Annotated in this window: 55 protein-coding genes (1 of these 55 running past the window's edge); 23 read left to right on the top strand and 32 right to left on the bottom strand. The window is 72.5% G+C overall.

Annotated features, from left to right (window positions below):
- The coding region (locus ACIO9K_RS22905; protein ID WP_400332500.1) for an IS30 family transposase at positions 1-436 on the top strand (436 nt) is incomplete at its 5' end.
- 59 nt (positions 437-495) lie between these two features.
- Here the strand turns inward: ACIO9K_RS22905 and ACIO9K_RS22910 are convergent.
- On the bottom strand, positions 496-915 hold the full coding sequence (locus ACIO9K_RS22910; RefSeq protein WP_400332503.1) for an NUDIX hydrolase: 420 nt from the start codon (positions 913-915) through the stop codon (positions 496-498).
- The gene (locus ACIO9K_RS22915) at positions 915-1,466 is read right to left on the bottom strand and encodes a GNAT family N-acetyltransferase (protein WP_400332506.1); all 552 of its coding nucleotides are present in this window, start codon (positions 1,464-1,466) and stop codon (positions 915-917) included. The genes ACIO9K_RS22910 and ACIO9K_RS22915 overlap by 1 nt, the downstream gene beginning before the upstream one ends.
- Positions 1,467-1,736: 270 nt before the next feature.
- Here ACIO9K_RS22915 and ACIO9K_RS22920 point away from each other — a divergent pair, with 270 nt between their 5' ends.
- The gene (locus ACIO9K_RS22920) at positions 1,737-1,859 is read left to right on the top strand and encodes a hypothetical protein (protein ID WP_400332509.1); all 123 of its coding nucleotides are present in this window, start codon (positions 1,737-1,739) and stop codon (positions 1,857-1,859) included.
- A gap of 65 nt (positions 1,860-1,924) precedes the next feature.
- Here ACIO9K_RS22920 and ACIO9K_RS22925 read toward each other — a convergent pair whose 3' ends face one another.
- Entirely contained in the window at positions 1,925-2,263 is a 339-nt protein-coding gene (locus ACIO9K_RS22925) for a hypothetical protein (protein ID WP_350880471.1), read from the bottom strand.
- A gap of 72 nt (positions 2,264-2,335) precedes the next feature.
- Between ACIO9K_RS22925 and ACIO9K_RS22930 the strand changes: the two genes are divergently transcribed.
- Positions 2,336-2,977, top strand: coding sequence for a DUF2461 domain-containing protein (locus ACIO9K_RS22930; RefSeq protein WP_400332512.1), 642 nt, complete (start codon positions 2,336-2,338; stop codon positions 2,975-2,977).
- 54 nt (positions 2,978-3,031) lie between these two features.
- Here the strand turns inward: ACIO9K_RS22930 and ACIO9K_RS22935 are convergent, their stop codons facing one another.
- Complete coding sequence (locus ACIO9K_RS22935) at positions 3,032-3,979, bottom strand: heme o synthase (RefSeq protein WP_363618708.1); 948 nt, start codon at positions 3,977-3,979, stop codon at positions 3,032-3,034.
- A 463-nt stretch (positions 3,980-4,442) separates the two neighbouring features.
- Between ACIO9K_RS22935 and tkt the strand changes: the two genes are divergently transcribed.
- From tkt to pgl, 5 genes are all read left to right on the top strand, one after another.
- The gene (gene tkt, locus ACIO9K_RS22940) at positions 4,443-6,542 is read left to right on the top strand and encodes a transketolase (RefSeq protein ID WP_363618710.1); all 2,100 of its coding nucleotides are present in this window, start codon (positions 4,443-4,445) and stop codon (positions 6,540-6,542) included.
- An 89-nt stretch (positions 6,543-6,631) separates the two neighbouring features.
- Positions 6,632-7,771, top strand: a complete 1,140-nt coding sequence (gene tal / locus ACIO9K_RS22945) for a transaldolase (protein WP_063349514.1) — start codon at positions 6,632-6,634, stop codon at positions 7,769-7,771.
- A 64-nt stretch (positions 7,772-7,835) separates the two neighbouring features.
- Positions 7,836-9,392 carry a glucose-6-phosphate dehydrogenase gene (gene zwf / locus ACIO9K_RS22950; protein WP_363618841.1) on the top strand — a complete coding sequence of 519 codons (1,557 nt, stop codon included), beginning with the start codon at positions 7,836-7,838 and terminating at the stop codon, positions 9,390-9,392.
- Positions 9,389-10,507, top strand: a complete 1,119-nt coding sequence (gene opcA, locus ACIO9K_RS22955; RefSeq protein ID WP_400332517.1) for a glucose-6-phosphate dehydrogenase assembly protein OpcA — start codon at positions 9,389-9,391, stop codon at positions 10,505-10,507. The genes zwf and opcA overlap by 4 nt, the downstream gene beginning before the upstream one ends.
- Positions 10,504-11,292 carry a 6-phosphogluconolactonase gene (gene pgl, locus ACIO9K_RS22960; RefSeq protein ID WP_363580439.1) on the top strand — a complete coding sequence of 263 codons (789 nt, stop codon included), beginning with the start codon at positions 10,504-10,506 and terminating at the stop codon, positions 11,290-11,292. The genes opcA and pgl overlap by 4 nt, the downstream gene beginning before the upstream one ends.
- A 68-nt stretch (positions 11,293-11,360) precedes the next feature.
- Here pgl and ACIO9K_RS22965 read toward each other — a convergent pair whose 3' ends face one another.
- From ACIO9K_RS22965 to uvrA, 11 genes are all read right to left on the bottom strand, one after another.
- A complete protein-coding gene (locus ACIO9K_RS22965; RefSeq protein WP_063349510.1) occupies positions 11,361-11,648 on the bottom strand; it encodes an RNA polymerase-binding protein RbpA in 288 nt (95 codons plus the stop codon).
- 205 nt (positions 11,649-11,853) lie between these two features.
- Positions 11,854-12,090, bottom strand: a complete 237-nt coding sequence (secG, locus tag ACIO9K_RS22970; RefSeq protein WP_063349509.1) for a preprotein translocase subunit SecG — start codon at positions 12,088-12,090, stop codon at positions 11,854-11,856.
- Between the two features lie 87 nt (positions 12,091-12,177).
- Positions 12,178-12,963, bottom strand: coding sequence for a triose-phosphate isomerase (tpiA, locus tag ACIO9K_RS22975; RefSeq protein ID WP_350885798.1), 786 nt, complete (start codon positions 12,961-12,963; stop codon positions 12,178-12,180).
- A 5-nt stretch (positions 12,964-12,968) separates the two neighbouring features.
- Complete coding sequence (locus tag ACIO9K_RS22980; RefSeq protein WP_363618714.1) at positions 12,969-14,171, bottom strand: phosphoglycerate kinase; 1,203 nt, start codon at positions 14,169-14,171, stop codon at positions 12,969-12,971.
- Between the two features lie 150 nt (positions 14,172-14,321).
- Positions 14,322-15,329 (bottom strand): type I glyceraldehyde-3-phosphate dehydrogenase, encoded by a 1,008-nt coding sequence (gene gap, locus ACIO9K_RS22985; protein ID WP_363580434.1) that lies wholly within the window; start codon positions 15,327-15,329, stop codon positions 14,322-14,324.
- A 300-nt stretch (positions 15,330-15,629) separates the two neighbouring features.
- Positions 15,630-16,610, bottom strand: a complete 981-nt coding sequence (gene whiA, locus ACIO9K_RS22990) for a DNA-binding protein WhiA (RefSeq protein WP_063349505.1) — start codon at positions 16,608-16,610, stop codon at positions 15,630-15,632.
- Positions 16,601-17,698, bottom strand: a complete 1,098-nt coding sequence (gene yvcK, locus ACIO9K_RS22995) for a uridine diphosphate-N-acetylglucosamine-binding protein YvcK (RefSeq protein WP_363618842.1) — start codon at positions 17,696-17,698, stop codon at positions 16,601-16,603. Before yvcK ends, whiA begins: the two co-directional genes overlap by 10 nt.
- A gap of 63 nt (positions 17,699-17,761) precedes the next feature.
- Positions 17,762-18,592, bottom strand: a complete 831-nt coding sequence (gene rapZ / locus ACIO9K_RS23000) for an RNase adapter RapZ (protein WP_387816332.1) — start codon at positions 18,590-18,592, stop codon at positions 17,762-17,764.
- A gap of 172 nt (positions 18,593-18,764) precedes the next feature.
- Positions 18,765-20,846, bottom strand: a complete 2,082-nt coding sequence (uvrC, locus tag ACIO9K_RS23005; RefSeq protein ID WP_363618716.1) for an excinuclease ABC subunit UvrC — start codon at positions 20,844-20,846, stop codon at positions 18,765-18,767.
- Between the two features lie 96 nt (positions 20,847-20,942).
- Complete coding sequence (locus ACIO9K_RS23010) at positions 20,943-21,386, bottom strand: Rieske (2Fe-2S) protein (RefSeq protein ID WP_363580430.1); 444 nt, start codon at positions 21,384-21,386, stop codon at positions 20,943-20,945.
- Between the two features lie 110 nt (positions 21,387-21,496).
- Positions 21,497-24,406: an excinuclease ABC subunit UvrA gene (gene uvrA / locus ACIO9K_RS23015; protein WP_400332526.1), complete on the bottom strand. Its 2,910-nt coding sequence runs from the start codon at positions 24,404-24,406 to the stop codon at positions 21,497-21,499.
- A gap of 268 nt (positions 24,407-24,674) precedes the next feature.
- Between uvrA and ACIO9K_RS23020 the strand changes: the two genes are divergently transcribed.
- A complete protein-coding gene (locus ACIO9K_RS23020; protein ID WP_400332528.1) occupies positions 24,675-25,409 on the top strand; it encodes a maleylpyruvate isomerase family mycothiol-dependent enzyme in 735 nt (244 codons plus the stop codon).
- Between the two features lie 48 nt (positions 25,410-25,457).
- Complete coding sequence (locus ACIO9K_RS23025) at positions 25,458-26,111, top strand: MBL fold metallo-hydrolase (protein WP_363618722.1); 654 nt, start codon at positions 25,458-25,460, stop codon at positions 26,109-26,111.
- A gap of 94 nt (positions 26,112-26,205) precedes the next feature.
- Here the strand turns inward: ACIO9K_RS23025 and ACIO9K_RS23030 are convergent, their stop codons facing one another.
- The 5 genes from ACIO9K_RS23030 to zapE form a co-directional block, all read right to left on the bottom strand.
- Complete coding sequence (locus ACIO9K_RS23030) at positions 26,206-27,186, bottom strand: TerC family protein (protein ID WP_363580424.1); 981 nt, start codon at positions 27,184-27,186, stop codon at positions 26,206-26,208.
- A gap of 217 nt (positions 27,187-27,403) precedes the next feature.
- Positions 27,404-27,982: a TerD family protein gene (locus ACIO9K_RS23035; RefSeq protein ID WP_400332532.1), complete on the bottom strand. Its 579-nt coding sequence runs from the start codon at positions 27,980-27,982 to the stop codon at positions 27,404-27,406.
- A 282-nt stretch (positions 27,983-28,264) separates the two neighbouring features.
- Positions 28,265-30,358, bottom strand: a complete 2,094-nt coding sequence (gene uvrB, locus ACIO9K_RS23040; protein ID WP_363618724.1) for an excinuclease ABC subunit UvrB — start codon at positions 30,356-30,358, stop codon at positions 28,265-28,267.
- 43 nt (positions 30,359-30,401) lie between these two features.
- Positions 30,402-30,710 carry a helix-turn-helix domain-containing protein gene (locus tag ACIO9K_RS23045; protein ID WP_400332535.1) on the bottom strand — a complete coding sequence of 103 codons (309 nt, stop codon included), beginning with the start codon at positions 30,708-30,710 and terminating at the stop codon, positions 30,402-30,404.
- 140 nt (positions 30,711-30,850) lie between these two features.
- The gene (gene zapE, locus ACIO9K_RS23050) at positions 30,851-31,897 is read right to left on the bottom strand and encodes a cell division protein ZapE (protein WP_350885869.1); all 1,047 of its coding nucleotides are present in this window, start codon (positions 31,895-31,897) and stop codon (positions 30,851-30,853) included.
- A gap of 102 nt (positions 31,898-31,999) precedes the next feature.
- Here zapE and ACIO9K_RS23055 point away from each other — a divergent pair, with 102 nt between their 5' ends.
- The 4 genes from ACIO9K_RS23055 (at position 32,000) to msrB (ending at position 35,257) form a co-directional block, all read left to right on the top strand.
- Positions 32,000-32,767: a pyrimidine reductase family protein gene (locus ACIO9K_RS23055; RefSeq protein ID WP_363618730.1), complete on the top strand. Its 768-nt coding sequence runs from the start codon at positions 32,000-32,002 to the stop codon at positions 32,765-32,767.
- Between the two features lie 66 nt (positions 32,768-32,833).
- Positions 32,834-33,295, top strand: a complete 462-nt coding sequence (locus ACIO9K_RS23060; protein ID WP_350885822.1) for an indole-3-glycerol phosphate synthase — start codon at positions 32,834-32,836, stop codon at positions 33,293-33,295.
- Positions 33,296-33,399: 104 nt separating this feature from the next.
- Positions 33,400-34,830: a UDP-N-acetylmuramate--L-alanine ligase gene (gene murC, locus ACIO9K_RS23065; RefSeq protein ID WP_400332540.1), complete on the top strand. Its 1,431-nt coding sequence runs from the start codon at positions 33,400-33,402 to the stop codon at positions 34,828-34,830.
- A gap of 22 nt (positions 34,831-34,852) precedes the next feature.
- Positions 34,853-35,257 (top strand): peptide-methionine (R)-S-oxide reductase MsrB, encoded by a 405-nt coding sequence (gene msrB / locus ACIO9K_RS23070; RefSeq protein ID WP_063349491.1) that lies wholly within the window; start codon positions 34,853-34,855, stop codon positions 35,255-35,257.
- An 81-nt stretch (positions 35,258-35,338) separates the two neighbouring features.
- Here the strand turns inward: msrB and ACIO9K_RS23075 are convergent, their stop codons facing one another.
- The 8 genes from ACIO9K_RS23075 to ACIO9K_RS23110 form a co-directional block, all read right to left on the bottom strand.
- Positions 35,339-36,529 carry a cytochrome P450 gene (locus ACIO9K_RS23075; RefSeq protein WP_400332544.1) on the bottom strand — a complete coding sequence of 397 codons (1,191 nt, stop codon included), beginning with the start codon at positions 36,527-36,529 and terminating at the stop codon, positions 35,339-35,341.
- A complete protein-coding gene (locus ACIO9K_RS23080; RefSeq protein WP_363618845.1) occupies positions 36,526-37,170 on the bottom strand; it encodes an ATP/GTP-binding protein in 645 nt (214 codons plus the stop codon). The genes ACIO9K_RS23075 and ACIO9K_RS23080 overlap by 4 nt, the downstream gene beginning before the upstream one ends.
- Positions 37,171-37,225: 55 nt before the next feature.
- On the bottom strand, positions 37,226-37,579 hold the full coding sequence (locus ACIO9K_RS23085; protein ID WP_350885830.1) for a DUF742 domain-containing protein: 354 nt from the start codon (positions 37,577-37,579) through the stop codon (positions 37,226-37,228).
- On the bottom strand, positions 37,576-38,007 hold the full coding sequence (locus ACIO9K_RS23090) for a roadblock/LC7 domain-containing protein (RefSeq protein ID WP_063349487.1): 432 nt from the start codon (positions 38,005-38,007) through the stop codon (positions 37,576-37,578). Before ACIO9K_RS23090 ends, ACIO9K_RS23085 begins: the two co-directional genes overlap by 4 nt.
- On the bottom strand, positions 38,004-39,815 hold the full coding sequence (locus ACIO9K_RS23095; RefSeq protein WP_400332548.1) for an ATP-binding protein: 1,812 nt from the start codon (positions 39,813-39,815) through the stop codon (positions 38,004-38,006). Before ACIO9K_RS23095 ends, ACIO9K_RS23090 begins: the two co-directional genes overlap by 4 nt.
- 104 nt (positions 39,816-39,919) lie before the next feature.
- Positions 39,920-40,933, bottom strand: coding sequence for an MBL fold metallo-hydrolase (locus ACIO9K_RS23100; protein WP_363580406.1), 1,014 nt, complete (start codon positions 40,931-40,933; stop codon positions 39,920-39,922).
- Between the two features lie 121 nt (positions 40,934-41,054).
- Positions 41,055-41,858: a hypothetical protein gene (locus tag ACIO9K_RS23105; RefSeq protein WP_363618734.1), complete on the bottom strand. Its 804-nt coding sequence runs from the start codon at positions 41,856-41,858 to the stop codon at positions 41,055-41,057.
- Positions 41,859-41,974: 116 nt separating this feature from the next.
- Entirely contained in the window at positions 41,975-42,895 is a 921-nt protein-coding gene (locus tag ACIO9K_RS23110; RefSeq protein ID WP_400332553.1) for a GNAT family N-acetyltransferase, read from the bottom strand.
- A gap of 267 nt (positions 42,896-43,162) precedes the next feature.
- Between ACIO9K_RS23110 and ACIO9K_RS23115 the strand changes: the two genes are divergently transcribed.
- The 3 genes from ACIO9K_RS23115 (at position 43,163) to ACIO9K_RS23125 (ending at position 46,466) form a co-directional block, all read left to right on the top strand.
- On the top strand, positions 43,163-44,476 hold the full coding sequence (locus tag ACIO9K_RS23115) for a DUF692 domain-containing protein (protein ID WP_400332556.1): 1,314 nt from the start codon (positions 43,163-43,165) through the stop codon (positions 44,474-44,476).
- A gap of 40 nt (positions 44,477-44,516) precedes the next feature.
- Positions 44,517-45,614: a TIGR04222 domain-containing membrane protein gene (locus ACIO9K_RS23120; protein ID WP_400332559.1), complete on the top strand. Its 1,098-nt coding sequence runs from the start codon at positions 44,517-44,519 to the stop codon at positions 45,612-45,614.
- Between the two features lie 69 nt (positions 45,615-45,683).
- Positions 45,684-46,466: a TIGR04222 domain-containing membrane protein gene (locus ACIO9K_RS23125; protein ID WP_363618742.1), complete on the top strand. Its 783-nt coding sequence runs from the start codon at positions 45,684-45,686 to the stop codon at positions 46,464-46,466.
- Between the two features lie 52 nt (positions 46,467-46,518).
- On the opposite strand, the gene hemQ is transcribed toward ACIO9K_RS23125, so the two are convergent.
- The 3 genes from hemQ to ACIO9K_RS23140 are packed head-to-tail and all read right to left on the bottom strand — an operon-like array spanning position 46,519 to position 49,281.
- Complete coding sequence (gene hemQ, locus ACIO9K_RS23130; RefSeq protein WP_363580394.1) at positions 46,519-47,244, bottom strand: hydrogen peroxide-dependent heme synthase; 726 nt, start codon at positions 47,242-47,244, stop codon at positions 46,519-46,521.
- The gene (gene hemG, locus ACIO9K_RS23135) at positions 47,241-48,674 is read right to left on the bottom strand and encodes a protoporphyrinogen oxidase (protein ID WP_400332563.1); all 1,434 of its coding nucleotides are present in this window, start codon (positions 48,672-48,674) and stop codon (positions 47,241-47,243) included. The genes hemQ and hemG overlap by 4 nt, the downstream gene beginning before the upstream one ends.
- Positions 48,675-48,708: 34 nt before the next feature.
- Positions 48,709-49,281 carry a Uma2 family endonuclease gene (locus tag ACIO9K_RS23140; protein WP_363618745.1) on the bottom strand — a complete coding sequence of 191 codons (573 nt, stop codon included), beginning with the start codon at positions 49,279-49,281 and terminating at the stop codon, positions 48,709-48,711.
- A 55-nt stretch (positions 49,282-49,336) separates the two neighbouring features.
- Between ACIO9K_RS23140 and ACIO9K_RS23145 the strand changes: the two genes are divergently transcribed.
- Together ACIO9K_RS23145 and ACIO9K_RS23150 are read left to right on the top strand one after the other, a co-directional pair.
- A complete protein-coding gene (locus ACIO9K_RS23145; RefSeq protein ID WP_363618746.1) occupies positions 49,337-49,789 on the top strand; it encodes a DUF523 domain-containing protein in 453 nt (150 codons plus the stop codon).
- A gap of 88 nt (positions 49,790-49,877) precedes the next feature.
- Positions 49,878-50,840, top strand: coding sequence for a DUF4349 domain-containing protein (locus ACIO9K_RS23150; protein ID WP_400332567.1), 963 nt, complete (start codon positions 49,878-49,880; stop codon positions 50,838-50,840).
- A 68-nt stretch (positions 50,841-50,908) separates the two neighbouring features.
- Here the strand turns inward: ACIO9K_RS23150 and hemE are convergent, their stop codons facing one another.
- A complete protein-coding gene (gene hemE, locus ACIO9K_RS23155) occupies positions 50,909-52,012 on the bottom strand; it encodes a uroporphyrinogen decarboxylase (RefSeq protein WP_063349474.1) in 1,104 nt (367 codons plus the stop codon).
- A 146-nt stretch (positions 52,013-52,158) separates the two neighbouring features.
- On the opposite strand from hemE, the gene ACIO9K_RS23160 reads away from it, so the two are divergent.
- The 4 genes from ACIO9K_RS23160 to ACIO9K_RS23175 all read left to right on the top strand — a co-directional run.
- Positions 52,159-52,821 (top strand): DUF3000 domain-containing protein, encoded by a 663-nt coding sequence (locus ACIO9K_RS23160; protein WP_363368843.1) that lies wholly within the window; start codon positions 52,159-52,161, stop codon positions 52,819-52,821.
- Positions 52,822-53,141: 320 nt separating this feature from the next.
- Positions 53,142-53,876, top strand: a complete 735-nt coding sequence (locus ACIO9K_RS23165; RefSeq protein ID WP_063349472.1) for a response regulator transcription factor — start codon at positions 53,142-53,144, stop codon at positions 53,874-53,876.
- A 163-nt stretch (positions 53,877-54,039) separates the two neighbouring features.
- Positions 54,040-55,284: an HRDC domain-containing protein gene (locus tag ACIO9K_RS23170; RefSeq protein ID WP_363580384.1), complete on the top strand. Its 1,245-nt coding sequence runs from the start codon at positions 54,040-54,042 to the stop codon at positions 55,282-55,284.
- Between the two features lie 238 nt (positions 55,285-55,522).
- Positions 55,523-56,234 carry the 5' portion of a thiolase family protein gene (locus ACIO9K_RS23175; protein ID WP_400332573.1) on the top strand. It continues 533 nt past the right edge of the window, so the window shows 712 of its 1,245 coding nt (coding positions 1-712); the start codon lies at positions 55,523-55,525; the stop codon falls past the right edge of the window.

Genomic DNA, 56,234 nt, shown 5'->3' on the forward strand with positions numbered 1-56,234 from the left:
CGGTGCGGGCGGGCGCTCCGCGATCGCCACCCTGGTCGAGCGGAGCACCCGTTACACCATGCTGGTTCACCTGCCGGGCGGAGCCCACGACGCCGAGACCGTCCGCGACGGGCTCGTGCGCACCGTCCAGACCCTGCCCGCCCACCTGCGCGGTTCTCTCACCTGGGACCAGGGCGCCGAGATGGCAGGTCACAAGCAGTTCAGCATGGCCACCGACATGCCCGTCTACTTCTGCGACCCGGCCTCGCCCTGGCAACGCGGCTCGAACGAGAACACGAACGGGCTGCTGCGGCAGTACTTCCCGAAAGGCACCGACCTGAGCCTGCACGGTCCCGAAGACCTCGAACACGTCGCCCAGGAGCTCAACGGCCGCCCACGCAAGACGCTCGGCTGGGATACCCCAGCCGAGCGTCTACGTGATCTACTCACCGTCTGAAACCAAGCGGTGTTGCGACGACCCCTTGAACCTAAGCTCGGATGGGGGCCTTCGACGTGTCACAACAGCCGCCGCCCGTCGTGGCTCCGGATACTCGGCGACGTGTCCCCCCGAAGCGCGTCCAACACCCGCACGGCATAGACCTCCGCCATGCGCACGGAGACCTCGGCCGGGGTGAGCCAGTCGACCTCGACCGACTCGTCCGAGAGCCGTACTTGTCCGCCCTCAGGCCGACACCGGAAGACCAGCGCGACAACCCCTCGGCGCAGGTTCTTGTAGACACCGGTCAGCCGCTCCACGCCGACGTGGATCCCGGTCTCCTCGTAGACCTCGCGTCGCACACCGTCCTCGATGCCCTCGCCCAGTTCCAGCACGCCCCCCGGCGGCTCCCAAGCCCCGTTGTCAGCCCGCCGAATCGCCAGCACCCGCCCGTCCTCCCGCACCACCACCCCCGCGACGGACACCGAGTGGAGTGGCATCACGCCCACACCACCGGGCGGGTCAGATCGAGGAGCATCACGTCGTGCCGAGCCGCGCCGTCCCACGGGATCGCCGACCCCACGCGCCGGTAGCCCCACGCTCGGTAGGACGCCCGGGCCGCAGCCCCCTCTGGTCGGGTGTTCAGCATCACCCGGGCGTTGTCGACGCCCTCGATGAGGACGCGATGCGTGCGAGTGGCGACGCCCTGACGCCGCCACCGGGGCCGAACCGCCAACTCGAAGAGACCGAACGTGCGCTTTCCGTCCTCGTGCCCGAGGTTCTCGGGCACGGGATCGATCAGGGTGTCCCACCATCCGGTGTCCGCCGACAGCGGGCAGCCGTACGCCATGCCCACAACGGTGTCGCCGTCGAAGACGATGGCCGCCCGGAACCCCCGCCGACGCGCCGGCGAGCGGAACCGGCGAAACGCCCGCTCCACGTCGGTCGGCCCCTCGCCGTAGGGGGCTTCCGCGAACGCCTCCGAGAACACCTCCTTCAACTGGCCCTCCAGCTCGACCGCCTGCTCGCCGTCCAACAGCCGAACCACCACCGTCACACCGTCCTCTGTTTCCGGGCCGAAACCCCGAGCGATCGAAGTTCCTCGACGCAGTCTCGCGCCATCGCCGTATCAACAGGACGACCAGGGCGGCTACGAGCCCTGCCGCCTCTCGACCGACCACCAGCGCTGGTTCGAGGCGGCCTACACCGACGCCCCCGTCGTCGCCCAGGTCAATGACGGCCAGGCATCGGCCGATCCGCCCGACCCAGCCGACGTTTGGCGCTCCTCCTCCTCCGCCTCCGCCCCTCGATCGTCGTCCGCATGCTCCGCGACCTCGACGTCCGACCCGGAATGAACGTCCTGGAGATCGGCACCGGCACCGGCTGGCTGGACCAACCGGCCCGACTCGTCCGGGTGCTCGACCGCGAGGAGCTGCCCCGTTGAGCCCACGGCAACGGCCCGGCTCCCCGCCGGGGGGAGCCGGGCCGTCGCCGTGGGCGCCGAAGTGATCAGCCGCCGAGCTGGATGCCGGCCATGCGCTTCCACTCGTACGGGCCGGTCTTCACCTTGAGGGCCAGCTCGCCCTCGAAGTCGTCGTGCAGGGTCAGCCCGGCCAGTTCGGCGGCCCGGCGACCGACGGCGTAGCTCGGGGCCACCTGGTCGCCCCAGGCGCCGTCCGCGCCCACCACGACGATCCGGGTGGCCACGGCGCCGACGTACTCGACGACCGCGTCGGCGCCGCCCCCGTGCTGGCGGGCGAAGCTGCTGAGGTGCTTGGCGATGCGCTTGGCGCGGCGCTCGGTACGGGCGTCCGGCGCGGTGGCGGTGGCGGTCTCTGCGCTGCTCATGCCCGCATGCTACCCACCGGTAGTCGAGCTGGCGACGGGAGCGCCCTGTGCACCGGGCCACATACTGGAGGCGTGACCTTCTCCGGCTGGCCGGCCGAGGCGCTCGACTTCTACGAGCACCTCGAAGCCGACAATTCCAAGACCTTCTGGCAGGCCCACAAGGAGCAGTACGACAACGACGTACGGACCCCGATGGAGCTGCTGCTCGCCGAGCTGGAACCGGAGTTCGGGCCCGGGAAGATCTTCCGTCCCAACCGCGACGTCCGGTTCAGCGCCGACAAGTCCCCGTACAAGACGCACATCGGCGCCCACCTGGAGACCGGCGGCTACGTCCAGCTCTCCGCCGACGGCCTGGCCTGCGGCAACGGGATGTACCAGCTCGCCCCCGACCAGCTGGACCGCTACCGCGCCGCCGTCGCCGAGGACGTCAGCGGCGCCGAACTGGAGCGGGTGATCGCCGCGGTGGAGCAGGACGGCCCCCAGGTGCACGGCCGGGACTCCCTCAGGACCGCTCCGCGCGGCTTCCCCAAGGACCACCCGAGGATCGAGCTGCTGCGCCACAAGGGCCTGGTCGCCTGGCAGGAGTGGGCGCCCGCGAAGTGGCTCGGCACCCGCGGCGCCCGCACCCGGATCACCGCCTTCCTGCGCGCCTCCCAGCCGCTCCGGGACTGGCTGGACGACCACGTCGGCCCGTCCGAGCTGCCGGCCCGGTGAGAACGCGAAGAGCCCCGGTCCACCGGACCGGGGCTCTTCGACGTCGGACGGGCCCTACTTCACGAACGGGTCGATCGCGCACACCACGAACAGCAGCGACAGGTAGGTGATCGACCAGTGGAACAGCCGCATCTCCTTCAGCTTCGCGCCCACCACCCCGGCCTTGGCCCGGCCGTACAGTGCGTGCGCCTCGCGCAGCCAGAACCCGCCGAGCAGCACCGCGGTGACGGGGTACAGCCAGCTCATGTGCCCCAGCGGCCACACCGCCAGCGAGGTCGCCACCATCACCCAGGAGTAGGCGACGACCTGCTTGCCGACGGCGACGTTGCCCTTGACCACCGGCAGCATCGGCACGCCGGCCCGCTCGTAGTCCTCGCGCACCTTCATCGAGAGCACCCAGGTGTGCGGCGGCGTCCAGAAGAACACCACCAGGAACAGCGCGACCGCCGCCCAGGACAGCGAGTTGGTGACGGAGGACCAGCCGATCAGCACCGGCATGCAGCCGGCGATGCCGCCCCAGACGATGTTCTGCGAGGTGCGCCGCTTGAGCCCCAGCGTGTAGACGAACACGTAGAACAGCAGCGCGCCGAGCGCCAGTCCGGAGGAGAGCCAGTTGACGCCGAAGCCCAGCAGCAGCGTCGAGACGACCGCGAGGGCGATGCCGAACACCAGCGCCTCGCGCGGCGACACCATCCCGGTGACGATCGGCCGGCGCTCGGTGCGGGACATCACCGCGTCGATGTCGCGGTCGATGTACATGTTGAGGGCGTTGGCGCCGCCCGCCGAGAGGTAGCCGCCGACCACGACCTTCAGCACCAGCAGCATGTTCGGGACGCCCTGCTGGGCGAGGAACATCACCGGCACCGTGCTCATCAGCAGCAGTTCGATGATCCGTGGCTTGGTCAGTGCGACGAAGGCGCCGACACGGGCCCCGATGGGCCGGTGCGCAGGAGTCGCCCCGGTGACCCCGGCGGGACGGGTTTCGACGGCGGTCACTAACACCCCAACTGAAGATGAATCCTCGCAGGCGTCCACAGGAACGAAGGGTCCCAAATCGTCCGCTCTGCGCGTACCACGCCACCTTAGACGCTCCATATATCCCATCCGGCTCCGGGGTCCCCCGGCGAGGCCGATGGCACACCCCCGGGTGAACCGACCGGGTGAAGCCACGGAGCCGTTCCGGCGCGCCGCCGCAACCCGTCCTGACCACCGGGGCGGCAGGGTGCCGTAAAACAGGAGAGCCTGGGACAAAATCAGGCAGACCGCCCTGGTGGGAATCACCATCCGGATTTCCTGGTTGTCCCAGCACGGAGGGTGAGCCCCGGGGCGGACGGTAGGCTCGCACGCAGAAGCGGGATCTACCCTCCGTGACCGGCACCACCCAGCGTCGAGACCACAGCGCCGTGGCCGACCCGGTCCCCTTTCACGGGGTCACTCTTCACAACGGAAGGAGCCCTGAGACAGGGTGAGCACGACGCCGACGAACGCATTCGAGTGGTCCGAACTGGATGAGCGCACGGTTGACACAGCGCGGGTCCTGGCCATGGACGCCGTCCAGAAGGTCGGCAACGGACACCCCGGGACGGCCATGTCGCTGGCCCCCGCGGCGTACCTGATCTTCCAGCGTTTCCTGCGCCACGACCCGACCGACCCCTCGTGGGTCGGCCGCGACCGGTTCGTGCTGTCCCCCGGGCACACGAGCCTGACCCTCTACACCCAGCTGTACCTGTCGGGCTACGGCCTGGAGCTGGACGACCTCAAGGCCTTCCGCGTCGCGGGCAGCCGCACCCCGGGCCACCCGGAGCACGGCCACACCGCGGGCGTGGAGACCACCACCGGCCCGCTCGGCCAGGGCATCGCCAACGCGGTGGGCATGGCGATGGCCGCCCGCTACGAGCGCGGCCTGTTCGACCCGGACGCCGCCGCCGGCGAGTCCCCCTTCGACCACACCATCTGGGCCATCGTCTCCGACGGCGACCTGGAGGAGGGCATCTCCGCCGAGGCCTCCTCGCTGGCCGGTCACCAGAAGCTGGGCAACCTGGTCGCCCTGTACGACGACAACCACATCTCGATCGAGGGCGACACCGAGACCGCCTTCTCCGAGGACGTCCTCAAGCGCTACGAGGCGTACGGCTGGCACGTCCAGCGGGTCGCCCCGAAGGCCAACGGCGACATCGACGTGGCCGTCCTGGCCGACGCGCTGGCCGCGGCCAAGGCCGAGACCACCCGTCCGTCGATCATCGCGATGCGCACGATCATCGCCTGGCCGGCCCCGGACGCCCAGAACACCGCCAAGGCGCACGGCTCCGCGCTCGGCGCCGCCGAGATCGCCGCCACCAAAAAGGTCCTGGGCTTCGACCCGGAGAAGACCTTCGAGGTCTCCGACAGGGTGATCGAGCACGCCCGCGAGGTCATCAAGCGCGGCAAGGCCGCCCACGCCGAGTGGGAGCAGTCCCTGGAGGCCTGGCGCGCCGCCGACCCGCAGCGCGCCGCCGAGTTCGACCGCATCCAGGCCGGCGAGCTTCCCGAGGGCTGGAAGAAGACCGTCCCGGTCTTCCCGGCCGGCAAGGACGTCGCCACCCGCAAGGCCTCCGGCGAGACCCTCAAGGCGATCGGCGCGGTCATCCCGGAGCTGTGGGGCGGCTCGGCCGACCTCGCCGAGTCCAACCTCACCACCATCGACGAGGACAGCTCGTTCCTCCCCGAGGGCAACCCGCTGAAGAGCGCCAGCCCGTACGGCCGGACGATCCACTTCGGCATCCGCGAGCACGCCATGGGCTCGACCATGAACGGCATCGCCCTGCACGGCAAGACCCGCGTGTACGGCGGCACCTTCCTGGTCTTCGCCGACTACATGCGCCCGGCCGTGCGCCTGGCCGCGCTGATGAAGCTGCCGGTCACCTACGTCTGGACGCACGACTCGATCGGCCTCGGCGAGGACGGCCCGACCCACCAGCCGGTCGAGCACATGGCCTCGCTGCGCGCCATCCCGGGCCTGGCCATGGTCCGCCCGGCCGACGCCAACGAGACGGCCGTCGCCTGGCGCACCGTCATCGAGCGCCAGACCACCCACCCCGGCCCGGTCGGCCTGGCGCTCACCCGCCAGAACGTCCCGACCTTCGACCGCGAGGTCTTCGGCTCCGCCGAGGGCACCGCGAAGGGCGGCTACATCCTGGCCGAGGCCTCCAGCGGCGACCCGCAGGTGATCCTGCTGGGCACCGGTTCCGAGGTCCAGCTGGCCGTCAAGGCCCGCGAGGTGCTGGAGGCCGAGGGCATCGCCACCCGGGTGGTCTCGGTGCCGTCCTTCGAGTGGTTCCAGGAGCAGGACCAGGCCTACCGTGACAGCGTGCTGCCGCCGTCGGTCAAGGCCCGGGTGTCGGTCGAGGCCGGCATCGGCCAGGGCTGGCGCGAGCTGGTCGGCGACCACGGCCGGATCGTCTCGCTGGAGCACTTCGGCGCCTCCGCCGACTACAAGGTGCTCTTCGAGGAGTTCGGCCTGACCGCCGAGCGCGTGGTGGCCGAGGCCCACAACGCCCTCCGTTCCCTTGAGGCCGTCAACCGCTGACGCCCCCCGGGCCGTGCGCCCGCCCGCACGCGGGCGCACGGCCCCCTCTGACTACCCCACGAAGCAGAACAAAAAAGGACTGAAGCACCATGACTGACGCACTGAAGCGCCTCAGCGACGAAGGCGTGGCGATCTGGCTGGACGACCTCAGCCGCAAGCGGCTGAACACCGGCAACCTCGCCGAGCTGGTGCAGAACAAGCACGTGGTGGGCGTTACCACCAACCCGACCATCTTCCAGAAGGCCATCGGCGGCGGCGACGACTCCTACGACGGCCAGCTGCGCGACCTCGCCGTCCGCAAGGTCACCACCGACGAGGCCGTCCGCATGATCACCACCTCGGACGTGCGCGACGCGGCCGACGTGCTGCGCCCGGTCTACGACGCCTCCAACGGCCGCGACGGCCGGGTCTCCATCGAGGTCGACCCGCGCCTGGCGCACGAGACCGCGGCCACCGTGGCCGAGGCCAAGCAGCTGTGGTGGCTGGTCGACCGCCCGAACGTCTTCATCAAGATCCCCGCCACCAAGGCCGGCCTGCCCGCGATCGCCGAGGTGATCGGCCGGGGCATCAGCGTCAACGTCACGCTGATCTTCTCGCTGGAGCGCTACAAGGCCGTCATCGACGCCTACCTGACCGGCCTGGAGGCCGCCAAGGCCAAGGGCCTGGACCTCTCCCAGATCGAGTCGGTCGCCTCCTTCTTCGTCTCCCGCGTGGACACCGAGATCGACAAGCGCCTGGAGAAGATCGGCGGCGACGCCCGGGACCTGCGCTCCAAGGCCGCCCTGGCCAACGCCCGCCTCGCCTACCAGGCGTACGAGGAGGTCTTCGGCTCGGTCGACGGCAAGTCCGCCGGCAGCGCCCGCTGGCGCTCGCTGGAGGCCGCCGGCGCCAAGCCGCAGCGCCCGCTGTGGGCCTCCACCGGTGTCAAGGACCCGGCTCTGCCGGACACCCTGTACGTCACCGAGCTGGTCGCCCCCGGCACGGTCAACACCATGCCCGAGGCCACCCTGGAGGCCACCGCCGACCACGGCGTGGTCACCGGCGGCACCATCGTCCCCAACTACGCCGACGCCAAGGCCGTGATGGACGCCATCGCCGCCGCCGGCGTGGACTACGACGACGTGGTCCAGGTGCTGGAGGACGAGGGCGTGGAGAAGTTCGAGCAGTCCTGGAACGAGCTGCTCGACACCGTCACCGCCTCGCTCGCCTCCTTCGCCGGCGAGAAGTGACCGTTCGCTCACACAGCCAGCGCACGAAAGCGGAGCCCAACAAGTGAGCACTGATTTCCCCGAGTTGACCTCGGAGTCGGACGCGGACGATCTCCCGCCGGCCCCCGTCAACCCGCTTCGTGACCCGGCCGACCGACGGCTCCCGCGCATCGCGGGGCCGTCCGGTCTGGTCATCTTCGGAGTCACCGGCGACCTGTCCCGCAAGAAGCTCATGCCGGCCATCTACGACCTGGCCAACCGCGGTCTGCTGCCGCCGGGCTTCTCTCTCGTCGGCTTCGCCCGGCGCGAGTGGGACGACGAGGACTTCGCCAAGGAGGTCCACGACGCGGTCAAGGACCACGCCCGCACCCCGTTCCGGGAGGAGGTCTGGCAGCAGCTCGCCAAGGGCATGCGCTTCGTCCACGGCACCTTCGACGACGACGACGCCTTCGACAAGCTCCGCGAGACCATCGACGAGCTGGACAAGGCGCAGGGCACCGGCGGCAACTTCGCCTTCTACCTGTCCGTCCCGCCGAAGTTCTTCCCGACCGTCGTCCAGCAGCTCAAGAAGCACGGCCTGGCCGACCCCCCGCAGGGCTCGTGGCGCCGCGCGGTCATCGAGAAGCCCTTCGGCCACGACCTGGAGAGCGCCCAGGAGCTGAACCGGATCGTCCACGAGGTCTTCCCCCGGGACGAGGTCTTCCGGATCGACCACTACCTGGGCAAGGAGACGGTCCAGAACATCCTGGCGCTGCGCTTCGCCAACCAGATGTTCGAGCCGATCTGGAACCGGTCGTACGTCGACCACGTGCAGATCACCATGGCCGAGGACATCGGCATCGGCGGCCGGGCCGGCTACTACGACGGCATCGGCTCCGCCCGCGACGTCATCCAGAACCACCTGCTCCAGCTGATGGCGCTCACCGCCATCGAGGAGCCGGCGTCCTTCCACCCGAAGGCGCTGGTGGCCGAGAAGCTCAAGGTGCTCAGCGCCGTCAAGCTCCCGGCCGACCTCGGCCGGCACACCGTGCGCGGCCAGTACGCGGCCGGCTGGCAGGGCGGCGAGGAGGTGGTCGGCTACCTGGACGAGGACGGCATCGACCCGGACTCCAAGACCGACACCTACGCGGCGATCAAGCTGGAGATCAACAACCGCCGCTGGGCGGGCGTCCCGTTCTACCTGCGCACCGGCAAGCGGCTGGGCCGCCGGGTCACCGAGATCGCGGTGGTCTTCCAGCGCGCCCCGTACCTGCCGTTCGACTCCTACGCGACCGAGGAGCTGGGGCAGAACGCCCTGGTCATCCGGGTCCAGCCGGACGAGGGCGTGACGGTGCGGTTCGGCTCCAAGGTGCCGGGCACCTCCTTCGAGGTCCGGGACGTCACGATGGACTTCGCCTACGGCGAGTCCTTCACCGAGTCCAGCCCGGAGGCGTACGAGCGGCTCATCCTCGATGTGCTGCTCGGCGACGCCAACCTGTTCCCGCGTCACCAGGAGGTCGAGCTCTCCTGGCAGATCCTCGATCCGATCGAGAAGTACTGGGACACCCACGGCAAGCCCGCCCAGTACTCCGCGGGGACCTGGGGCCCGGCCGAGGCGGACGAGATGCTCGCACGAGACGGCAGGAGCTGGCGCCGGCCATGAAGATCGACCTCACCAACACGACGTCCAGCAAGATCAACGCCGCGCTGATGGAGGCGCGCCGGGCCAGTGGCTCCACCGCCGCCGGCATGGTGCTCACCCTGGTGATCGTGACCGACGAGGGCAGCGCGTACGACGCCCTCAAGGCCGCCAACGACGCCTCCCGCGAACACCCCTCGCGCACCCTCGCGGTGATCAAGCGCGCCGGGCGATCGCCCCGGGCCCGCGCCGAGACCCGGCTGGACGCCGAGATCCTGGTCGGCACCGACGCCGGCTCGGGAGAGACGGTCATCCTGCGCATGCACGGCGAACTCGCCGCGCACGCCCAGTCGGTGGTCCTGCCACTGCTGCTCCCGGACGCCCCGGTCGTCGTCTGGTGGCCCGACAACGCGCCGCTGCACCCGGCGCAGGACCCGCTGGGCGCGCTCGCCCAGCGCAGGATCACCGACGCCGTCACCGCCGAGTCCCCGGTCGGCCAGCTCGCCCAGCGGGCCCAGAGCTACACCCCGGGCGACACCGACCTGGCCTGGACCCGGATCACCGGCTGGCGCTCGATGCTGGCCGCCGCGCTGGACCAGCGGCCGGTCACGATCACCTCCGCGGTGGTCGAGGGCGAGTCCTACAACCCCAGCGTCGAGCTGCTCGGCCTCTGGCTGCACAACCGGCTGCACGTGCCGGTCGAGCGGATCGTCACCGGCGGCCCCGGCATCACCGCGGTGCACCTGCGCACCAAGGACGGCGACATCACCCTGGACCGCCCGGACGGCCTGATGGGCACGCTCTCCATGGTCGGTTCCCCGGACCGCCAGGTGGCGCTCAAGCGGCGCGAGACCTCGGAGCTGATCGCCGAGGAACTGCGCCGGCTCGACCCGGACGACATCTACGCGACGGCCGTGCGCACGCCCGTCGACCGGCTGCGCGAGCCGGACACCGCCGAGACGGCGGCGGCCGAGCGGGTCGCCCGCGCGGCGGTCACCGAGGCCGCGGTGGCCAACCCCGCCCGGGTGACCGCCAAGGTCGCGTCCGAGGCCGCGTCCGAGGACACGGCCGAGGCCGAGGCCGCCGAGAAGGCTCCCGCCAAGAAGCCCGCCAAGCGCGCCGCCAAGGGGAGCGCATGACCAACGCGACCCCGCAGCTGGTCGTCCACCGGGACAAGGAGCTGATGGCCCAGGCGGCCGCGGCCCGGCTGATCACCCGGATCGTGGACGCCCAGGCCGCCCGCGGCACCGCCTCGGTGGTGCTCACCGGCGGGCGCAACGGCAACGCCCTGCTGGCCGCGATCGCCGCCTCCCCGGCGCGCGACGCGGTCGACTGGGCGCGGCTGGACCTCTGGTGGGGCGACGAGCGCTTCGTCCCCGCCGGGGACCCGGACCGCAACGCCGTCCAGGCCCGCGCCGAACTGCTGGACTCCGTCCCGCTCGACCCGGCGCGGGTGCACGAGATGCCCGCCTCGGACGGTGCGGACGGCTCGGACGTGGAGGCCGCCGCCGCCCGCTACGCGGAGGAGCTGGCGAAGGCCTCCGGCCCGGGTGACCGGCTCGGCGTCCCGGCCTTCGACGTGCTGCTGCTCGGCGTCGGCCCGGACACCCACGTCGCCTCGCTCTTCCCCGAGCACCCGGGCGTGCGGGAGACCGAGCTGACCGTGATCGGCGTGCGCGGGGCCCCCAAGCCCCCGCCGACCCGGATCTCGCTCACCCTCCCGGCGATCCGGGCGGCCCGCGAGGTCTGGCTGCTGGCGGCCGGCGCGGACAAGGCGGACGCGGTCGCGATGGCCCTGTCCGGCCCGGGTGAGCTCCAGGCGCCCGCTTCCGGCGCGTACGGCCGCAGCCGCACCCTGTGGCTGCTGGACCGGGCCGCGGCGGAGCAGATCCCGCCCCAGCTGTACCCGCCGGCCTCGGCGTAACGGGCCCGGCAACGCACAAGGGCGCCACCGTCCTCGACGGTGGCGCCCTTCGCTGTCTGTCGTCCGGGTCAGATCTCGCCGCGCAGCTTGGCCAGCGCCTCGGCGAGGATCGCCTCGCCGTCGGCGTCGGTGCGCCGCTCGCGGACGTAGGCGAGGTGGGTCTTGTACGGCTCGTTGCGCGAGGGCGCGGGCGGGTTGTGCTCGTCCTGTCCGGCCGGGAAACCGCACCGCGGGCAGTCCCAGGTGTCCGGGATGACGGCCTCGGCGGCGAAGCTCGGCCGGGTCTCGTGCTTGTTGGCACACCAGAAGGTGATCCGGTTGCGCGGGGCGGACTCGCCGCGCTCCGCCTCGCCCATCGGGCCCGCTCCGACCCTGCTGCCACGGATGGCGTTGCCACTTGCCACGGTCTGACTCCCTGCGTGCTGGTGCGCCGACCCTCCGCGGTGCGCGTCGGTGGCGAAAGTCGTCCTAGTGTAAGCAGGAGTTAAGCGTCCACCGCCATCGCCTCCGCCCCCGACCGTCCCAGGATAGGCGCTCGGGCGACGGGGCGTCAGGGTTACGTCAGCTCTTGTACTTCAGCACCAGGCCCAGCACGATGATGCAGGCGAACCAGGCGAGACCGACCACGATCGTGATGCGGTCCAGGTTGCGCTCGGCCACCGCCGAGCCGCCGCCGGTGGACATCGCGCCGCCACCGAACATGTCCGACAGGCCGCCGCCCTTCCCCTTGTGCAGCAGCACCAGCAGGATCATCAGCAGACTGAAGATGATCAGGGCAATCGAGAACCCGAGAACCACGACGGGACCAACTCTCTCGTATCTTCGGCGACGGGGCCGGACCGCTGACGGCGGTCCGGCCCCAAAGCCTACGTTGCTGCAGCGGCGTTAGCCTACTGCCTGCTCACGGTAGCGCACGATCTTGACGAACTCGTCGGCGTCCAGCGAGGCACCGCCGATCAGGCCGCCGTCGATGTCGGGCTTGGCCATCAGGCCGGCCGCGCTCGACGACTTCACCGAACCGCCGTACAGCACGCGGACCTTGTCGGCCAGCTCGGCGTCGTACAGCTCGGCGATCCGCTTGCGGATGGCGGCGCAGACCTCCTGCGCGTCCTCCGGGGTGGCCACCTCGCCGGTGCCGATCGCCCAGACCGGCTCGTAGGCGACCACGATGGACTCGGCCTGGTGGGCCGGGATGTCCGCCAGGGCGCCGTCCAGCTGGGCGAGGGTGTGCTCGACGTGGGTGCCGGCCTTGCGGACGTCCAGCGGCTCGCCGATGCACAGGATCGGGGTGATCCCGGCCCGGTAGGCGGCCTTGACCTTGGCGTTGACGATCGCCTCGTCCTCACCGTGGTACTGGCGGCGCTCCGAGTGGCCGATCACCGCGAAGGTGCACTTCAGCTTGGCCAGCATCGGGCCGGAGACCTCGCCGGTGTAGGCACCGGAGTCGTGCTGCGAGATGTCCTGCGAGCCGTACTTGATCTTCAGCTTGTCGCCGTCGACCAGGGTCTGCACCGAACGCAGGTCGGTGAACGGCACCAGGACGGCGACCTCGACGGCCTCGTAGTCCTTGTCGGCCAGCGCGAAGGCCAGCTTCTGGGTGTGCTGGATGGCCTCAAGGTGGTTGAGGTTCATCTTCCAGTTGCCCGCCATCAGCGGGAGACGCTCAGTCATTGCTTTCAGCCTTCCAGGGCGGCGAGACCGGGGAGGGTCTTGCCCTCCAGGTACTCGAGGCTGGCGCCACCGCCGGTCGAGATGTGTCCGAATGCGTTCTCGTCGAAGCCCAGGATGCGGACGGCCGCGGCGGAGTCGCCGCCACCGACCACGGTGAACGCGTCGCTGTCCAGCAGCGCCTGGGCCACGGCCTTGGTGCCGTTCGCGTAGTCCGGGTGCTCGAAGACGCCCATCGGGCCGTTCCAGAACACGGTGCCCGCGTCGGCCAGCTTCGCCGCGTACAGCTCGCGGGTCTTCGGGCCGATGTCCAGGCCCTCCTGGTCGGCCGGGATCGCGTCCGCGGCGACGAGCGAGGGGTTGGCCGGGGCCTTGGTCTTGAGGTCGGGGAAGTCCGCCGACACCAGGACGTCCACCGGCAGGACGAACTCGACGCCCGTCTCCTCGGCGCGCTTCAGGTAGTCCAGGACGACCGGGATCTGGTCCTCCTGCAGCAGCGAGATGCCGACCTCGTGGCCCTTGGCCTTGAGGAAGGTGTACGCCATGCCGCCGCCGATCAGGATCCGGTCGGCCTTCTTCAGCAGGTTGTCGATCACGCCGAGCTTGTCGGAGACCTTGGCGCCGCCGAGCACGACCACGTACGGGCGCGCGACCTCCTCGGTGAGCTTCTTGAGCACACCGACCTCGGTGGCGATCAGGTCGCCGGCCGCGTGCGGCAGCAGGCCGGGCAGGTCGTAGACCGAGGCGTGCTTGCGGTGCACGGCGCCGAAGCCGTCACCGACGTACAGGTCCGCGAGGGCGGCCAGCTGCTCGGCGAAGGCCTTGCGCTCGGCGTCGTCCTTGCTGGTCTCGCCGGCGTTGAAGCGCAGGTTCTCCAGCAGCGCGACCTCGCCGTCGCCCAGCGCGGCCACGGTGGACTCGGCGCTCTCACCCACGGTGTCGGTGGCGAAGGCGACGGGCTTGCCGAGGATCTCGCCGAGGCGCACGGCCGCCGGCGCGAGGGAGAACTGCGGGTCCGGCGCGCCCTTGGGGCGGCCGAGGTGGGAGGCGACGACGACCCGGGCGCCGCGCTCGACGAGCTTGGCGATGGTCGGGGCGACGGCGCGGATCCGGCCGTCGTCGGTGATCGTGGTGCCGTCCAGCGGGACGTTCAGGTCGGCACGGACGAACACGCGCTTGCCGGCGACGTCGAGGTCTTCGATGGTCTTCACGGGGATTGGCTCTCCTGGGGAGATGGTTGATGCGCAGAGGCGGCACGGCGCAGGGGTCGCCTGGGAAGTCCTGGTGCGCAGAGCGAGGGCCCGGTCGGCACAGTGCGCCAGCCGGGCCCTCGCCCCTACATCACGTCAGCTCCCGCTGCGTCAGAGCTGGCCGCCGACGAGGGAGGTCAGGTTGACGAGGCGGTTCGAGTAGCCCCACTCGTTGTCGTACCAGCCGAGCACCTTGACCTGGTTGCCCTGGACCATGGTGAGCTGGGAGTCGAAGATGCAGGAGGCCGGGTCGTTGACGATGTCCGAGGAGACGATCGGGTCCTCGGTGTAGGTCAGGATGCCCTTGAGCGGGCCCTCCTGCGAGGCCTTCTGGAAGGCGGCGTTGACCTCGTCCTTGGTCACCTCGCGCTCCAGGGTGACGACCAGGTCGGTGATGGAGCCGGTCGGGACCGGGACGCGCAGCGAGGTGCCGTCCAGCTTGCCCTTCAGCTCCGGCAGGACCAGGGCGGTCGCCTTGGCGGCACCGGTCGAGGTCGGGATGATGTTCTGCGACGCGGCACGGGCGCGGCGCAGGTCCTTGTGCGGGAAGTCCAGGGTCACCTGGTCGTTGGTGAACGCGTGGACGGTCGTCATCAGGCCCTTGACGATGCCGAAGTTCTCGTGCAGCACCTTGGCCATCGGCGCCACGCAGTTGGTGGTGCACGAGGCGTTGGAGATGATCGAGTGGTTGGCGGCGTCGTACTTGTCCTCGTTGACGCCCAGGACGATGGTGACGTCCTCGTCGCTCGCGGGCGCCGAGATGATGACCTTCTTGGCGCCGGCGGTGAGGTGCTTCTTCGCGGCCTCGGCCTTGGTGAAGATGCCGGTGGACTCGACGACGATGTCGGCGCCCAGGGCGGCCCACGGCAGGTTGGCGGGGTCACGCTCGGCGCTGACCTGGAAGGTCTTGCCGTCGACGGTGATGCTGTCCTCGGTGTGCGAGACCTCGCCCGGGAAGGTGCCCAGGGTGGTGTCGTACTTGAGCAGGTGAGCCAGGGTCTTCGTGTCAGTGAGGTCGTTGACACCGACGATCTCGATGTCCGCGCCCTGCGCCTTGACCGCGCGGAAGAAGTTGCGGCCGATGCGGCCGAATCCGTTGATGCCTACCCGGATCGTCACGAACCGATCTCCTCGTTAGGTACGCCGGAGCTAAGCCGACGGGGGTGAGATTTGGGAAGTCCCCGACCGCCTATGACCCTACCCCTCCCAGGCCTGGGAGGGCACATCGCGCCACGTGCGACGACCTGGCGTGGCGCGAAATCAGGCCGACCGTCCTTGGCCGTCAGGGCAGTTGGTCCCGGCCAGTGGTCTCTACCAATTTGCGCACACCGGGCGCGTCCGGGTATCCCCTCCGGACACGGCGGCGGCCGGTGCCCGGAATCCGGACACCGGCCGCGGAACAGCCGCTCGGTGCGGCGGTCAGTTCATCGCCATCTCGTCGGTGAGGTTGGCCTCGGTGCTCGGCAGGCCGAGCTCGGAGGCGCGCTTGTCCGCCATCGCCAGCAGGCGGCGGATCCGGCCGGCCACCGCGTCCTTGGTCAGCGGCGGGTCGGCGAGCGCGCCCAGTTCCTCCAGCGAGGCCTGCTTGTGCTGCATCCGCAGCTGGCCGGCCGCGGCCAGGTGCTCGGGCACCTCCTCGCCGAGGATCTCCAGCGCCCGCGCCACCCGGGCGCCGGCCGCCACCGCGGCGCGGGCCGAGCGGCGCAGGTTGGCGTCGTCGAAGTTGGCCAGGCGGTTGGCGGTGGCCCGGACCTCGCGCCGCATCCGGCGCTCCTCCCAGGCGAGCACCGACTCGTGCGCGCCGAGCCGGGTCAGCAGCGCGCCGATCGCGTCGCCGTCGCGGATCACCACCCGGTCCACGCCGCGCACCTCGCGGGCCTTCGCCGGGATGCCGAGCCGGCGGGCCGCGCCGACCAGGGCGAGGGCGGCCTCGGAGCCGGGGCAGGTGATCTCCAGCGAGGAGGAGCGGCCCGGCTCGGTGAGCGAGCCGTGCGCCAGGAAGGCCCCGCGCCAGGCCGCCTCGGCATCGCAGGTGGCCCCGGAGACGACTGCCGGGGGCAGCCCCCGGATCGGCCGGCCCCGGCCGTCCACGAGGCCGGTCTGGCGCGCGAGCAGTTCGCCGTCCTTGACCACCCGGACGACGAAGCGGCTGCCGCGCCGCAGTCCGCCGGGGGCCATCACCACGAGGTCGGAGGAGTGTCCGAAGATCTCCAGCAGGTCCTTGCGCAGCCGCCGCGCCGCCGCGCCGGTGTCCAGCTCCGCCTCGATCACGATCCGGCCGCTCACGATGTGCAGCCCGCCCGCGAACCGCAGGATCGCCGACACCTCCGCCTTGCGGCAGCAGGCCCTGGTGACCGGGAGCCGGCTGATCTCGTCCTTCACCGCTGGAGTCATCGCCATGGCCCGATCCTTCCATGTGTCCGGAAAATCCGGTCGTACGCTGCCGCCAACAGCTCCGGGTCGTGTCGCGGGGTGCCGTCGGTGCGGGCCACCCGGCCCAGGACCAGGGCGGCGCCCATCCGCTCGGCGGCCTTCTCCAGACCGGCCAGATCCGCCTGGCCGAAGGCGCCGCCGGTGACGGCGCGCTCGTCCACCAGGATCGCATCCACCGCGAGGCCCGGGGCGTGGTCGGCGATGACCTCCAGGTGGCGCTGTGGGGTGAAGCCCTCGGTCTCGCCGGGCTGGGGGGCCAGGTTCAGGGTGAGCAGGCGGCGGGCGCGGGTCTCGGTGAGCGCCTTGGCCAGCTCCGGGACCAGCAGGTGCGGCAGCACGCTGGTGAACCAGGAGCCGGGACCGAGCACCACCCAGTCCGCCTCCCGGACGGCGGTGACCGCCTCCGGGACGGCCGGCGGCCCGTCCGGCAGCAGCCGGATCGACTGCACGGTGCCGGGCGTGACCGCGACGCTGGCCTGGCCGCGGACGGCCGACAGCTCGCCGGGGCGCTCCGGGTCGTGGCCGCGCACGGTCGCCTCGATGTCCAGCGGCACCGCCGACATCGGCAGCACCCGGCCCTGGACGTTCAGCAGCCGGCCGACCCAGTCCAGGGCGGCCACCGGGTCACCGAGCTTCTCCCAGAGCGCGACGATCAGCAGGTTGCCGACCGCGTGGCCGCCCAGCTCGCCGGTGCCGGTGAAGCGCTGCTGGATCACCTCGGACCAGGTGCGCCCCCAGTCGTCGTCCCCGCACAGCGCGGCCAGCGCCTTGCGCAGGTCGCCGGGGGGCAGCACGCCCAGCTCGGTGCGGAGCCGGCCGCTGGAGCCGCCGTCGTCGGCGACGGTGACCACGGCGGTCAGGTCGCTGGTGAGCCGGCGCAGCGCGGAGAGCGAGGCGGACAGGCCCTGGCCGCCGCCGAGCGCGGTGATCCGGGGGGCCGGGTTGGCCCGGGCGGGGCTGCTGCGCGGCCGGCTCGGGACCGGCGGCCGGGCCGGGCCACCCGCCCGGTCGGCACTCCTGTTCTGCGACTGCCGCCCGGGCACATATCCCGCCACACTCACCTCGCGTTCCTCGCCGCGGCCGCCGGCCCCGCCGGCGGCCCGGCTAGGAGGCGGCGGTCACTCCCGTCCCATGTCACGGTGGACGAGCACCGTCTCCACTCCGTCGGCGATGAGACGCTTGGTCAGGCGCTCGGACATCGCGACGCTGCGGTGCTTGCCACCGGTGCAGCCTACGGCAAGCGTCATGTAGCGCTTCCCCTCGCGGCGGTACCCCTCGGTGATGATGCGCAGGAGCTCGGCGTAGCCGTCCAGGAACTCGTTGGCACCGGGCTGCTGGAACACGTAGTCGGCGACGTCCGCGTCGGTGCCGGTGCGGGCGCGCAGCTCGGGCACCCAGTGCGGGTTGGGCAGGAAGCGGCAGTCCACCACCAGGTCGGCGTCGACCGGCAGGCCGTACTTGAAGCCGAAGGACATCACGGTGGCGCGCAGCTCGGGCTCGTCGTGGTCGGCGAACTGGGCGTCCAGCTTGGCGCGCAGCTGGTGCACGTTGAGGTTGGAGGTGTCGATCACCAGGTCGGCCTCGCCGCGCAGGTCGCGCAGCAGGTCGCGCTCCTGGGCGATGCCGTCGACGATCCGGCCGTCGGCCTGCAGCGGGTGCGGGCGGCGCACGCTCTCGAAGCGGCGGACCAGCGCGTCGTCGGAGGAGTCCAGGAAGACCACGCTGAGCCGGACGCCGCGCTTCTCCAACTCGTCGAGCGAGGTGAGCAGGTCGTCGAAGAACTGGCGGCCCCGGACGTCCACGACCACGCCGATCCGGGCGACGTTGCCCTGGGAGCGGGCGCCCAGGTCGACCATGGTCGGGATCAGGGCCGGTGGCAGGTTGTCCACCACGAACCAGCCCAGGTCCTCCAGGCACTTCGCGGCGGTGGAGCGGCCGGCTCCGGACATGCCGGAGATGATCACCAGCTCCGGCGCGTTCTCGGCCACGTCTGACACGGTCACTTCGGTTCCCCGCTCTCGGTCTTTCTGCTGGGGAGAACGCGCACGGCGCGGCCGCCCTTCCCCTGCCCGGACAGGCGGGCGGGGGCTGGGCGCGCCGTCTGACGGTCGGCGTCGGCCGTCATGGCGTCTCCTGGGATGGTGCGGTCTGGGATGCTGCGGCCACCGGCTCGGCGGCCGGTTCGGCCCCGTCCTCGATGATCTCGCCGGTAGCGGTGTTCACCGCTGGTGCGACGGGTGTACGGGAGGACAACGCCGCCGCAACAGTCTCCGCCGTGCGGCGTCCGATGCCGGGTACGGCGCAGAGTTCGTCGACGGTGGCGGCCCGGAGCCTCTTCAGCGAGCCGAAGTGCTTGAGCAGCGCCTGGCGGCGAGTCTCGCCGAGGCCCGGGACGGAGTCCAGTTCCCCGGCGGTGAGTCGCTTGGAACGCTTGCTGCGCTGGTAGGTGATCGCGAAGCGGTGGGCCTCGTCGCGAACCCGCTGGAGTAGGTAGAGGCCCTCGCTGGAGCGCGGCAGCACGACCGGGTCGTCCTCACCGGGCAGCCAGACCTCCTCCAGCCGCTTGGCCAGGCCGCACAGCGCGACGTCGTCGATGCCGAGTTCGTCCAGGGCGCGCTTGGCGGCGGCGACCTGCGGCTGGCCGCCGTCGACGACCAGCAGTTGGGGCGGGTAGGCGAAGCGGCGCGGACGGCCCGTCTCCGGGTCGATCGGGCCGGCCGGGGCCCCGGTGCCGTCGGCGGCGGCGCCCGGGTCGTCGGCCTCGGGGACGACCCACTCGCCGGTCTGCTCGCGCTCCTGGAGGTAGCGGCGGAAGCGCCGGCCGATCACCTCGTGCATCGAACGGACGTCGTCCTGGCCCTCGAAGCCCTTGATCTGGAAGCGCCGGTACTCGCTCTTGCGGGCCAGGCCGTCCTCGAAGACGACCATCGAGGCGACCACGTCCTCGCCCTGGAGGTGGGAGATGTCGAAGCACTCGATGCGCAGCGGCACCGAGTCCAGCTCCAGCGCATCGGCGATCTCCTGCAGGGCGCGGCTGCGGGTGGTGAGGTCGGAGGCTCGCTTGGTCTTGTGCAGTGCCAGCGCCTGCTGGGCGTTGCGCTGCACGGTGGCCATCAGGTCCTTCTTGTCGCCGCGTTGCGGGACCCGCAGGTCGACCTGGCTGCCGCGCAGGCCGCTCAGCCAGTCCCGGACCGGGCCGGCCGGCTCGGGCAGCGCGGGGACGAGCACCTCGCGCGGGACGGACTCGTTGCGCTCGTCCGGGCCGCCGGCGGCGCCGTAGAGCTGCTGGAGGGCGTGCTCGACCAGGCCGGCGGTGTCGACGTCCTCGACCTTGTCGGTGACCCAGCCGCGCTGGCCGCGCACCCGGCCGCCGCGGACGTGGAAGATCTGGACGGCGGCCTCCAGCTCGTCCTCGGCGACGGCCAGCAGGTCGGCGTCGGTGGCGTCGGCGAGCACGATGGCGTTCTTCTCCATCGCGCGCTTGAGGGCGCCGATGTCGTCCCGCAGCCGGGCCGCCTTCTCGTACTCCATCTCCTCGGCGGCCTCCCGCATCTGCTCTTCCAGCCGGCGCAGGTAGTTGCCGGTGCGCCCGGCCATGAAGTCGCAGAAGTCCTCCGCCAGCGCCCGGTGTTCGTCCGGCGAGACCTTGCCGACGCAGGGCGCGGCGCACTTGCCGATGTAGCCGAGCAGGCAGGGCCGGCCGACCTGCCGGGCGCGCTTGAACACGCCGTTGGAGCAGGTGCGGACGGGGAAGACGCGCAGCAGCAGGTCGACCGTCTCGCGGATCGCCCAGGCGTGCCCGTACGGGCCGAAGTAGCGCACGCCCTTCTTGTGCGCCCCGCGCATCACCTGGACCCGCGGGTACTCCTCGTCGAGGGTGACGGCGAGTTCCGGATAGCTCTTGTCGTCGCGGTACTTGACGTTGAACCGCGGGTCGAACTCCTTGATCCAGGAGTACTCCAGCTGGAGCGCCTCGACCTCGGTGGCCACCACCGTCCACTCCACCGAGGCGGCGGTGGTGACCATGGTCGCGGTGCGCGGGTGCAGGCCGGCCAGGTCCTGGAAGTAGGACGACAGCCGCGGCCGCAGGCTCTTGGCCTTGCCGACGTAGATGACCCGTCCGTGGGCGTCACGGAACTTGTAGACGCCCGGTGAGGTCGGGATCGCGCCCGGCGCCGGGCGGTAGGTGCTCGGGTCAGCCATGGGTCCACCGTACCGAGTGGGGCCGGGGCCGCGAAGGGGAGATCAACGGGGCGGAGATCAACGGGGCGGGGATCGACTGGGTGGAGATCAACTGCTTCAGCTCGGGGTCACCTTGAGGTTCCCGCCGTCGACCGTGACGGCGTAGGCGGGCAGCGGCCTGGGGGCCGGGCCGTCCTGGACGGCGCCGTCGGTGATGGCGAACCGGCTGCCGTGGCAGGGGCACTGGATCTGCTGGCTCTTCACCTGGTCGACGACGCAGCCGGCGTGGGTGCAGACGGCGCTGAAGGCCTTGTACTCCCCCGCGGTCGGCTGGGTCACGACGATCTTCTGGTTGCGGAAGACCTTGCCGCCGCCCTCCGGCACCGCCGAGGCCGGGCCGAGGTCCACCGGGCTCTTGGCCGCGCTGCCGGCGCCGGAGGAGCCCGAGGAGGAACCGCAGCCGGCGACCGCCACGGTGCCGCCGGCCGCCAGTACGGCGGCGGCGCCGCAGAGCACGGTGCGGCGGGAGGTGGCGGGGCTGGTCTCGGGGGCCTCTGACATCGGTGCGCTCCTGCGGTTCGGCTTCCTACGAGGGACCACGGAAGTCTATGCGGCACCCGCTCCGCCGCCCCGGGGGCGGGGCGGCGGAGCGGGTCGCTTCTCCCTCTTCGCTACTTCTTCGCCGCGGCGGCGCGCTTGCGCGGCGCCTTCTTCACCGGGGCGACCGGGGCGTCCGCGAACTCGCCCGGAAGGATGTCCCGGAGGAACTTTCCGGTGTGGCTCTCCGGGACGGCGGCGATCTGCTCCGGGGTGCCCTCGGCGACCACCATGCCGCCGCCGGAACCGCCCTCGGGGCCCATGTCGACGACCCAGTCGGCGGTCTTGATCACATCGAGGTTGTGCTCGATGACGATCACCGTGTTGCCCTTCTCCACCAGCCCGCTGAGCACCTTGATCAGCTTGCTGATGTCCTCGAAGTGCAGGCCGGTGGTGGGCTCGTCCAGCACGTAGACCGTCCGCCCGGTGGAGCGCTTCTGAAGCTCGGAGGCGAGCTTGACGCGCTGCGCCTCGCCGCCGGAGAGCGTCGGCGCGGACTGGCCGAGCCGGACGTAGCCGAGGCCGACGTCGTTGAGCGTCCTGAGGTGCCGGGCGATCGCCGGGACGGCCTCGAAGAAGGCCAGCGCCTCCTCGATCGGCATGTCCAGCACCTCGGAGATGGACTTGCCCTTGTAGTGGACCTCCAGCGTCTCCCGGTTGTACCGGGCGCCGTGGCAGACCTCGCACGGCACGTAGACGTCCGGCAGGAAGTTCATCTCGATCTTGATGGTGCCGTCGCCCGAGCAGTTCTCGCAGCGGCCGCCCTTGACGTTGAAGGAGAACCGGCCGGGCAGGTAGCCGCGGACCTTCGCCTCCTGCGTCTCCGCGAAGAGCCGGCGCACGTGGTCGAACACCCCGGTGTAGGTGGCCGGGTTGGAGCGCGGGGTGCGCCCGATCGGCGACTGGTCGACGTGCACCACCTTGTCCACCAGGTCGGTGCCGGTGATCCGGGTGTGCCGGCCGGGCACGCTGCGGGCGCCGTTCAGCTCCCGGGCGAGGTGGGTGTAGAGGATGTCGTTGACCAGCGTCGACTTGCCGGATCCGGAGACACCGGTGATCGCGGTGAAGGTGCCGAGCGGGAAACCGACCGTGACGTCCTTGAGGTTGTGCTCGCGGGCGCCGTGGACGGTCAGCTGGCGCTTCTTGTCCCGGTCGCGGCGGCCCGCCGGGATCGGGATGGACCGCTTGCCGGAGAGGTACTGGCCGGTCAGCGAATCCTTGTTGGACAGCAGCCCCTTCAGCGAGCCGGAGTGCACCACCTTGCCGCCGTGCTCGCCGGCGCCCGGGCCGATGTCGACCACCCAGTCCGCCGTCTTGATGGTGTCCTCGTCGTGCTCGACCACGATCAGCGTGTTGCCGATGTCGCGCAGCCGCACCAGCGTCTCGATCAGCCGGTGGTTGTCCCGCTGGTGCAGGCCGATGGACGGCTCGTCCAGCACGTACAGCACGCCGACCAGGCCGGAGCCGATCTGGGTGGCCAGCCGGATGCGCTGGGCCTCGCCGCCGGACAGGGTGCCGGCCGCGCGGTTCAGCGAGAGGTAGTCCAGGCCGACGTCGACCAGGAAGCGCAGCCGCTCGTTGACCTCCTTCAGGACGCGCTCGGCGATCTGCTTGTCCCGGTCGTTCAGCTTCATCGCGCCCAGGAACTCGGCGCAGTCGCTGATCGACATCGCCGAGACGTCGGCGATCGACTTCTCCTCGACGGTGACCGCGAGCACCACCGGCTTGAGCCGGGTGCCCTCGCACGTCGGGCAGGGCACCTCGCGCATGTAGCCCTCGAAGCGCTCGCGGCTGCTGTCGCTCTCCGCCTCGGTGTGCCGGCGTTGGATGAACGGGACGGCGCCCTCGAAGCCGGTGCTGTACGAGCGCTCGCGCCCGAAGCGGTTGCGGTAGCTGACCTGCACCTGGTGCTTGTGCCCGTACAGCAGCGCCTTCTTGGCGCGGGCCGGCAGCCCGGCCCACGGGATGTCGGTGCGGAAGCCGAGCTCCCCGGCGAGCGCGTCGATCAGCCGCTGGAAGTACTCCTTGGCGTGGCCCGCCGACCACGGGTGGATCGCGCCCTCCTCCAGCGAGCGCTCGGGGTCCGGGACGACCAGCTCCGGGTCGACCTCCATCCGGTTGCCCAGTCCCGAGCAGTCCGGGCAGGCGCCGAACGGCGAGTTGAAGGAGAACGAGCGCGGCTCCAGTTCCTCGAACGACACGTCGTCGTACGGGCAGTAGAGGTGCTCGGAGTACATCCGCTCGCGCTCCGGGTCGTCCTCCGCGAGGTCGACGAAGTCGAGCACGACCATGCCGCCGGACAGCCGCAGGGCCGTCTCCACCGAGTCGGTGAGCCGCCGCTTGGCGCTCTCCTTGACGGTCAGGCGGTCGATGACCACCTCGACGGTGTGCTTCTCCTGCTTCTTGAGCTTCGGCGGCTCGGCGAGCTGGATCGTCTCGCCGTCCACCCGGGCGCGCGAGTAGCCCTTGGACTGGAGGTCGGCGAAGAGGTCGACGAACTCGCCCTTGCGCTCGCGCACCACCGGGCTGAGCACCTGGAACCGGGTGCCCTCGGCGAGCTCCAGCACCTTGTCGACGATCGCCTGCGGCGACTGCTTGGCGATCGGGCGGCCGCAGTGCGGGCAGTGCGGCTTGCCGATCCGGGCGAACAGCAGGCGCAGGTAGTCGTAGACCTCGGTGATCGTGCCGACGGTCGAACGGGGGTTGCGGTTGGTGGACTTCTGATCGATCGAGACGGCCGGGGAGAGGCCTTCGATGAAGTCCACATCGGGCTTGTCCATCTGCCCGAGGAACTGGCGGGCGTAGGAGGACAGCGACTCGACGTAGCGGCGCTGGCCCTCGGCGAAGATCGTGTCGAAGGCGAGCGAGGACTTGCCGGAGCCGGAGAGGCCCGTGAAGACGATGAGGGAGTCGCGGGGCAGGTCGAGCGAGACGTTCTTGAGGTTGTGCTCGCGAGCACCGCGGACGATGAGGCGGTCGGCCACTGCTTCTGGCGCCTTTCTCCGGGGCGAGAGGACTTGCGGGGAGATGTGTGCTTCTTCCAGGATGCGGCAGCCAGCCTACTAGCTCAGACGTTCGAATATCGACCGTGTCCAGTGGAGTCCACCCGAACGAGTGAGAGCGCCCCTCGGACCCTCCGTACCCGGACCGAAAAAGGCCCTGCTCAGCGGTCGGATTCGGCGATAGCGTCAGCTGGTCAACGAGCGGAGCCCCCCGCGGGCAACGCGCCGTCTCCCACAGAAGGCCGATCCGATGACCGACCCGCAGACCGCCGCCGCGGCCGCCGCGCAGTACCTGGCCCTGGTCGAGGAGAGCACCCGGCACCTGCTGCACACCGTCGCCGAGCTGAAGCCCGAGGCCGTCGCCGAGCCCTCCGCCCTGCCCGGCTGGACCCGCGGTCACGTGCTGGCCCACCTCGCCCGCAACGCCGACTCCCTGGTCAACCTGCTGGACGGCGCCCGCACCGGCACCGACATCCCGCAGTACGCCAGCACCGAGGCCCGCGACCGGCAGATCGAGGAGGGCGCGCCCCGCCCGGTCGACGTCCAGCTCGCCGACCTGCGCGACTCCCGCGAGCGCTTCGCCGCGGCCGCCGCGCTGCTGCCCGCCGAAGCCTGGACGGTCGAGGTCCGCCACCGCACCGGCTACGTCTTCCCCGCCCACGACCTCCCGTGGAAGCGCCTCGCCGAGGTCGAGTACCACCACGTCGACCTGGACGCCGGCCACACCCCCGCGCACTGGCCGGAGGTCTTCGCCGTCACGGAGTTCCACAAGATCGCCAACAAGCTGCACGGCGCCGCCCTGCCCGGCGTCGAGCTCGTCGCCGAGGACACCGGGGACATCGGCCTGATCGGCACCGGCGAGCCCGTCCTCACCGTCCGGGGCCCCCTCCGCTCCCTGCTCGCCTGGCTCTCCGGCCGCTCCGACGGCGCCGGCCTCCGGGCTACCCCCGACACCGCCCTCCCCCAGCTTCCCCCGCTGGGCTGACGGCGCGAAGATGATCCTGAACCCCTTCACCGGACGAGGAGCGGACGGATGACGTACCACGGAGCGGTCAAGGTCGGCGGGCCGCCGGACGTGCGGGAGCTGGCGCACCTGATCATCACCAAGGTGGCCGTCGGCCCGTACGACAACAACGCCTACCTGCTGCGCTGCCGGGCCACCGACGAGCAGCTGCTGATCGACGCGGCCGCCGACGCCCCGGTGCTACTGGAGACCATCGGCGACGAGCTGGCCACCGTGGTCACCACCCACCGGCACCACGACCACTGGGCCGCGCTCGCCGAGGTGGTCGCGGTGACGGGGGCTCGCACCGCCGCCGGCGCGCACGACGCCGAGGGCGTCGACGTGCCCACCGAGCTGCTGCTCGCGGACGGCGACAAGCTGCGGGTCGGCGACGTGGAACTCACCGTCCGGCACCTGGTCGGACACACCCCGGGCGCGATCGTGCTGGTCTACGACGACCCGCAGGGCCACCCGCACGTCTTCACCGGCGACTGCCTCTTCCCCGGCGGCGTCGGCAACACCTGGGGTGACCCGGAGGCCTTCACGAGCCTCTTCCGGGACGTCAACGAGAAGATCTTCGACGTCCTCCCGGACGAGGCCTGGGTCTACCCCGGCCACGGCAACGACACCACCCTCGGCGCCGAGCGCCCGCACCTCACGGAGTGGCGCGAGCGCGGCTGGTGACCTCGGCCTCCGGGCACCGGGCACCGGGCACCGGGCACGACGAGGCCCCCGCGACCCCTTTCGGGTCGCGGGGGCCTCGGCCGTCACGCGGGGGTCAGGCGTCCAGCTTCTGGGCCTCGCGCTCGGCCCGCTCCTGCTTCTTCGAGGCGATCAGGCTGGTCACCGTGGTGACGGCCAGCACGACCACGATGACGCCCAGCGAGAGCGGGATGCCGATCTCCGGCACGTTCGCGCCCGCCTCGTGCGCCGCGTGCAGCACCAGCTTCACGCCGATGAAGCCGAGGATCACCGACAGGCCGTACGACAGGTGGACCAGCTTCTTCAGCAGGCCGCCGATCAGGAAGTACAGCTGGCGCAGGCCCATCAGGGCGAAGGCGTTGGCGGTGAAGACGATGTACGGGTCCTGGGTGAGGCCGAAGATCGCCGGGATGGAGTCCAGCGCGAACAGCACGTCCGTGGTGCCGATCGCCAGCATCACGATCAGCATCGGGGTCATCAGCCGGCGGCCGTTCTCCCGGATGAAGAGCTTGGTGCCGTGGTACGTGTCGGTGGACGGGAAGCGCCGCTCGATCGACTTGAGCAGGCGGTTCTCCTCGAACTCGTCCTCCTCCTCGCCCGCCCGGGCCTCCTTGATCAGCTTCCAGGCGGTCCAGATCAGGAAGGCGCCGAAGATGAAGAACACCCAGGAGAACTGGGTGACCAGCGCCGCGCCGCCGGCGATGAAGACCGCCCGCAGCACCAGCGCGATGATCACACCGAACATCAGCACGCGCTGCTGGTAGATCCTCGGCACCGCGAACTTGCCCATGATCAGGATGAAGACGAACAGGTTGTCGACACTGAGCGACTTCTCGGTGATGTAACCGGCGAAGAACTCACCGGCCGGCTGCGCACCGGAGTGCCACCAGAGGAACCCGCCGAAGATCAGCGCCAGCACGATCCAGACCGCGGTCCAGATCCCGGCCTCCTTGACCGAGACCTCGTGCGGCTTGCGCCCTCCGATGAAGAAGTCCGCCACGATCAGTGCGATCAGCACACCGATCGTGGTGACCCACATGGCTATGGAAACGTCCACTACTGCTCCTCCGGCAGGTAGGCGAGACAGTCATCGTCACTGCCGGAGGTCTCTTCCGCCCGTCGGGCCCGCTCTCGGGGCGTCCGCACGGACCAGCGCCCCGGGGCGCCGCTCGTGGGCGCCCGTGATGACGGGGACAACTGCGGGGGAATACTCCCCTCCGCTGCCATCGAGAGTAACAGGAAGCCCAAAGAAAGGTAAAGAAGGTAAAGAACCGTCAGAGGTGCGGCTCGATCGCCGGCAGCAGGTCCTGGAAGGTCCGCCCCTTGGCCGGCGCGCCGATCGCCTGCATCTCCCAGCCGCCGGCCCCGTCACGGAACACCTTCGCCATGATCTGCCCGGTGTGCGACCCTCCCCCGGCCAGCTCGTACCGGGCCAGTTCCTCGCCCGTGGTCTCGTCCACCAGCCGGCAGTGGGCGCCCCGCACCTCCGCGAAGGTCTGCCCGGTGTACGAGCTCACCGTGAACACCACCTGGGTGATGTGCGCCGGCACGTGCAGCAGGTCCACCAGGATCGCCTCGTCGTCCTCCGTGCCCGAGCCGCCCTCCAGGTTGTCCCCGGTGTGCCGGACCGAACCGTCCGTACTCTCCAGGTGCTGGAAGAACACCACGTCGGACGGGCTCTTCTCGGCGTACAGGAGCGCCGACGCGTCCAGGTCGATCGTCCTGGTGCGGCTGCCGAACAGGCCCCGCTTCGGCGCGGCCTGCCAGCCGAGCCCCATCCGGACCACGGTCAACGCGCCGCCCGGCCCCTTCTGGAGACTGACCCGCTGTCCCTTGGCAAGGTTCACCGACACGGCGTTGTCCTCTCTACCCGGCCACGCGGTCGCTCCCCGCGCGGCGCCACGGTGGAACACCCCGTGCCGTCCCCCGGCTGAGGCCCCCTGTTGCTGTCGCACCACCCCGTCCCGAGGTCGATGCCGCAGGCCAGCCTAGGGCCTGCGGCACCCCGCACCTCCCGGCGGTCGCCGCATTGTGGCAAGGCTGAGACACCGCCGGGCTTGACCGGTGTCACACCGGCCCGGCCCGGCGGTCGCCTCGACCCGCCTCAGACCCCCGTCGGCCCCCTCGGCCCCCGCTCAGGCCACGCCGGCCTCCCTCATCTGGCGCAGCTCCCGCTTCAGCTCCTTCACCTCGTCGCGCAGCCGGGCCGCGACCTCGAACTGGAGGTCGGCGGCGGCCGCGTGCATCCGGTCCGTCATCGACTGGATCAGCTCCGCCAGCTCGGCGGCCGGCAGGCTCTCGCCCTGCTTGCGCTCCATGCCCAGGGCCGGCACCGGGGCCTTGCCCTTCCCGGCGGCCCCGCGGTAGCCGGTGGACAGCAGCTCGTCGGTGTCCACGTCCTCGCGGGCGAGGGTGTCCAGGATGTCGCCGATCTTCTTCCGCAGCGGCTGCGGGTCGATCCCGTGCTCCTTGTTGTACGCCTGCTGCACGACCCGGCGGCGGTTGGTCTCGTCGATCGCCTTCTCCATCGACGGGGTGATCCGGTCCGCGTACATGTGCACCTGGCCCGAGACGTTTCGGGCGGCCCGCCCGATCGTCTGGATCAGCGAGGTGCCGGAGCGCAGGAAGCCCTCCTTGTCCGCGTCCAGGATCGCCACCAGCGACACCTCCGGCAGGTCCAGGCCCTCGCGCAGCAGGTTGATGCCGACCAGCACGTCGTACCTGCCCGCGCGCAGCTCGCGCAGCAGCTCCACCCGGCGCAGGGTGTCCACGTCGCTGTGCAGGTACCGGACCCGGATGTCCAGGCCGAGCATGTAGTCGGTGAGGTCCTCGGCCATCTTCTTGGTCAGCGTGGTCACCAGGACGCGCTCGTCCCGCTCCACCCGCTTGCGGACCTCGTGCACCAGGTCGTCGATCTGGCCCTCGGTCGGCTTGACGATCACCTCCGGGTCGATCAGACCGGTCGGGCGGATGATCTGCTCGACCTGGCCGTCGCCGCGGGACAGCTCGTACGGGCCGGGCGTCGCCGACAGGTACACCGTCTGGTCGATCCGCCCCAGGAACTCCTCCCACTTCAGCGGGCGGTTGTCCATCGCGGAGGGCAGCCGGAAGCCGTGCTCCACCAGGGTGCGCTTGCGCGAGGCGTCGCCCTCGTACATCGCGCCGATCTGCGGGACCGTGACGTGCGACTCGTCGATGACCAGGAGGAAGTCCTCCGGGAAGTAGTCGAGCAGGGTGTTCGGCGGGGAGCCGGGCTCGCGGCCGTCGAAGTGCATCGAGTAGTTCTCGACGCCCGAGCAGGTGCCGATCTGGCGCAGCATCTCGATGTCGTAGGTGGTGCGCATGCGCAGCCGCTGGGCCTCCAGCAGCTTGCCCTGCTTCTCCTGCCGGGCGAGCGTCTCCTCCAGTTCCTTCTCGATGCCGGTGATCGCCCGCTCCATGCGCTCCGGGCCGGCCACGTAGTGCGAGGCGGGGAAGACGTACACCGACTCGTCCTGGCTGATGATCTCGCCGGTGAGCGGGTGCAGGGTGTACAGCGCCTCGATCTCGTCGCCGAACATCTCGATCCGGACGGCCAGCTCCTCGTAGACCGGGAAGATCTCGATGGTGTCGCCGCGGACCCGGAAGGTGCCCCGGGTGAACGCCACGTCGTTGCGGGCGTACTGGATGTCCACGAAGCGGCGCAGCAGGACGTCCCGGTCGATCTCCTCGCCGACCTTGAGCGGGACCATCCGGTCCACGTACTCCTGCGGGGTGCCGAGGCCGTAGATGCAGGACACCGACGCGACCACGATCACGTCCCGCCTGGTCAGCAGCGAGTTGGTCGCCGAGTGCCGCAGCCGCTCGACCTCCTCGTTGATCGAGGAGTCCTTCTCGATGTAGGTGTCCGTCTGCGGGACGTACGCCTCGGGCTGGTAGTAGTCGTAGTACGAGACGAAGTACTCGACCGCGTTGTTCGGCAGCAGCTCGCGGAACTCGTTCGCCAGCTGGGCGGCCAGCGTCTTGTTCGGCGCCATCACCAGGGTGGGCCGCTGCAGCCGCTCGATCATCCAGGCCGTGGTGGCCGACTTCCCGGTACCGGTGGCACCGAGCAGGACGACGTCCTTCTCCCCGCCCTTGATCCGCCGCTCCAGCTCGGCGATCGCCGCCGGCTGGTCCCCGTTCGGCTGGAAGGGACTGACGACCTCGAAGGGCGCCACTGACCGCTCAATACTCGTGATGGGTCGCACGAGTCCACCGTACGGCCCACCGCCGACAAGCGGTGCGGCTCCCTCAGGCCGCGTGCCCCTCGAACCTCATGGCCGGCTCGCGGGCCGGGTCGACGCGGACGACCGAGTCGGAGGCGGCGGCGAGGCGTTCGACCAGCGGCAGGGTCGGATCGACGCCGCTCTCCTCGATGCTCTCGACCGTCGCCTCGTCCAGCCCGGACCGCTCCGCGAGTTCGGCGAGCGTCCAGCCGAGAGCGGAGCGGCGGGCGTACACGGCCTCGGCCGGCGCCATCCGCCGCCCGGCCGCCCGGTACTGCTCGCTCTCCCGATGCTCCGGCGGCACGGCCCACCGCGCGTGACAACCGCTGCTCACCGCTGCTCCTCCCGGTCGTAGACGTCGTGGTCGGCGGCGGGCAGATGCTCGGCCTCACGCTCTGCTCCGCTGGGCCCTGTCCGGCTGATCTTGCCGGACAGGGCCAGGGAGCAACGCCCGGCGGGGCGGGGGGCACGGGTTCAGGTCTTCGCGCTGTCGCGGGCGAGGGCTACCAGCCGGGAGATGGCGCGGAGGTACTTCTTGCGGTAGCCGCCGCGGAGCATGTCGTCGGGGAAGACCTGGTCGAAGGGGAGGCCGGAGGCGGTGATGGGGAGCTCGCGGTCGTACATGCGGTCGGCGAGGACGACCAGGCGCAGGGCGGTGGACTGGTCGTCGACCTGGCGGACGCCGCGCAGGCAGACGGCGGTGACGTCGTCGAGCAGCGCGCCGTAGCGGCTGGGGTGGACGGCGGAGAGGTGGGCGAGGAGGGTGTCGAAGTCGTCCAGGGAGGCGCCGGGGGTCCGGGCGGCGACGGCGTCGACGGCCGCGTCGGGGTAGGGCGGCGGGGCGTCCGGGAGGCCGCGGTGGCGGTAGTCCTGGCCGTCGATCCGCATCGGGCGGAAGTGCGCGGACAGGCCCTGGATCTCGCGCAGGAAGTCGGCGGCGGCGAAGCGGCCCTCGCCGAGCTTCTCCGGCAGGGTGTTCGAGGTGGCGCAGAGCTTGACGCCGTTGTCGACGAGGCGGCCGAGCAGCGTGGAGACGAGGACGGTGTCGCCCGGGTCGTCGAGCTCGAACTCGTCGATGCACAGCAGCGTGTGACCGGAGAGGGTCCGGACGGCCTGCTGGAAGCCGAGCGCACCGACCAGGTTGGTCAGCTCGACGAAGGTGCCGAAGGCCTTGGGGCCGGGGGCGGCGTGCCAGAGCGAGGCGAGCAGGTGGGTCTTGCCGACGCCGTAGCCGCCGTCGAGGTACACGCCGGCCGGGCCGGTGGGCGCCGGGGCGGAGCGGCGGAACCAGCTGCGCTTGGGTGCGGAACCGTTTCCCCCGCCGAGGGTGGTGGCGAACTGCTCCAGGACCTGGACGGCCTCGTACTGGCTGGGCTGGTTCGGGTCCGGGATGTACGTCCCGAAGCTCACGTCGGAGAACCGGGGCGGCGGGACCATCTCGGCGACCAGCCGCTCGGCGGGCACGACGGGGCGGCGGTCGGCGAGCGCGATCGGGGAGCCGGCCGCGCTCGCGGCGGCTATGGACTCGGTCGCGGTGTCGGGGCGGGGGGCTGCTGGCACGTTAGTAGAGGGTACGCCTGGTCCCAGGCCCCCCGGGACGGCGGCCGGTGGAAGACTGAGGGCATGCAACAGTTGATCAGCCCGCTGGGCGAGCCGGTCGTGGACCCGGCCTCGCTGGAGTCGCTCGCCGCCGTCTACGCGTACCCCGACCAGGTGAATCGGGGGCGGCCCTGGCTGCGCGCCAACATGGTGGCCGGTCTGGACGGCGGGGCGAGGCTGGAGGGCCTCTCGGAGGGCCTGTCCGGGGACGCCGACAAGCGGATCTTCGGTGTGCTGCGCGCGCTGTCGGACGTGGTGCTGGTGGGCGCGGAGACGGTCCGCGCGGAGGGCTACCGGCCGGCCCGGGCCCGGGCCGAGTTCGCGGCGGCGCGGGCGGCGGCCGGGCAGGCCCCGGCTCCGGCGATCGCGATCGTGAGCCGCTCGCTGACCCTGGACCTGACCGCGCCGCTGTTCACCGCCCCGCTGGTCAGAACGGTGGTGATCACCACCGCGGACGCGCCCGAGGAGCGCCGCCGGGCGGTCGCCGAGGTGGCCGACCTGGTGCTCGCCGGGGAGGGGTCGGTGGACCTGCGGGCGGGCGTGTCGGCGCTGGCGGAGCGGGGCTGGACGCGGTTGCTGAGCGAGGGCGGCCCGCGGCTGCTGGGGCAGCTGGCGGCGGCGGGTCTGCTGGACGAGTTGTGCCTGTCGCTGGCTCCGTTGATCACGGGCGGCGACGCGCCGCGCATCATCCGCGATGCGGAAATGCCTGACGTGCAGCGGATGCGGCTGGTCTCATTGATCGAGCAGAAAGGATTCCTCTTCACCCGCTACATGCGTCCGCCGACCCCGTGACCGACGGGTCGTGATCCCGTTAATGCGATGCCGGGGCCCGGGGGCCGGCCACTGGAAGGGACTCACGTGTTCAAGACGGTACTGATGATCGAAAAGGCTCTCTCCGACGCGGACGTGGAACTCGTCACCACGCTCCACAGCGACGAGAAGGTCTCCTTCGTCGTCCTGATGCAGCCGCGCGGCAAGCAGGACGAGCTGCTGCGGGCGCTGGACGACGTGGCGCTCGGCCACCTCGACAAGGTGGTGCACGAGCACGACGAGTCCGAGTCCGGGCCGACCGTGGCCTCCGAGTCGCTCGAACACAGCCTGCGCCACCTGCGCGCGGCCGGGGCCGAGGCGGTCGGCGAGCTGGTCGAGGAGAAGCCGCTGGACCGGCTGCGGGCGGCGGTCGAGGAGCACCGCGCGGACGAGGTGGTGGTGCTCACCTCACCGCACTTCGTGGAGGAGTTCTTCCACCGCGACTGGGCCTCCCAGGCCCGGCACAAGGTGGGGGTCCCGGTGCTGCGGCTGTTCGCCAGCGACTCCTAGGGATCCCGGCCGGTGGTGCAGAATCGTCCTTGCGGTCCGCCCGCGAGGACGATTCCCCATCCCGTCCGCCCGACCATTCCGCCCCCGCCCTACGGAGCCCCGCCTTGAACGACGCCGCGCACGACCTGCACGCCCCGCACTTCATCGGCATCGGCGGCGCCGGGATGTCCGGCCTGGCGAAGATCCTCGCGGTGCGCGGCGCCAGCGTCTCCGGCAGCGACTCCAAGGAGTCCGAGACCGTCCTCGCGCTGCGCGCCCTCGGCGCGACCGTGCACGTCGGCCACGCCGCCGAGCACGTGCCGGACGGCACCAGCAGCGTGGTGGTCTCCAGCGCGATCCGCGCCGACAACCCGGAGCTGGCCGCCGCCCACGAGCGCGGCATCCCGGTGGTGCACCGCTCCGACGCGCTGGCCGCCCTGATGGGCGGCCGCCGGGCGCTGGCGGTGGCCGGCACCCACGGCAAGACCACCACCACCAGCATGCTCGCCGTCGCCCTCGGCGAACTGGGCCTGGACCCGTCCTACGCGATCGGCGGCGACCTCGACACGCCCGGCTCCAACGCCCACCACGGCGCCGGCGAGATCTTCGTCGCCGAGGCCGACGAGAGCGACCGCAGCTTCCACAAGTACGCGCCCGAGGTGGCGATCGTGCTCAACGTGGAGCTGGACCACCACGCCAACTACGCCTCGATCGAGGAGATCTACGAGTCCTTCGAGACCTTCGTCGGCCGGATCACCCCCGGCGGCACCCTGGTGGTCTCCGCCGACCACGACGGCGCCCGCGAACTGACCGCCCGGGTGGCCGGCCGCGAGGGCCTCACCGTGGTGACCGTCGGCGCCGCCGAGGACGCCGACGTCCGGGTCCGCTCGGTGGTCGCCCGCGGCATGACCAGCGAGGTCACCGTCGAGCTGGACGGCGCCGAGCTGTCCTTCACCGTCTCGGTGCCCGGCCGGCACTACGCGCACAACGCGGTCGCCGCGCTGGCCGCCGGCGTCGCGCTGGGCGTCCCGGCCGCCGACCTGGCCAAGGCCCTGGGCGCCTACACCGGCGTGCGGCGCCGCCTCCAGCTCAAGGGCGAGGCCGGCGGCGTCCAGGTGATCGACTCCTACGCCCACCACCCCACCGAGATGACCGCCGACCTGGAGGCGATCCGGGAGGGCCTGGAGGGCGAGGGCCGGGTGCTGGTGGTCTTCCAGCCGCACCTGTTCAGCCGCACCCAGCAGCTCTCCGAGGAGATGGGCCGGGCCCTGGCGCTGGCCGACGCCTCGGTGGTGCTGGACATCTACCCGGCCCGCGAGGACCCGATCCCCGGCGTGACCAGCGAGCTGATCATCGACGCCGCCCACCGGGCCGGTGCCGACGTCACCGCCGAGCACTCCTTCGCCGCCGCCCCCGCCGTGCTGGCCGGCCTGGCCCGCCCCGGCGACCTGCTGCTCACCATGGGCGCCGGCGACGTCACCAACCTGGGCCCCGCCATCCTGGACGAGATCCGGGGAAGCGTGCAGCACCTCTCGAACGTTGCCTCCAACGTCTGACGTACCCCGACCGGGAGCCGTGATGAGCTACGAGATCGAGAAGACCGAGGCCGAGTGGCGGGACGAGCTGAGCCCCGAGGAGTACCACGTGCTCCGCGAGGCCGGCACCGAGCGCCCGTTCACCGGTGAGTACACCGACACCAAGACCGTCGGCGTCTACGGCTGCCGGGCCTGCGGCGCGGAGCTGTTCAGCTCCGAGACCAAGTTCGACAGCCACTGCGGCTGGCCGTCGTACTACGCGCCGCTGGCCGGGGACCGGGTCCAGTACATCGAGGACACCACGCTCGGCATGCGCCGGGTCGAGGTGCGCTGCGCCCGCTGCGGCGGGCACCTGGGCCACGTCTTCGAGGGCGAGGGCTACGGCACGCCGACCGACCAGCGGTACTGCATCAACAGCGTCTCGCTGACGCTGAAGCCGGCCGAGTAGGGCCGGCCGGTCGCGCCGCGAGGGCCCGGGTTTCCGTGCGGACGGACACCCGGGCCCTCGTGCGTCCCGGGCCGTCGGGGCTCAGGCCGTCGGGGCGAAGCGGACCGGGAGGTGGACCAGGGCCCGGTGGAACGGGCCGGGGCGCCAGAGCAGGTCCTCGGCCGGGGTGGCCAGTTCCAGGTCGCTGAGCCGGCTGGTCAGCTGCTCGATCGCGGTGATCGCGATCAGCAGCGCCGGGTCGCGGGCCGGGCAGCCGTGCGGGCCGGCCGCCCAGGCCAGGTGGGCGCTCTCGCCGCTGCGCAGCTCGGTGCCGTCGGTGGGCGGCGCGGCCTGCGAGTTGGCGGCCGCGTAGGAGACCAGCACCAGCGCGCCGGCCGGGATCTCCCGACCGTGGAAGGTGATGTCGTAGCGCGGGTAGTGGGCGGAGAGGTTGGCCAGCGGCGGCTCGTGCCAGAGCACCTCGTCGATCGCCTGGTAGGCGGTCATCGCGCCGCCGATGAGGGAGCCGGCGTAGCGGGCGTCGGTGAGCAGGCGCAGCAGGGCGTTGCCGATCAGGTTGGTGGTCGGCTCGTGCCCGGCGATCATGGTGAGGGTGATCTGCCGGATCACCTCGTCGTCCTCCAGCCCGGCCGGGTGGGTGACGAACCAGGAGGTGAGGTCGTGCCGGGGCCGCTCGCGCCGCTCGGCGACCATGGCGGTGACCACCGCGACGAGGTCCCCGTACGCGACGACGGCCTTCTCGGTGGACTCGATCATCCCGGCGATCCCGGCGACCAGCCGGGCGCTGTGCTCCTCGGGCACGCCGAACCAGGTGGTGAGGACGAAGGCCGGCAGCTGGCGGGCGTACTCGGCGATCAGGTCGGCGGTGCCGGCCGCCTCGAAGCGGTCGACCAGTTGGTGGGCGACCTCGGCGACCCGGCGCTGGAGCCGGTGCGGTTCGAGCAGGGCGAGGCCGTCGGTGATCACCGCGCGGTAGCGCGCGTGCACCTCGCCGTCGCTGAACAGGGCGGTCGGGCGGTAGCCGAGCACCGGCAGCAGCGGGTTGTCGGGGGCGACGGTGCGCTGCCAGGCGCGGGAGTCCTTGGAGAAGGTGTCGGTGTCGCGCAGCAGGTCCAGGGCGGCCTGGTAGTCGGTGACCAGCAGGGCCTCGACGCCGGGCGCGATCTCCACCGGGGCGACCGCTCCGTAGCGGCGCAGCCGGTCGTAGACCAGCTGCGGGTCGGCGGCGAAGACCGGGCCGTAGATGGGGGTCGGGCGGGTGTCGGTGGTCACGGGCGCTCCTCGGCGGCGGAGGCGGCAGGGGCGGTCGCTGCCGGGACGGCGGGCTCGGTGACGTCCGCCGGGGCGGCGAGGTCGGCGGCGTCCGCGAGGGCGACGGGGGCGGCGGGCAGGCCGTCGAGGACGTGCTCGGCCAGCGCGATCAGCGCGTCCAGGCTGGCCCCGCGCTCGCGGGCGTCGCAGAGCAGCAGCGGGGTGGTGGGGTGCAGGTCCAGGTGGGCGCGCAGCACCTCGATCGAGTGGACCGGCGCGTCCGGGAAGCAGTTGACGGCGACGGCGTAGGGCAGGCCCTGCTCCTCGACCATGTCCATGATCTCGAAGGAGTCGGCGAGCCGGCGGGTGTCGGCGAGCACCAGCGCGCCGAGGGCGCCGCGGGCGATGTCCTGCCAGAGCGGGAAGAAGCGGCGCTGGCCGGGGGTGCCGAACATGTAGAGCACGAGGTTGCCGGGCAGGGTGAGCCGGCCGAAGTCGACGGCGACCGTGGTGGTGGCCTTCTCGGGCAGGCCCGCCAGGTCGTCCACCGGCCGTCCGGTCTCGGTCATCGCCTCCTCGGTGTGCAGGGTGGCGATCTCGGAGAGGGTGCGGATGAGCGTCGTCTTGCCGACCCCGAACGGGCCGGCCACCACCAGCTTCATCAGCGTCTGGTCCCGGTCGGGCAGGTAGCCCACCCGGCTCGGCCGGTCGGCCGGGCTACCGGAGCGCACGGAGTCCAACGAGGAGCCTCTCGACGATGGAGCGGTCGGTCTGCTGGGCGCGCGGGATCGGCGCGCGGGCGCGCAGGCAGCCCGCCTCGACCAGGTCGGCCGCGAGGAAGACGGTGGCGCTGACCGGCAGGCGCAGGTGCGCGGCGGCCTCCACCACGGTCAGCGCGCCGGGGCGCAGCAGTTCCCAGAGCCGCTGGTGTTCGGGTTCCAGCTCGCGGGGCGGTTCGACGCGGTCCGCGAACAGCACGGTGAGCCGGTCGAAGCCGGCGGTGCCGGGGCGGCTGCGGCCGCCGGTGGCCAGGTAGGCGGGCACCATCCGCCTGCGGGGTACGGCGGTCATGATCGGACGGTGGTGTCCTGCTGCCGGGTCGGACTCGCGAGGGCACGGCCCAGGGCGGCGACCTGTACCTGCATCTGGTAGGCCACGTTGCCGAGTTGGGCCTCCGGGGAGGTGAACACGGCGAGCGAGGTGTTCTCCCCGGCCGGGACGACGACGGCGTAGCCGAGGTCGGACTCGACCACGGTCTGGGCCAGCCGGGGCCGTTCGGTGTCGGTGAAGGCGCTGGTGAACGCGCGGGCGGCGGCGTGCACGGTGGCGGTCATCGCGGCGACCCGCTCGGCGGAGGCGCGGTCGAGCCCGTCCGAGGCTCCCTCGACGAGGCCGTCACCGGTGGCGATGACCGCGTGCAGCACCCCCGGCAGCTCCAGCAGCGGGGTCAGCACCCACGAGATCTCGTCGGTGGTGGTCGGGCTGGGCGTGCTGGTCACTGCTCGGCTCCTTCGGGGGTCGGGGCGGTCGGGCGGGCGGTGGTGCGGGCACCGGTGTCGCGGGCGGCCGCGGTCGGGCCGCTCCCGCCGGTCGCACTGGTCCCGGCGGTCGTGCTGGCCCCGCGAGCGGCCTGTGCCACGGCGGCGCGGCCGGAGTCGGTGCCCTCCTGGAGCGCCTGCCAGTGGGCGGCGGCGCGCTCGGGCGTCCGCTCGGGGGCCCGGGCGGGCGGCTCGGCCGGTGCGGCGGACGGCCCGGCGGCGGGCTCGGGGGCTCCGGGGCCGTCGGCGGTGACCGGTCGGCGGCGTCGCCGGCTGGGCAGGCCGGTGCCGTCGTCGACCGGGTCGGCGGGGCCGGCCGGCGCGTCGGGCACCGCGTGGATGGCGGGCGCGGGGTGCGGGCCCGGCTGGTTGTGCCGGTCGGCGAGCGGGGGCGGCCCGTCGCCCTCGTCGGTGTCGCGCATCGGCGGGACGGCCTGGACGGTGGGCGCGGGGGCCGGGCCTGCGCCGGCCCGCAGCGGCAGCGGGGTGAGCACCGACAGCGGCTGCTCGTCGTCGACGACGGTCACCAGCGCGGCCGGGATGCGCAGGATGGTGCGCATCCCGCCGTACGGCGAGGGCTCGATGTGGCAGGAGAAGCCGTACTGGCGGGCCAGTTTGCCGATCACCGCGAAGCCGGTCTTGGGCGGGTTGCCGAGTTCGGTGAGCAGGACGTCGGGCGGGCCGGCCAGCAGTCGGCGGGCCCGGCGCAGCTGGTCGTCGTCCATGCCGATGCCGCTGTCGTCGATGATCACCAGCGCGCCGCGGCCGCCCTGCTGGACGGTGACCGGGATGTCGGTCTCCGGGTGCGAGTAGGCGGAGGCGTTGGCGAGGAGTTCGGCGACGGTGATGGCCAGCGGCTCGGCGGCCCGGGCGACCACGGCGAGCCGCTGCTCGCGCAGGTGGTTGGCGACCTTGATCCGGGCGTAGCCGGGCACCCGGGAGAGCGCGCCGACCACCACTTCGGCGAGCGGCGAGTCGGTGCGGGCCAGGCCGGGCCAGGCTTCGCAGAGCACGGCGACGGTCTGGATCCGGCGCAGCGCGACCTCGTTGCGGAAGTCGACCTCCAGCAGCCGGGGGTCGTCGTTGTCGTGCTGGAGCTGCTGGACCAGGCTCTGGATCTGGTAGAGCAGGGTCTGGATCCGGGAGGTGGCGCCGCGCATGGCGGCGCGGGCGGCGGCGTCGACGCGTTCGCGCTCGTCCGTGAGGGCCGCGGAGGCGGCGTCCAGGACGGACTGCAGCGCCCGGACGGCCTCGGGGCCGACGGCCTGCCCGTCCAGCGGGCCGACCAGCGGGGCGTTGGCGTGGCTGAGCCGGACGGCGGTGGCGGCCACCCGTTCCTGGGCGAGGTGGCCGATCTCGGCGAGCACGGCGGCGGTGTGCTCCTCGGCGGCGGTGAGCCGCCGTTCCGCCTCCCCGGCCCGGGTGTTCGCGGCGGCGGCCCGCTGCTCGGTCTCCCGGGTGGCGTCCTCGGCGGTGCGGGCCCGGCTCTCGGCCTCCCGGGTGCGCTCCTCGGCGGCCCGGTAGCGGCTCTCGGCGTGGTGGGTCTCCTCGGTGGCGCGCCGGGCGGCCTCCTGCGCCTCGCGCAGTTGCTGCTCGGCGCGGGCCAGCCGGCCTTCGGCGGCGCGGGCGCGTTCCTCGCCGTGTCCGCGGGCGGTCTCGGCGGCGACCGCCCGGGTGAGGGCCCGGGCCCGGCCGCGGGCGAGCACGCCCGCCGTCGCGGCGGCGACCAGTGCCAGGGCGATCAGCGCAATCTGCGCGATCTGCGTCATCGAAGTCCTCGGAAGTCCTCTGGGGGTCCGGCTGGTCGGCTGCTGCCGGGGCCGGGGCCGGCGGTGGTCCGGCCCGGGCGCGGCGGGCGGTCGGTCCCGGGCGGTCAGTCCCGGGCGGCGGCGCGCGGGCGCGGGCTGCGGGCGGCGTCCTCGGCCAGTTCGCGGGCCACCTGGGCGACCTGGCCCATGGCCACCAGGACGTTCGGCACCTCGGTGCCGTCCAGGTGCCGGTACTCGGCGGCGACGGTGAGCACCAGGCGCTCGGGCAGGCCGAGTTCGGGGTGGCGCTGCTCGGCTATCACCCGCCGGGCGGCGTCCAGCGCGGGGATCCCGGCGGTGTGCAGGGCGTGCGCGCGCTCCCGGACGTACGTCAGGTAGGCGATGTGGTGGCGAACGCCGTCGCGGTCGAGCACGGGGCCGTGGCCGGGGACGAAGATCTCGGCGCCGGTGGCCAGGATCCGCTCACAGGCGGTGATCACGTTCTCCAGCGGGCCGGCCCAGTGCACCGGGTGGTCGCCGGGGTACTCGGGGGTCGAGCCGAAGATCACGTCACCGGTGAAGACGGCGCGCTGGTACGGGAGGTGGACGATCAGGTCGCCGCCGGTGTGGGCGGCGGGCAGGCCGGTCACCTGCACCGGGTACTCCCCCACCCGCAGTTCCAGCTCGCCGGTGAAGACGGTGTCGGGGTGCACGGGGTCGGTGGCGGACCAGTCGAACCGTCCGAAGTGCTCCCTGAGGTAGCCGCCGAGCGGGGAGTCCGGGTCGCCGCCGACGACGAGGGCGTGCTGCTGCTGCGGGGTGGGCTCGTAGTGGATGTGCTCCAGCGCCTCGCGGGTGGAGATCACCTCGGCGTCCGGGACGACTCCGGCGCCCCACAGGTGGTCGCCGTTGGCGTGGGTGACGATCACCCGGTCGACCTCGACCCCGGCCGGCAGCAGGCGGCGGCTGGCGGCGAGGAACTCCCCGGCCAGGGTGGGGTCGTAGGGGGTGTCGATCCAGAGCGCGGTCTTCGCCGAGGCCAGCAGCCCGCAGTTGGCCAGGCCCCAGCCCCGCTTCGGGGGGAGCCACACGTACAGGTCCTCGGCAATCGCGCTCACGTTCGCACGGTTGATCGTCATGTGCGCGATTATGCCCAAAGTGTGTCAGGGGCGGGGCAAAACCTGTACGGCCGCCAGGAGTTGCTGCCCCAGACTCTCCCGAGCTGTCCGGTTTCGCCCCTCGTGGTCGAGACCAATCGTCTCAACCGTCGGGACGACCCGTGGACACCTCGCCCCGGAATCCCGACGGGACGTCGGACCGGGGCGCGGGCAGGGTGCGGCAGACCTCGACCGTGACGTCGACGGTGTCCAGGCCTATCACCCGCCCCTCCACCGCGACGAATCCTTTCTCCCCCGAGCGGAAGAGCGCCGCCAGCGGGGAGTTGCGGCTCGCCCCGGTCAACGCCTCCACCGCCATCGCGGAGCCGAAGGCGAACACCCCGCAGAGCACGACGCAGGGCGCCTGCCGGGGCGTGCGGGTCACGAAGATGAAGCCGTGGTCGCGGATCAGCTCCCCGGCCGGGTTGTACAGCGCCTCGAAGGTCATTCCGCCCCACCGGGCGCGGGCCTCGTCCGGGTACTCGATGGCGAAATCCGGGAACACCGCGTCCAGCACGCCGCCGGAATAGGAGTTGACGCTCGGGCCCCCGATCGAGAACGTCGGCATCCGCGGATCCTGCGCGCCGGCCACCACGAGTTCGATCGTCGCCTTCCGGTTGACCTTCCGCAGCAGGTCGGTGAGCCCCGCTATCGCCCTGGCCTCGGCCATCGGCATGAACAGCACGTTCTTCGGCCCGCGGCTGGTCAGCTGGCAGCCGTCCGTGGTGAAGGCGAACTCGGCGACCTCGATGCTCGGCGTGATGATCTGCACCCGGCTGTACGGCGCCAGCAGCGCCCGCAGGAAGCCGTAGCGCAGGAACAGTCTGGTCCGGGCGAGGGAGCGGGCCGCGAGGAATCCGATCACGGCCGGAACCGATGCGATGAACACCTGGAGCAGGATCTCCATATCATCCCCACGGAGGAAGACTCGACCACGAACTGTGTGCTCTGGTTAAGTCCCCTCCGTGGCCGGAAATACCCCCCTCGCGGCAATTCCCACCGTCAGGATCGCCGCACCCGGCGTCACTTCAAGCGCTTGATCCCCTTGCGTTCCCCCGCGCACCGCTCGTACCCCAGCCACGCGTTGATCGCGAGCATCGGCGCGTTGGTCTCGTCGTTGGAGGTGTACGCGCGCCGGTAGCCCGCCGCGGCCGCCAGGCGCAGCGACTCCAGCTTGGCCAGCTTGCTCAGCCCGCGCCCGCGGAACTCCCGGCGGCAGGCGGTGAACGCGGACCAGTAGCGGTCCACCCCGTCGGTCTGCGCCATGCTGAACGCGGCCGGTTCGCCGTCCACCACGGCGACGACGGTCAGCGCCCGGTCCAGGTCCGGCCGGGCCCAGTCGCCCCGCAGCCAGTCCTCGTAGTCCAGGGCGTCCATCGGCACCTCGCCGGGCTCGTCCTGGATGGCGTCCGCCTCGACCAGGAACAGCGGGCGCGGGTCGGCCGCCCAGTCTCCGGCCGGGCGCAGCTCGACGCCGGCCGGCCGCACGGGCGCCTGCGGCAGCGGCAGCGCCAAGTCCCTTCCGCCGAACTGCGCCGCGCGCCCGAGCTCGTAGCCACGGGCGGCGGCGAAGGCCAGCGAGGCGGGCTCGTCGTCCAGCCAGGTGTGCAGCTCGCTCACTCCGTGCCCGGACAGGTGCCGTTCGGCCGCGGCCAGCAGCGCGGTGGCCGCGCCGCGCCGCCGGAACTGCGGCAGCACGCTGCCGTTGGCGTACCCGACGCCGGTGGTCGTCGTCCCGAGCACCACCGCACAGCGCACCGCGCCGACCACCCGGCCGTCCAGCTCGGCGACGAAGGTGCGGAAGTGCTCGCCCGGGCTCTGCCGGCCGTTCAGCCAGAGCAGGGCCTCGGAGGTCATCACCAGGTGCTCGCGCCCGGCCCGGTGGGCGGCGGCCACGGCCTCGGCGTCGTCGGGGCGGAAGTCACGGATCGTCAAAGAAGTCATGGGTTCCCACGCTAGCTCCGACGCCCGTCCGGCGCCTTCGGATTTCCCCGCGCCGGTGCGCCTCACCTGCGGCAACGGCCCCGGCTCGGGACCAAAGTCCCTCACCCCCGCAGCGGCAAGCTCAAATAATGCTCTGAGAAGACCGGGCGGGGCTTGGCAGCCGTCCCACCCGGGGACATCCTCAGCAACACGGCCGCGCGGTCCTGGCGACGAAGCCCGCACCACCCGGCGGCCTCCCCACCCGGCCCTCCGAAAGGGGGCGAACCGATGACCTCCCCTGCCCTGGACCTGCCCGGCTCCGCCATCCCGGCGCGGGACGGCGCCCCCCGCCTCGGCGTCGGCCTCGGCTGGCGCAGCGAGATCGACACCGTCGTCGAACGCCAACCCGGCCTGGACTGGGTCGAGGTGGTCGCCGAGAACATCTGCGCCGACCACCTGCCCGAGTCCCTGACCGTCCTGCGCGCCCGCGGCGTCACCGTCGTCCCGCACGGCGTGGCTCTCGGCCTCGGCGGCGCCGACCTGCCCGACCCCGCCCGGCTCGCCAAGCTCGCCGAGGCGGCACTCGCCCTCGACTCCCCGCTGGTCACCGAACACCTGGCGTTCGTCCGGGCCGGCGGTCTGGAGGCCGGCCACCTGCTGCCCGTCCCCCGCACCCGGGACTCGCTGCGGGTGATCGCCGAGAACGTCCGGATCGCCCAGGACCAGCTCCCGGTGCCGCTCGCCCTGGAGAACATCGCCGCCCAGCTGGCCTGGCCCGACGACGAGCTGACCGAGGGGCAGTTCCTCGCCGAACTGGTCGAGCGGACCGGCGTCCGGCTGCTGATCGACGTCGCCAACCTGCACACCAACCGGGTCAACCTCGGCATCGACCCGGCCGCCGAACTGGACCGCCTGCCGCTGGAGGCGCTCGCCTACGTCCACGTCGCCGGCGGCACCCTGGTCGACGGCGTCTGGCACGACACCCACGCCCACCCCGTCACCGAACCGGTGCTGGAGGTCCTGGCCGAACTCTGCGCACGGGTCGCACCACCCGGCGTCCTGCTGGAACGGGACGCCGACTTCCCGCCGCCCAGCGAGCTGGCCGGCGAACTGGACGCCATCCGCCGGGTGCTGGAGGGGAGCACCCCGCGGACGGCCCCACCGGCCCCCCGCGCCGAGCCCCGGGGGACCGCGGCGGGCGCGTGCCCGAGCGGCACCCGCGCCCGGCTGGCGCGGCGCCAGGAGGACCTGCTCGCCGCCCTGGTGGCCGGCGGGCCCGTCCCGCCCGGCTTCGACCCGGACCAGGTCCGCGCCCAGTCCACCGGCCTGGCCACCAAACGGCGGGACACCGTCGCCAAGGTGGCCCCCGAACTGCCCCGCCTGCTCGGCCGGCCGTACGGGCCGCTGTTCCTCGACTACGCCCGCCGGCACCCGCAGACCGGCGGCTACCGCGCCGACGCCCGGGCCTTCGCCGCCTGGGCGCTCGCCGACGGCGGCCCGCTCGCCGCCGACCACCGCCGGTCCCTGGAGCAGTGGCTCCACCCGGCCGCCGAGCGGCCGCCCGGCGCGTTCGCCCGTCTGCGCCGAGCCCTGCGGCGCTGAGCACCCGCCTTCACCGCACACCTTCGGGGGGAACCCGCCCATGTGGCACAACACCTACTTCGTCATCCCCGCCGTCCTGCTGGTGGCGGCCTCGCTGTACGCGTCCCGGACCAAGCAGCGGGTCGGCCACGTCCCGCACGTCCAGGGCCTGCCGGGCCGCGGCCTGCCGCTGATGGACGCCGCCTTCCTGTCCGGCGGCCCCGGCCGGGTCTTCGACACCGCCCTGATCCGGATGCACCTCTCCGAGCGGGCCGTGATCAGCCGCGCCGGCCTGGTCACCCTCACCGGGCACAAGCCGTACGACGCCGTCGACCAGGCCGTCCTGGACGCCGTCGGCCCGGGCGGCAGCCGTGAACTCGCCCCGCTGCGCCGGGCCGTGATGCGCTCCGCCGCCGTGCAGGAGATCGGCGACCGGCTCGCCGACCGCGGCCTGATGCGCCACCCCGAGCGGCTGCGGCGGGCCCGCACCGCCCGGCGGCTGCTCTGGCTCGCCCTGCTCGGCGTCGCCGTCTCGACCGTCCTCTCCCACGTGCTGGACGACGGCGGCGCCGGCTCCGACCGCCCCGCGCTGTGGATCCCGGTGGTGCTCCTGGTCTTCGGCGGGATCAGCCTGCTCGTCACCTGGCCGGCCAAGGGCCGGATCACCCCGGCCGGGCGGCGCCAGCTCTCCCTGATGAAGGTCGGCACGCCGTGGACGCCGAGCGCCGGCCTGTCGCCGAAGACGACCGGCGGCGTGCTGCTGGGCGCCCTCGCGCTCGGCGGGCTGGCCGCCGCCGGGCTGGAGGACGACGAACTGCGGTCCGCGATGCTGGCCGCGGCCGCCCAGGACGAGGCGGTGAAGTCGGCCGCCGCGAGCTCCTACGCCGCCTCCTCCTCGACGGGCTCCTCCACCAGCTCTCCCCCCAGCTCGTGCAGCTCGTCCGGGTCCCCCTGCGGGGGCTCCACGGCCTGGTGCGGCTCCTCCCACTCCGGCTCCTCCGGCTGCGGGGGAAGCAGCGGCAGCTGCGGATCCTCGTCCTCCAGCTGCGGCTCCGGCTCCAGCAGTTGCGGCTCCTCCTCGTCGAGCTGCGGGTCGTCCTCCTCCAGTTGCGGGTCGTCCTCGTCGAGCTGCGGTGGCGGCGGCGGCTGCGGCTCCTGACGTCACAGTTCGGTATCGCGGTCCGGGAAGCCGTTCCCCGCGCCATCGGCCCAGGCATACAACAAGCCCATGTGGTTGCTGTTCCTGATACCGGCGTGCGTCGCGGCGGTCCTCTCGTGTCTCCGACTCGTCCGGACGACCGCCACCGCCGACGCCCTGGCCGAGGCGGACGGCCTGCACCCGCCCGAGGCCGTCGGGATCGGGCTGTACGAGACGGCCTACCTGGCCGGCGGCCCGGACCGGGTGGTCGAACTCGCCCTCGTCCTGATGGCCGGCCGGGGCCGGCTGCACCTGGCGCACACCGGCTGGACCACGGTGGTCGACCCCCGGGGCCGCAGCCGCCTGGAGCGCGCGGTCATCGTCACCGTCGGCCCCGACGGCCAGTGCCGCACCGACGGGCTGCGCCGGGCGATGGCCGAGCACCCGACCGTCCTGGAGATCGGCGCCCGGCTCTCGCTGGCCGGCCTGGCCACCCCGGCCCTGGTCCAGCGCAGCACCGTCCTGGTGGTCCGGCAGGTGCGGCACGCACTGCTGCTGACGCTTCTCCTGCTGGCCGCCGCGCTGACCCTCAGCGGCTTCACCGGCGGTGACACCGTCACCCCGCTCGCCTGGTTCTCGCTGCCGCTGGTGCTCACCTCGGGCACCCTGCTGATGGCCCGGGTCGACGTCTACCCCTACACCCGCTGGGCGTCCCCGGTCGGCCAGGAGGTGCTGCGCGAGGTCCGCCCGGCCCGCCAGCACGGCCTCGCGGACGACGAGGAGCGCGAACTGCTCACCGCCGTCGCCATGAACGGCCCCGCCGTCCTCCCCGACCCCCGCCTGCGCGCCGCCCTCCGCCCCCACCGGACGTGACACGCGAAACGGGGCCCGCCGAAGCGGACCCCGTTCACCGATCCCGCGGAACTCAGGCCAGGCCGTTGAGCAGCTCGCTGACCGGCTTGCGGCGGCCGGTGAAGAACGGCACCTCCTCGCGGACGTGCAGCCGGGCCCGGGAGGGGCGCAGGTCGCGCATCAGGTCGACGATGCGGTGCAGCTCGTCCGCCTCGAAGGCGAGCAGCCACTCGTAGTCGCCGAGCGCGAACGAGGCCACCGTGTTGGCCCGCACGTCCGGGTAGCCGCGGGCCATCTGGCCGTGCTCGGCGAGCATCGCGCGCCGCTCGGCGTCCGGCAGCAGGTACCACTCGTAGGAGCGGACGAACGGGTACACGCAGACGTAGTCGCGCGCGCGCTCGTCGGCGAGGAACGCCGGGATGTGCGACTTGTTGAACTCGGCGGGGCGGTGCAGCGCCATGTTGGACCAGACCGGCTCCAGCTGGCGGCCCAGGCCGGTGCGGCGGAAGCGGTTGTACGCCTCCTGCAGGTCGTCCGAGTCCTCGGCGTGCCACCAGACCATGAGGTCGGCGTCCGCGCGCAGACCGGACACGTCGTACGTGCCGCGCACCGTCACGTCCTTCGCGGCCAGCTGGGCGAACAGCTCGTCCACCTCGGCGGCCAGCGCCGTCCGGTCCTCGGGCAGCGTGCCCTTGAGCTTGAACACCGACCACATGGTGTAGCGGATGACCTGGTTCAGGTCGCGCGCCTTCTTCTTCTCGGGCTGCTGCTCCGGCTGCCGCTCAACGGTCTCAGTCATGCGCCCATTGTCCTCTCCGTGGAACCTTCCCCGGTTGCCGGGGTCAACAGTTTGTCGAGGGCGGCCACCGCGGCGGCCGCCGAGCCGATGCAGGCCGGAATGCCGACCCCGTCGTACGCGGCGCCGCACAGCGCCAGTCCCCCCACCCCGGCCGCCGCCGCCCGGACCCGGGCCACCCGGTCCAGGTGGCCCACCGGGTACTGCGGCAGGCCCGCCCGGAAGCGCGAGACGGCGGTGTCGTACGGCCGGGCGGTCAGGCCGATCGCCTCCCGGAGGTCCGCCAGCGACCGTGCCACCAGTTCCTCGTCCGGCAGCTCCAGTGCCTCCTCCTCCCGGTAGCGGCCCAGCGAGGTACGCAGCAGGAACGCGTCCGGGGCGGAACGCTCCAGCCAGCCCCACTTGTTGGAGGAGAAGGTCGACGCCTTGATCCGCCGCCCGTCCACCGGCGGCACCAGGAACCCGCTGCCGGCCGGCAGCTCCGCCAGGTCGGCCCGGCGGAACGCCAGGGTCACCAGCGCCATGCCCGCGTACTCGACGGCGTCCAGCTCGGCGGCCGCCGCCGGCGCGTCCGCGCGCAGCAGCCGGGCCGCGGCCGGCGCCGGGACGGCCAGCACCACGGCGTCCGCGTGCAGCACCTCGCCGTCGCCGGTCACCACCCGCCAGCCCCCGGGGGTGCGGTGCAGCCCGTCCACCTGCGCACCGGTGCGCAGGTCCACGCCCGCCTTCCGGCAGGCGGTGGCGACGGCCTCCGGCAGGGTGCCGAGCCCGCCGCGCAGGCCCTGGAACACCGGGGTGCCGACCACCTTCGGCCGCGAGGCCAGCTCGTGCACCCCGTCGACCAGCGAGCCGCCGCCCCGCGCGATCGCCAGCAGCTGCGGCACGGCGGCGCGCAGCGAGATCTCCTCGGCCCGCCCGGCGTAGACGCCGCCCAGCAGCGGCTCGACCAGCCGGTCCACCACCTCCTGGCCCAGCCGGTCGGCGACGTAGCGGCCGATCGCCACGTCGTCCCCGACCTCGGTGGCGCCCTCGTGCCGGGCCCGCTCCAGCCCCTCGGCGGTGAGCACTCCGGAGGCCGCCAGCGCGTCCAGATCGCCCGGGACGCCCATCACCTGCCCGCCCGGCAGCGGGCGCAGCGCGCCCCGCGTCCAGATCGAGGCCTTCGCGGTGGTCGGCGGCTCCAGTTCCTCGCCCAGCCCGACCGCCCGTGCCAGCTCCACCGCCTCCGGCCGCCGCGCGAGCATCGACTCGGCCCCCAGGTCCACCCGGACCCCGCCGACCTCGCCGCCCCGCAGCTTCCCGCCGACCCGCTCAGACGCCTCCAGCAGCGTCACCCGCGCCCGCACCGGCCCCCCGGCGGCCCCGCTCAGAAAGGCGGCCGCAGCCAGCCCCGCGATCCCACCACCGACGACGACGACCTGTGCATCCGACATGCCTCGCAGTCTCGCAGGTCTTTACACCGGGCCCTCAATCCGCCAGCGCGTTCAGGTCGATCATGATCGGGAACGGCACCGGGCGCTCCAACGACTCCCGGAAGATCCCGGCGGGCACGTACGCCGAGGTCGCCTGGTCCAGCTCGTAGACGTGTACGGCTGGCCGACCGCCCTCTTCCTCCTCGACGATCCAGTAGTGCGGGATCCCTGCCTCGGCATACTTGCGGACCTTGACGAAACGGTCACGGTCTACGGACTCAGGCGAGACGACCTCGATGACGAGCAGGACTTCATCAGGAGTGAACTGCGTGCGCTTTCTCTCGAAATTGGCCTTGACGACGAGAACGTCCGGCTCGGGACGGTTCCGCCTGTCGAGCTTGATCGACATCTCCCGCCCGACCCTGGCCCCTTCCGGGACCTGGGGAATCAGCGCCATCTTCAGGTTGTCGACAACTTCACCGTGCCACCAGCGCTGCGGAGACATCACGAAGACCAGCGCCCCATCGATCAGTTCGGTGTGGCGCGGCGCCTGCGGCAGGTGGTCGAGGTCATCGGCAAACCAGCCCTCGTCTCTGGGCGCGTACATCCAGTCCGGCAGCTCGCTCATGCTCCCAAGATAGCGAGTTCCGAGGCCCTGCGAGCCGCTGCCTAGGCTGTGTGCTATGGAACCGATCGTGGTGAGTGCGTGTCTGGCCGGGGTGCCGTGCCGGTACGACGGGCGGGCGAAGACCTCGCCGGACGTGGTGGGGCTGGTCGAGGCGGGGCGGGCGGTGGTGGTGTGCCCGGAGGGGGCGGGCGGGCTGCCGACCCCGCGCCCTGCGGCGGAGATCGTCGGCGGGGACGGAGCCGACGTGCTGGACGGGCGGGCCCGGGTGGTGGACGCGACGGGCGCGGACTGTACGGCGGAGTTCGTGGCCGGGGCCCGGGCGGCGCTGGCGGCGGCCGAGGCTGCGGGGGCGCGGCGGGCGGTGCTGATGGCGCGCAGCCCGTCCTGCGGCTGCGGGCGGGTGTACGACGGGACGTTCACCGGGGAACTGCGACCCGGGGACGGGGTGACGGCGGCGCTGCTGCGGCGGGCGGGCGTCGAGGTTGTCCGGTCCGCTGCCGAGCTGTGATCGAGTCGCGACCTCCCGGCGGGGTCCGCTCGGGGCGTTCCTTCGTCCAATGGGCAGATCTCACAGCGGACTTGGGGAGGGCTTCGGAATGGGGAGACGGGCAGGAGCGGGGGCACTGGCGGTAGCGACCGCGGGCGTGCTGCTGGTCGGGGCGTGCAGCGCCGGCGGTGCGGGCCGGGCGGGGGAGGCGGCGAAGGCGGACGCCGTCGCCCCGGCGGCACCGGCCGCCGCGCCGAGCGCCGCCGGGACGGCTCCGGCGGCGGGGGCGAGCGCCCAGCCGGTCGCGGACGACCGGCTGATCGCGTACACCGCGCAGTTGACGCTGCGGACCGGGGACGTCGCCCAGGTGCTGGCGAAGGCCCGGGAGTTGACGGCGGCCGCGGGTGGCTACGTCGGCGCCGAGTCGGTCTCCGGCGCGGTGGAGGGCGGGCCGGGGAGCACGGCGGGGGGCGAGGCGGGCGGCCAGCTGACGCTGAGGATCCCCTCCGCCGCCTACCAGCAGACGCTGGACCAGCTGGCCGCGCTGGGCCAGGTGGTGTCCCGCAGGAGCCAGGCGGACGATCTGACCCAGCAGGTCGCGGACGTGGCGAGCCGGGTGCAGACCCAGCAGGCGAGCGTGGAGCGGGTGCGGGCGCTGATGGGGCAGGCGAAGTCGCTGAGCGAGGTGACCACGCTGGAGGCCGAGTTGAGCCGCCGGGAGGCCGACCTGGAGTCGCTGCAGAAGCAGCAGAAGGAGCTGGCCGGCAAGACCTCGCTCTCGACCGTCACGCTGGACGTGCGCCGTGCGGCCGCCTCGCCGACGCCCACCCCGGCACCGCCGAAGGGTGGCGGCGAGGGCTTCGGGGCGTCGGTCGGCTCCGCGCTGGGCGGCGGCTGGCACGTGCTGGTGGCGATCGTGCGCGCCCTGGCGGTGGGGCTGGCGGCGGTGGCGCCGTTCCTGCTGGTGCTGGGCGTCCCGGCGGCGCTGGTGTTCCGGCTGCGGCGCCGACGCCGCCCGGCGGCCGCGCTGCCCCCGGAGTCCGGCCCGAGGGAAGGGCCCGCGGAGGACTGAGCGACGACCGAGCGAGGACTGAAACACGGCGCGCCCCCTCCCGGTCGGGAGGGGGCACGCCGCCGGGGTCAGCGGGCGCTGGCCTCGTGGACGAAGGCGACGAGGCGGGAGAGGGCGTCCGGGTCCATGGACGGCAGGACGCCGTGGCCGAGGTTGAAGATGTGGCCGCTGGTGCCGAGGGCCTGGGCGGCGTGCAGCACCTCGCGGGCCTTGGTCTCGACGACCTTGGTGGGGGCGAACAGCACGGCCGGGTCGAGGTTGCCCTGGAGGCCCTTGCCGGGGCCGACGCGCTCGGCCGCGACGTTCAGCGGCACCCGCCAGTCGACGCCGACGATGTCCGCGCCGGCCTGGCCCATCAGGCCGAGGAGCTCGCCGGTGCCGACGCCGAAGTGGATCCGCGGCACGCCGTAGGAGGCGACGGCGTCGAAGACCTTGGTGCTGGACGGCATGACCGAGCGGCGGTAGTCGTCGGGGGCCAGCGAGCCGACCCAGGAGTCGAAGAGCTGGACGGCCGAGGCGCCGGCCTCGATCTGCACCTTCAGGAAGGTGGAGGTGATGTCGGCGAGCCGGTCGACCAGGGCGGCCCACAGCTCGGGCTGCCCGTACATCATGGCCTTGGTGTGCTCGTGGTTCTTGGACGGGCCGCCCTCGACCAGGTAGCTGGCCAGCGTGTAGGGGGCGCCGGCGAAGCCGATCAGCGGGGTCTCGCCGAGTTCGTCCACCAGCAGGCCGACGGCCTCGGTGATGTAGGGGACGTCGTCGGGCTCCAGCGGGCGCAGCCGCTTGAGGTCCTCGGCGGTGCGGATCGGGTCGGCGATGACCGGGCCGACGTTGGGCTTGATCTCGACGTCGATGCCGACGGCCTTGAGCGGCACCACGATGTCGCTGAAGAAGATCGCCGCGTCCACCTTGTGCCGGCGGACCGGCTGGAGGGTGATCTCCTTGACCAGCTCGGGCCGCATGCAGGACTCCAGCATGGGGATGCCCTCGCGGACCTTCAGGTACTCGGGCAGCGAGCGGCCGGCCTGGCGCATGAACCACACCGGGGTGTGCGGCACGGGCTCGTGCCGGCAGGCGCGCAGGAACGCGGAGTCGTGCGCGGCGCCGCGGCGCGCGGGGGTGGGCCTGCCGTCGGGGGTGGCCGCCGTGGTGTCTGCCGTAGTCTCGCTCACGGTCCAAATCTTCGCATGCGCCTCGGGGCGCTCCTCCCGGCCGGTCTCGTCGGTTCCTCCAAGATCTGGCCGGGTTTGCCGTTCCGGCACGCCGCTCGGACGGAAGTTGCGGCCTTAACCGCGGTTTTCGACCTAGTCTTCGGGTCATGGCAGCGGTCGGCGGGCACCCCGCGCAGGGTGGCGGAGCAGGTGGCGGAACAGGTCGGGAGGGGGCTCCGAGCGAGTTCCGGGCCGCCGTGGAGGCCCTCGACGGAGCACGTCTGCGGCCCGAGATCCAGCTCTCCCCCGCGCCGGCCCCGCGCCGGCTGGCCCCGTACGCGTTCGCGGTGACCGCCTCGGTGGAGGTGGACGGCGAGGAGCTGGCGGACGGCCGGCTGGTGCTGCTGTACGACCCGGCCGGGCAGGAGGCCTGGAACGGGGAGTTCCGGGTGGTGACGATGACCCGGGCGGAGCTGGAGCCGGAGATGGCCGGTGACCCGATGCTCTCGGAGGTCGGCTGGGCCTGGCTGCTGGACTCGCTGCAGGCGCACGGGGCCGGGTACGCGGAGCCGTCCGGCACGGTGAGCCACTGCGCCTCGCAGTACTTCGGCGGGCTGGCGGACCGCCCGTCCTCGACCGAGATCGAGATCCGGGCCTCCTGGACGCCGGCCGACGGCCGGTTCGAGCGGCACCTGGCGGCCTGGGGGGACCTGCTGTGCATCAGCGCCGGCCTGCCGCCGGCCGCGCCGGCCCCGCAGGCGCCGGCCGATGTGCCGTCACTCGGTGGGGTGGTCCCGATGCCCGCGCGGCGGCGTCCTCGTTCGCACTGAGGAGTGGCGCACCGGGCCGGGCGGCCCCGGCCGCCCCGATGCCACCCCCAGGGCTGACGGAGTGTGACTTCGAACCCGCTCTGGGTCAATTAACCGGTTGAAACCGACCGATCAGCACCAGATCTGATCGATTTTGTGCGAATTCAGGACGGGTCGTATCACTCATATGCGCGATTTGTCCGTATTGTTACTCACTAGATCGTGATCTTTCGCTAAAGCCGGGCACGGTAGCTGCCGAAGCAGACTGTGACCCTTTCCGAACGCGGAACACTCCGACCGCCCCCTCGGGGTTCCGTCCGCCACTCCCCGCAGGAGGCCTGGTGTCGGTCCTTCTTGAGCACCCCGCAAACGTGGTCGCCTACCGGCCGACCAAGCCCACCGCCATGGTGGTCATCGCCGATCCCCGCGTCCGAAACACCGTCACCCGCCACCTGTGGGCGCTCGGCGTCCGGGACGTGATCGAGGTGTCCTCGATCGCCGAGGCCCGCCCCCGGGTCTCCACTCCGCGCGACATCTGCGTCGCCGACGTACACCTGCCGGACGGCTCCGGCCTGACCATCCTGGCCGAGACCCGCGCCGCGGGCTGGCCCAACGGCCTGGCCCTGTCCGCCGCCGACGACATCGGCGCCGTCCGCAGCGCGCTGGCCGGCGGCGTCAAGGGATACGTCGTCACGGGCACCCGCACCAACGTGGCGATGCCCGGCCGCCCGGGCCTGCCGCTCGGCGCCGCCGGGCTGGCCGGGCGGATGCGCCGCCCCGGCATGCCGGGCATGCCTGGCGCCGTGGGTGCGCCGGGCGCCCACGGAACCCACGGAGCCCCCGGTGCGCCCGGTGCGCCGGGCACGCAGCAGTCCGCCTACCGCGAGCTGTCGGGCCGTGAGGTCGAGGTGCTGCGGCTGGTCGCCGAAGGACAGTCGAACAAGGCGATCGGGGTGGCGATGGGCCTGTCCGCGCTCACCGTCAAGAGCCACCTCGCCCGGATCGCCCGCAAGCTGGGCACCGGCGACCGCGCCGGGATGGTCGCGGTCGCGCTGCGCACCGGCATCATCCACTGAGTCCTCGGACGGACCCGCCGCGGCGGTCGAGGAGGAACGTTTCCTCCTCGACCGCCGTAGCCGTGCCCCTCGGCCACCGCCCGGGCCCCGTGGCATAGTCACGGACCCGGTCTGACCAGTCCGACAACACTCCCGGCCGCGAGGACCGTCGTACCCTTGGTGGGTGACCGACGCCGTAGCAGCCATCCCAGAAGAAGCAGCCCCGGTCCCGCTCCTCGAACCGAAGGAGGGGATCCCGCCCGTCGTGGCGGACGAGCAGGCGCTGGCCGCCACCGTCGCCGCCTTCGCCGGGGGCACCGGACCGGTCGCCGTCGACGCCGAGCGGGCCTCCGGCTACCGCTACGGGCAGCGCGCGTACCTCATTCAGCTGCGCCGTGCGGGCGCCGGCAGTGCGCTGATCGACCCGATCGCCTGCCCCGACCTCAGCGGCCTGGGCGACGCCCTCGCCGACACCGAATGGGTGGTGCACGCGGCCACCCAGGACCTGCCCTGCCTGGCCGAGGTCGGCATGAGACCCCGGCAGCTGTTCGACACCGAGCTGGCCGGGCGGATCGCCGGCTTCGCCCGGGTCGGCCTCGGGCCGATGACCGAGAGCGTGCTCGGGCTGAGCCTGGCCAAGGAGCACTCCGCGGTCGACTGGTCCACCCGCCCGCTGCCCGAGCCGTGGCTGCGCTACGCCGCTCTGGACGTCGAGGTGCTGGTCGAGCTGCGCGACGCACTCGAACAGGAGCTGGACGCCCAGGGCAAGCTCGGCTGGGCCCTGGAGGAGTTCGCGGCGATCGCCGCCGCACCGCGCCCGGCTCCGCGCACCGACCCGTGGCGCCGCACCTCGCAGCTGCACAAGGTCCGCCGGCGCCGCCAGCTGGCCGTGGTGCGCGAGCTGTGGCTGGCCCGGGACCGGCTGGCGCAGGAGCGCGACGTCTCGCCGGGCCGGGTGCTCTCGGACGCCGCGATCGTCAACGCCGCGCTGGCCATGCCGCTGAACATCGCCGCGCTGCAGGGCGTCCAGGGCTTCGGGCCGCGGGTGCACCGGCGCCAGCTGGAGCAGTGGCTGGCGGCCGTCCAGCGGGGCCGGGAGGTCCCGGAGAACCAGCTGCCGCCGGCCTCCGCGCCGCACGACGGGCCGCCGCCGCCGCGGGCCTGGGCCGAGAAGGACCCGGTGGCCGCCGCCCGGCTGTCCGGGGCGCGCGCCGCGGTCGCGGACCTCGCCGAGCGGCACAACCTGCCGGCCGAGAACCTGATCACCCCGGACCTGGTGCGCCGGGTCTCCTGGGAGCCGCCGGCCGATCCGGCCGCCGCGGGCGTGGCCGCCGCGCTGCGCCGGCTCGGCGCCCGGCAGTGGCAGGTCGACCTGGTGGCGCCGGTGGTGGCCGCCGCGTTCGCCGAGGCCGCGGCCGCCCAGGACTGACCTGGAGCGCGTCCGGAGGGGGTGCCGTCCTCGTGACGACACCCCCTTCGGCGTATTCGGGGTCCGTCTTTCGAACTCCGCCGGTCGGACGTGTCGCGGGACACACGGGGTGAACCCTCCGTGAGGCCTGGGCAGGTTGGTTACCGACCGGTAGCATGACGGTGAAGCGGCGCCGCTCGGGTCTTCACCGGCGGCAGCCTGCCCACCTCAAATGTTGGTCCCTGGGAGGAGAGCCCCCGTGCCTCGTACCGTGAGGGACGTCGTCTTCGTCGATGGCGTCCGCACCCCGTTCGGCAAGGCCGGCCCGAAGGGCATCTACCACGAGACGCGCGCCGACGACCTGGTCGTCAAGTGCATCCGGGAGCTCGTGCGCCGTAACCCGAACCTGCCCGTCGAGCGCATCGACGAGGTCGCCATCGCGGCCACCACGCAGATCGGCGACCAGGGTCTGACCATCGGGCGCACCGCCGCCCTGCTGTCCGGCCTGCCCAAGTCCGTCCCCGGCTACTCGATCGACCGCATGTGCGCCGGTGCGCTCACGGCCGTGACCGCCACCGCCGGCGGCATCGCCTTCGGCGCGTACGACGTGGTCGTGGCCGGCGGCGTCGAGCACATGGGCCGCCACCCGATGGGCGAGGGCGTCGACCCGAACCCGCGCTTCGTCTCCGAGAAGCTGGTCGACGAGTCCGCCCTGTTCATGGGCATGACGGCGGAGAACCTGCACGACCGGTTCCCGCACCTGACCAAGGAGCGCTGCGACGCCTACGCCGTGCGCTCGCAGGAGAAGGCCGCCAAGGCGTACGCCAACGGCGACATCCAGCCCGACCTGGTGCCGATCTCGATCCGCAACACCAACCCCGAGGTCGGCGAGACCGGCTGGGGCCTGGCCACCGTGGACGAGCCGATGCGCCCGGGCACCACGATGGAGAGCCTGGCCGGTCTGAAGACCC

This window comes from Kitasatospora sp. NPDC087271 (assembly GCF_044744605.1).
Lineage (GTDB): Bacteria > Actinomycetota > Actinomycetes > Streptomycetales > Streptomycetaceae > Kitasatospora.

Bases quoted from the DNA above. Each gene is read 5' to 3' on its own strand.
- ACIO9K_RS22910 (WP_400332503.1), bottom strand. From the start codon at position 915: ATGCCACTCCACTCGGTGTCCGTCGCGGGGGTGGTGGTGCGGGAGGAC.
- ACIO9K_RS22920 (WP_400332509.1), top strand. From the start codon at position 1,737: ATGCTCCGCGACCTCGACGTCCGACCCGGAATGAACGTCCTGGAGATC.
- ACIO9K_RS22925 (WP_350880471.1), bottom strand. From the start codon at position 2,263: ATGAGCAGCGCAGAGACCGCCACCGCCACCGCGCCGGACGCCCGTACC.
- tal (WP_063349514.1), top strand. From the start codon at position 6,632: ATGACTGACGCACTGAAGCGCCTCAGCGACGAAGGCGTGGCGATCTGG.
- opcA (WP_400332517.1), top strand. From the start codon at position 9,389: ATGAAGATCGACCTCACCAACACGACGTCCAGCAAGATCAACGCCGCG.
- pgl (WP_363580439.1), top strand. From the start codon at position 10,504: ATGACCAACGCGACCCCGCAGCTGGTCGTCCACCGGGACAAGGAGCTG.
- ACIO9K_RS22965 (WP_063349510.1), bottom strand. From the start codon at position 11,648: ATGGGCGAGGCGGAGCGCGGCGAGTCCGCCCCGCGCAACCGGATCACC.
- tpiA (WP_350885798.1), bottom strand. From the start codon at position 12,963: ATGACTGAGCGTCTCCCGCTGATGGCGGGCAACTGGAAGATGAACCTC.
- whiA (WP_063349505.1), bottom strand. From the start codon at position 16,610: ATGGCGATGACTCCAGCGGTGAAGGACGAGATCAGCCGGCTCCCGGTC.
- rapZ (WP_387816332.1), bottom strand. From the start codon at position 18,592: ATGTCCGGAGCCGGCCGCTCCACCGCCGCGAAGTGCCTGGAGGACCTG.
- uvrC (WP_363618716.1), bottom strand. From the start codon at position 20,846: ATGGCTGACCCGAGCACCTACCGCCCGGCGCCGGGCGCGATCCCGACC.
- ACIO9K_RS23010 (WP_363580430.1), bottom strand. From the start codon at position 21,386: ATGTCAGAGGCCCCCGAGACCAGCCCCGCCACCTCCCGCCGCACCGTG.
- ACIO9K_RS23020 (WP_400332528.1), top strand. From the start codon at position 24,675: ATGACCGACCCGCAGACCGCCGCCGCGGCCGCCGCGCAGTACCTGGCC.
- ACIO9K_RS23025 (WP_363618722.1), top strand. From the start codon at position 25,458: ATGACGTACCACGGAGCGGTCAAGGTCGGCGGGCCGCCGGACGTGCGG.
- ACIO9K_RS23055 (WP_363618730.1), top strand. From the start codon at position 32,000: ATGCAACAGTTGATCAGCCCGCTGGGCGAGCCGGTCGTGGACCCGGCC.
- msrB (WP_063349491.1), top strand. From the start codon at position 34,853: ATGAGCTACGAGATCGAGAAGACCGAGGCCGAGTGGCGGGACGAGCTG.
- ACIO9K_RS23080 (WP_363618845.1), bottom strand. From the start codon at position 37,170: ATGAAGCTGGTGGTGGCCGGCCCGTTCGGGGTCGGCAAGACGACGCTC.
- ACIO9K_RS23085 (WP_350885830.1), bottom strand. From the start codon at position 37,579: ATGACCGCCGTACCCCGCAGGCGGATGGTGCCCGCCTACCTGGCCACC.
- ACIO9K_RS23095 (WP_400332548.1), bottom strand. From the start codon at position 39,815: ATGACGCAGATCGCGCAGATTGCGCTGATCGCCCTGGCACTGGTCGCC.
- ACIO9K_RS23100 (WP_363580406.1), bottom strand. From the start codon at position 40,933: ATGACGATCAACCGTGCGAACGTGAGCGCGATTGCCGAGGACCTGTAC.
- ACIO9K_RS23105 (WP_363618734.1), bottom strand. From the start codon at position 41,858: ATGGAGATCCTGCTCCAGGTGTTCATCGCATCGGTTCCGGCCGTGATC.
- ACIO9K_RS23110 (WP_400332553.1), bottom strand. From the start codon at position 42,895: ATGACTTCTTTGACGATCCGTGACTTCCGCCCCGACGACGCCGAGGCC.
- ACIO9K_RS23115 (WP_400332556.1), top strand. From the start codon at position 43,163: ATGACCTCCCCTGCCCTGGACCTGCCCGGCTCCGCCATCCCGGCGCGG.
- ACIO9K_RS23120 (WP_400332559.1), top strand. From the start codon at position 44,517: ATGTGGCACAACACCTACTTCGTCATCCCCGCCGTCCTGCTGGTGGCG.
- ACIO9K_RS23125 (WP_363618742.1), top strand. From the start codon at position 45,684: ATGTGGTTGCTGTTCCTGATACCGGCGTGCGTCGCGGCGGTCCTCTCG.
- hemQ (WP_363580394.1), bottom strand. From the start codon at position 47,244: ATGACTGAGACCGTTGAGCGGCAGCCGGAGCAGCAGCCCGAGAAGAAG.
- hemG (WP_400332563.1), bottom strand. From the start codon at position 48,674: ATGTCGGATGCACAGGTCGTCGTCGTCGGTGGTGGGATCGCGGGGCTG.
- ACIO9K_RS23140 (WP_363618745.1), bottom strand. From the start codon at position 49,281: ATGAGCGAGCTGCCGGACTGGATGTACGCGCCCAGAGACGAGGGCTGG.
- ACIO9K_RS23145 (WP_363618746.1), top strand. From the start codon at position 49,337: ATGGAACCGATCGTGGTGAGTGCGTGTCTGGCCGGGGTGCCGTGCCGG.
- ACIO9K_RS23150 (WP_400332567.1), top strand. From the start codon at position 49,878: ATGGGGAGACGGGCAGGAGCGGGGGCACTGGCGGTAGCGACCGCGGGC.
- ACIO9K_RS23160 (WP_363368843.1), top strand. From the start codon at position 52,159: ATGGCAGCGGTCGGCGGGCACCCCGCGCAGGGTGGCGGAGCAGGTGGC.